52 protein-coding genes and 5 pseudogenes (1 of these 57 running past the window's edge) are annotated in these 57,671 nt (G+C 59.0%); 24 read left to right on the top strand and 33 right to left on the bottom strand.

Annotated features, from left to right (window positions below; genetic code table 11):
* From paoC to BG61_RS44085, 3 genes are all read left to right on the top strand, one after another.
* A protein-coding gene (paoC, locus tag BG61_RS22985; protein WP_035942137.1) for an aldehyde oxidoreductase molybdenum-binding subunit PaoC crosses the window boundary here: on the top strand, nt 1–47 show its final stretch. It extends 2,152 nt beyond the left edge of the window; the window shows 47 of its 2,199 coding nt (coding positions 2,153–2,199); its start codon lies off the left edge, out of view; it ends in the stop codon at nt 45–47.
* Nucleotides 48–115: 68 nt separating this feature from the next.
* Complete coding sequence (locus BG61_RS22980) at nt 116–547, top strand: cyclophilin-like fold protein (protein ID WP_233469221.1); 432 nt, start codon at nt 116–118, stop codon at nt 545–547.
* A 360-nt stretch (nt 548–907) separates the two neighbouring features.
* Nucleotides 908–1,153: an amidohydrolase family protein gene (locus BG61_RS44085; protein WP_051672725.1), complete on the top strand. Its 246-nt coding sequence runs from the start codon at nt 908–910 to the stop codon at nt 1,151–1,153.
* A gap of 2 nt (nt 1,154–1,155) precedes the next feature.
* Here BG61_RS44085 and BG61_RS44080 read toward each other — a convergent pair whose 3' ends face one another.
* The 9 genes and pseudogenes from BG61_RS44080 to BG61_RS22935 all read right to left on the bottom strand — a co-directional run bounded on the left by BG61_RS44080 (nt 1,156) and on the right by BG61_RS22935 (nt 10,840).
* The gene (locus BG61_RS44080; protein WP_233469224.1) at nt 1,156–1,491 is read right to left on the bottom strand and encodes an MFS transporter; all 336 of its coding nucleotides are present in this window, start codon (nt 1,489–1,491) and stop codon (nt 1,156–1,158) included.
* Between the two features lie 31 nt (nt 1,492–1,522).
* A pseudogene (locus BG61_RS22970) lies at nt 1,523–2,401 on the bottom strand (MFS transporter); the annotation flags it as partial.
* A gap of 127 nt (nt 2,402–2,528) precedes the next feature.
* On the bottom strand, nt 2,529–2,732 hold the full coding sequence (locus BG61_RS22965; RefSeq protein ID WP_035942134.1) for a hypothetical protein: 204 nt from the start codon (nt 2,730–2,732) through the stop codon (nt 2,529–2,531).
* A gap of 48 nt (nt 2,733–2,780) precedes the next feature.
* Nucleotides 2,781–4,022: an ABC transporter permease gene (locus tag BG61_RS22960; RefSeq protein ID WP_233469222.1), complete on the bottom strand. Its 1,242-nt coding sequence runs from the start codon at nt 4,020–4,022 to the stop codon at nt 2,781–2,783.
* Complete coding sequence (locus BG61_RS22955; RefSeq protein WP_035942127.1) at nt 4,022–5,572, bottom strand: sugar ABC transporter ATP-binding protein; 1,551 nt, start codon at nt 5,570–5,572, stop codon at nt 4,022–4,024. The genes BG61_RS22960 and BG61_RS22955 overlap by 1 nt, the downstream gene beginning before the upstream one ends.
* Before the next feature lie 38 nt (nt 5,573–5,610).
* The gene (locus BG61_RS22950; RefSeq protein ID WP_035942125.1) at nt 5,611–6,579 is read right to left on the bottom strand and encodes a sugar ABC transporter substrate-binding protein; all 969 of its coding nucleotides are present in this window, start codon (nt 6,577–6,579) and stop codon (nt 5,611–5,613) included.
* Nucleotides 6,580–6,647: 68 nt separating this feature from the next.
* Nucleotides 6,648–7,613, bottom strand: coding sequence for a sugar ABC transporter substrate-binding protein (locus BG61_RS22945; protein ID WP_035942119.1), 966 nt, complete (start codon nt 7,611–7,613; stop codon nt 6,648–6,650).
* Nucleotides 7,614–7,690: 77 nt separating this feature from the next.
* Nucleotides 7,691–9,169, bottom strand: coding sequence for an NAD-dependent succinate-semialdehyde dehydrogenase (locus tag BG61_RS22940; RefSeq protein WP_035942117.1), 1,479 nt, complete (start codon nt 9,167–9,169; stop codon nt 7,691–7,693).
* Between the two features lie 27 nt (nt 9,170–9,196).
* A complete protein-coding gene (locus BG61_RS22935) occupies nt 9,197–10,840 on the bottom strand; it encodes a GMC family oxidoreductase (RefSeq protein ID WP_035942212.1) in 1,644 nt (547 codons plus the stop codon).
* A gap of 353 nt (nt 10,841–11,193) precedes the next feature.
* Here BG61_RS22935 and BG61_RS22930 point away from each other — a divergent pair, with 353 nt between their 5' ends.
* From BG61_RS22930 to otnK, 7 genes are all read left to right on the top strand, one after another.
* The gene (locus BG61_RS22930; RefSeq protein WP_035942109.1) at nt 11,194–11,484 is read left to right on the top strand and encodes a putative quinol monooxygenase; all 291 of its coding nucleotides are present in this window, start codon (nt 11,194–11,196) and stop codon (nt 11,482–11,484) included.
* 135 nt (nt 11,485–11,619) lie between these two features.
* Nucleotides 11,620–12,444, top strand: coding sequence for an SMP-30/gluconolactonase/LRE family protein (locus tag BG61_RS22925; RefSeq protein WP_035942104.1), 825 nt, complete (start codon nt 11,620–11,622; stop codon nt 12,442–12,444).
* A 4-nt stretch (nt 12,445–12,448) separates the two neighbouring features.
* Nucleotides 12,449–13,225 (top strand): SDR family oxidoreductase, encoded by a 777-nt coding sequence (locus BG61_RS22920; protein ID WP_035942099.1) that lies wholly within the window; start codon nt 12,449–12,451, stop codon nt 13,223–13,225.
* Between the two features lie 54 nt (nt 13,226–13,279).
* Entirely contained in the window at nt 13,280–14,761 is a 1,482-nt protein-coding gene (locus BG61_RS22915) for an aldehyde dehydrogenase (protein WP_035942097.1), read from the top strand.
* A 158-nt stretch (nt 14,762–14,919) separates the two neighbouring features.
* Nucleotides 14,920–15,837: an NAD(P)-dependent oxidoreductase gene (locus tag BG61_RS22910; RefSeq protein ID WP_051672724.1), complete on the top strand. Its 918-nt coding sequence runs from the start codon at nt 14,920–14,922 to the stop codon at nt 15,835–15,837.
* A complete protein-coding gene (locus BG61_RS22905; protein ID WP_035942093.1) occupies nt 15,834–16,703 on the top strand; it encodes an NAD(P)-dependent oxidoreductase in 870 nt (289 codons plus the stop codon). Before BG61_RS22910 ends, BG61_RS22905 begins: the two co-directional genes overlap by 4 nt.
* Before the next feature lie 87 nt (nt 16,704–16,790).
* On the top strand, nt 16,791–18,071 hold the full coding sequence (gene otnK / locus BG61_RS22900; protein ID WP_035942089.1) for a 3-oxo-tetronate kinase: 1,281 nt from the start codon (nt 16,791–16,793) through the stop codon (nt 18,069–18,071).
* 121 nt (nt 18,072–18,192) lie between these two features.
* Here the strand turns inward: otnK and BG61_RS22895 are convergent, their stop codons facing one another.
* The gene (locus tag BG61_RS22895; protein ID WP_035942087.1) at nt 18,193–19,611 is read right to left on the bottom strand and encodes an aldehyde dehydrogenase family protein; all 1,419 of its coding nucleotides are present in this window, start codon (nt 19,609–19,611) and stop codon (nt 18,193–18,195) included.
* A gap of 569 nt (nt 19,612–20,180) precedes the next feature.
* Between BG61_RS22895 and BG61_RS22885 the strand changes: the two genes are divergently transcribed.
* Entirely contained in the window at nt 20,181–21,110 is a 930-nt protein-coding gene (locus BG61_RS22885) for a LysR substrate-binding domain-containing protein (RefSeq protein WP_035942086.1), read from the top strand.
* A 66-nt stretch (nt 21,111–21,176) separates the two neighbouring features.
* Here BG61_RS22885 and BG61_RS22880 read toward each other — a convergent pair whose 3' ends face one another.
* The 20 genes and pseudogenes from BG61_RS22880 to BG61_RS22790 form a co-directional block, all read right to left on the bottom strand.
* Nucleotides 21,177–22,142 carry a 2-hydroxyacid dehydrogenase gene (locus BG61_RS22880; RefSeq protein WP_035942082.1) on the bottom strand — a complete coding sequence of 322 codons (966 nt, stop codon included), beginning with the start codon at nt 22,140–22,142 and terminating at the stop codon, nt 21,177–21,179.
* A 25-nt stretch (nt 22,143–22,167) separates the two neighbouring features.
* A complete protein-coding gene (locus BG61_RS22875; protein WP_035942077.1) occupies nt 22,168–22,965 on the bottom strand; it encodes an HpcH/HpaI aldolase family protein in 798 nt (265 codons plus the stop codon).
* 43 nt (nt 22,966–23,008) lie between these two features.
* Nucleotides 23,009–23,668, bottom strand: coding sequence for an aspartate/glutamate racemase family protein (locus BG61_RS22870; protein WP_035942071.1), 660 nt, complete (start codon nt 23,666–23,668; stop codon nt 23,009–23,011).
* Nucleotides 23,669–23,730: 62 nt separating this feature from the next.
* A complete protein-coding gene (locus tag BG61_RS22865) occupies nt 23,731–24,573 on the bottom strand; it encodes a hypothetical protein (RefSeq protein ID WP_035942065.1) in 843 nt (280 codons plus the stop codon).
* 155 nt (nt 24,574–24,728) lie between these two features.
* Nucleotides 24,729–26,120 carry an MmgE/PrpD family protein gene (locus tag BG61_RS22860; RefSeq protein WP_035942058.1) on the bottom strand — a complete coding sequence of 464 codons (1,392 nt, stop codon included), beginning with the start codon at nt 26,118–26,120 and terminating at the stop codon, nt 24,729–24,731.
* 117 nt (nt 26,121–26,237) lie between these two features.
* Nucleotides 26,238–27,695 carry an NAD-dependent succinate-semialdehyde dehydrogenase gene (locus BG61_RS22855; protein WP_035942057.1) on the bottom strand — a complete coding sequence of 486 codons (1,458 nt, stop codon included), beginning with the start codon at nt 27,693–27,695 and terminating at the stop codon, nt 26,238–26,240.
* Nucleotides 27,696–27,756: 61 nt separating this feature from the next.
* Complete coding sequence (locus BG61_RS22850; protein ID WP_035942055.1) at nt 27,757–28,776, bottom strand: zinc-dependent alcohol dehydrogenase family protein; 1,020 nt, start codon at nt 28,774–28,776, stop codon at nt 27,757–27,759.
* Nucleotides 28,777–28,913: 137 nt separating this feature from the next.
* A complete protein-coding gene (locus BG61_RS22845; RefSeq protein WP_035942054.1) occupies nt 28,914–30,302 on the bottom strand; it encodes an MFS transporter in 1,389 nt (462 codons plus the stop codon).
* 505 nt (nt 30,303–30,807) lie between these two features.
* Nucleotides 30,808–31,266 (bottom strand): hypothetical protein, encoded by a 459-nt coding sequence (locus BG61_RS22840; RefSeq protein WP_152565238.1) that lies wholly within the window; start codon nt 31,264–31,266, stop codon nt 30,808–30,810.
* Between the two features lie 423 nt (nt 31,267–31,689).
* Nucleotides 31,690–32,130 carry an SET domain-containing protein gene (locus tag BG61_RS22835; protein ID WP_035942052.1) on the bottom strand — a complete coding sequence of 147 codons (441 nt, stop codon included), beginning with the start codon at nt 32,128–32,130 and terminating at the stop codon, nt 31,690–31,692.
* 488 nt (nt 32,131–32,618) lie between these two features.
* Nucleotides 32,619–32,798, bottom strand: a pseudogene (locus BG61_RS22825) (HU family DNA-binding protein); the annotation flags it as partial.
* A 191-nt stretch (nt 32,799–32,989) separates the two neighbouring features.
* Nucleotides 32,990–33,459, bottom strand: a pseudogene (locus tag BG61_RS40255) (RNA polymerase sigma factor region1.1 domain-containing protein); the annotation flags it as partial.
* Nucleotides 33,460–33,973: 514 nt separating this feature from the next.
* Nucleotides 33,974–34,363, bottom strand: coding sequence for a hypothetical protein (locus tag BG61_RS22815; protein WP_051672722.1), 390 nt, complete (start codon nt 34,361–34,363; stop codon nt 33,974–33,976).
* 684 nt (nt 34,364–35,047) lie between these two features.
* On the bottom strand, nt 35,048–37,225 hold the full coding sequence (locus BG61_RS22810) for a M1 family metallopeptidase (RefSeq protein WP_035942040.1): 2,178 nt from the start codon (nt 37,223–37,225) through the stop codon (nt 35,048–35,050).
* Between the two features lie 575 nt (nt 37,226–37,800).
* Nucleotides 37,801–38,017: pseudogene (locus tag BG61_RS44850) on the bottom strand (hypothetical protein); the annotation flags it as partial.
* Nucleotides 37,990–38,373, bottom strand: a pseudogene (locus BG61_RS40250) (DUF4158 domain-containing protein); the annotation flags it as partial. The pseudogenes BG61_RS40250 and BG61_RS44850, both read right to left, overlap by 28 nt.
* Before the next feature lie 578 nt (nt 38,374–38,951).
* Nucleotides 38,952–39,821, bottom strand: coding sequence for an SDR family NAD(P)-dependent oxidoreductase (locus BG61_RS22805; RefSeq protein ID WP_081868155.1), 870 nt, complete (start codon nt 39,819–39,821; stop codon nt 38,952–38,954).
* A 61-nt stretch (nt 39,822–39,882) separates the two neighbouring features.
* Nucleotides 39,883–40,308 (bottom strand): Rrf2 family transcriptional regulator, encoded by a 426-nt coding sequence (locus BG61_RS22800; protein WP_035942038.1) that lies wholly within the window; start codon nt 40,306–40,308, stop codon nt 39,883–39,885.
* Nucleotides 40,309–40,378: 70 nt separating this feature from the next.
* Nucleotides 40,379–40,681: an antibiotic biosynthesis monooxygenase gene (locus BG61_RS22795; RefSeq protein WP_035942032.1), complete on the bottom strand. Its 303-nt coding sequence runs from the start codon at nt 40,679–40,681 to the stop codon at nt 40,379–40,381.
* A gap of 161 nt (nt 40,682–40,842) precedes the next feature.
* A complete protein-coding gene (locus BG61_RS22790; RefSeq protein ID WP_035942026.1) occupies nt 40,843–41,700 on the bottom strand; it encodes a sugar phosphate isomerase/epimerase family protein in 858 nt (285 codons plus the stop codon).
* Between the two features lie 362 nt (nt 41,701–42,062).
* On the opposite strand from BG61_RS22790, the gene BG61_RS22785 reads away from it, so the two are divergent.
* The 5 genes from BG61_RS22785 (at nt 42,063) to BG61_RS22765 (ending at nt 48,285) form a co-directional block, all read left to right on the top strand.
* The gene (locus BG61_RS22785; protein WP_035942024.1) at nt 42,063–43,028 is read left to right on the top strand and encodes a sugar ABC transporter substrate-binding protein; all 966 of its coding nucleotides are present in this window, start codon (nt 42,063–42,065) and stop codon (nt 43,026–43,028) included.
* 89 nt (nt 43,029–43,117) lie between these two features.
* A complete protein-coding gene (locus tag BG61_RS22780; protein ID WP_035942021.1) occupies nt 43,118–44,239 on the top strand; it encodes a Gfo/Idh/MocA family protein in 1,122 nt (373 codons plus the stop codon).
* Between the two features lie 464 nt (nt 44,240–44,703).
* Nucleotides 44,704–46,287 carry a sugar ABC transporter ATP-binding protein gene (locus tag BG61_RS22775; RefSeq protein ID WP_035942018.1) on the top strand — a complete coding sequence of 528 codons (1,584 nt, stop codon included), beginning with the start codon at nt 44,704–44,706 and terminating at the stop codon, nt 46,285–46,287.
* A complete protein-coding gene (locus tag BG61_RS22770; protein ID WP_035942014.1) occupies nt 46,280–47,290 on the top strand; it encodes an ABC transporter permease in 1,011 nt (336 codons plus the stop codon). The genes BG61_RS22775 and BG61_RS22770 overlap by 8 nt, the downstream gene beginning before the upstream one ends.
* Nucleotides 47,291–47,304: 14 nt before the next feature.
* Entirely contained in the window at nt 47,305–48,285 is a 981-nt protein-coding gene (locus BG61_RS22765; RefSeq protein ID WP_035942013.1) for an ABC transporter permease, read from the top strand.
* Nucleotides 48,286–48,446: 161 nt separating this feature from the next.
* Here the strand turns inward: BG61_RS22765 and BG61_RS22760 are convergent, their stop codons facing one another.
* A complete protein-coding gene (locus tag BG61_RS22760) occupies nt 48,447–49,370 on the bottom strand; it encodes a LysR family transcriptional regulator (RefSeq protein ID WP_035942181.1) in 924 nt (307 codons plus the stop codon).
* A 297-nt stretch (nt 49,371–49,667) separates the two neighbouring features.
* Here BG61_RS22760 and BG61_RS22755 point away from each other — a divergent pair, with 297 nt between their 5' ends.
* The 8 genes from BG61_RS22755 to BG61_RS22720 all read left to right on the top strand — a co-directional run bounded on the left by BG61_RS22755 (nt 49,668) and on the right by BG61_RS22720 (nt 55,625).
* Nucleotides 49,668–50,549 (top strand): intradiol ring-cleavage dioxygenase, encoded by an 882-nt coding sequence (locus BG61_RS22755; protein ID WP_035942011.1) that lies wholly within the window; start codon nt 49,668–49,670, stop codon nt 50,547–50,549.
* Nucleotides 50,546–50,896: a Dabb family protein gene (locus BG61_RS22750; protein ID WP_035942007.1), complete on the top strand. Its 351-nt coding sequence runs from the start codon at nt 50,546–50,548 to the stop codon at nt 50,894–50,896. The genes BG61_RS22755 and BG61_RS22750 overlap by 4 nt, the downstream gene beginning before the upstream one ends.
* Nucleotides 50,883–51,959, top strand: a complete 1,077-nt coding sequence (locus BG61_RS22745) for a maleylacetate reductase (RefSeq protein ID WP_035942002.1) — start codon at nt 50,883–50,885, stop codon at nt 51,957–51,959. The genes BG61_RS22750 and BG61_RS22745 overlap by 14 nt, the downstream gene beginning before the upstream one ends.
* A gap of 27 nt (nt 51,960–51,986) precedes the next feature.
* Nucleotides 51,987–52,271 (top strand): YciI family protein, encoded by a 285-nt coding sequence (locus BG61_RS22740; RefSeq protein WP_035941998.1) that lies wholly within the window; start codon nt 51,987–51,989, stop codon nt 52,269–52,271.
* A gap of 147 nt (nt 52,272–52,418) precedes the next feature.
* A complete protein-coding gene (locus BG61_RS22735; protein WP_035941995.1) occupies nt 52,419–53,222 on the top strand; it encodes an SDR family NAD(P)-dependent oxidoreductase in 804 nt (267 codons plus the stop codon).
* A 53-nt stretch (nt 53,223–53,275) separates the two neighbouring features.
* A complete protein-coding gene (locus BG61_RS22730) occupies nt 53,276–53,563 on the top strand; it encodes a hypothetical protein (protein ID WP_152565236.1) in 288 nt (95 codons plus the stop codon).
* A 64-nt stretch (nt 53,564–53,627) separates the two neighbouring features.
* Nucleotides 53,628–54,620 carry an inositol 2-dehydrogenase gene (gene iolG / locus BG61_RS22725; RefSeq protein ID WP_035941992.1) on the top strand — a complete coding sequence of 331 codons (993 nt, stop codon included), beginning with the start codon at nt 53,628–53,630 and terminating at the stop codon, nt 54,618–54,620.
* A gap of 24 nt (nt 54,621–54,644) precedes the next feature.
* Nucleotides 54,645–55,625 (top strand): LysR family transcriptional regulator, encoded by a 981-nt coding sequence (locus BG61_RS22720; protein ID WP_411776673.1) that lies wholly within the window; start codon nt 54,645–54,647, stop codon nt 55,623–55,625.
* 529 nt (nt 55,626–56,154) lie between these two features.
* Here the strand turns inward: BG61_RS22720 and BG61_RS22715 are convergent.
* Both BG61_RS22715 and BG61_RS22710 read right to left on the bottom strand, forming a co-directional pair.
* Complete coding sequence (locus tag BG61_RS22715) at nt 56,155–56,529, bottom strand: HVO_A0114 family putative DNA-binding protein (RefSeq protein ID WP_035941989.1); 375 nt, start codon at nt 56,527–56,529, stop codon at nt 56,155–56,157.
* Nucleotides 56,526–56,822 (bottom strand): toxin-antitoxin system TumE family protein, encoded by a 297-nt coding sequence (locus BG61_RS22710; RefSeq protein ID WP_035941986.1) that lies wholly within the window; start codon nt 56,820–56,822, stop codon nt 56,526–56,528. The genes BG61_RS22715 and BG61_RS22710 overlap by 4 nt, the downstream gene beginning before the upstream one ends.
* Between the last annotated feature and the right edge of the window lie 849 nt (nt 56,823–57,671).

The raw sequence follows: 57,671 nt of genomic DNA, 5'->3' as shown, positions 1-57,671 counted from the left end.
GCGAATATCCAATTACGCTCGACAAAATCCTGATGGGAATCGCGTGAGTGCGTCGCGCAGCGCTAGACGACGGATCGCCGCGATCTTTTGTTTCTTGTGTTGCACACCGCCGGCAGTGTCTAGCTCCGCATCGGCGCAGCCAGCAAGCCGTCCGCCGGGCGTCCCATCGAAGGTTCTAACTCAGGAGCGAATCATAAAAATATCGATCAAGTTCGATGGCCAAACGATCATCGCAGATCTGAAGGACAACCCGAGCAGCCGCGACCTTGTCGCACAACTGCCTTTGACGCTCAACTTCGAGGACTATCACGCCACCGAGAAGATTGCCTATCCCCCGCGAAAGCTAGCGACGCAAGACGCACCGGCGGGCTTTGATCCGTCCGTAGGCACGGTTGCCTACTATGCGCCGTGGGGCAATCTTGCGCTGTTTTACAAGGACTTTGGCTACTCGAAATCGCTCGTCAATCTAGGAAACATTGTGTCGGGGATGGATGCGCTTCTAAAGGCGACGTCGTTCAACGCCACCATCGAACGCGTAATCGATTGAGGAATTGAAACAACGTACCTTGGCGCGAGACCGACTTTTTCGGGGGAAAACACGTGTACGCGTCCTCACAAGCCGAGGTGATCCTTTCCCGAGAGCCACGCAATCAGATGTTCACGGCAGCCCTCGGCCGCAGGAGACACATCGCGAGTCGATGATTGGGAAAGGCAGACTTGGCGCATGACTCTGCATCGATCCACGTCAGTTCGAACATACGATCGAGATGGTGAGACGATGCCTCGGTGTCGTTTGTGCTGGACCTATGGGCAAGCCCGAGGTGAAGGAGAATCGCCTCGGTTCATGGCGCGGGCCTCTGCGGGAGCTATCGTTGCTGCCTAACGTCGCCTGCAAGATCTCCGGCTTATGACGCAGGCGGATCATGCGACATGGACCGGGGACCAGGTGCGACCGCTCATCAGTCACACGATCGACTGCTTCGGCGTGGATCGCGTGCTTTTCGGCGGGGATTGGCCAGTGCTCGAACTCGCGGCAAGCTACGGGCAATGGGTCGATAACGTCGACCGCGCCACGCTGCACTTGTCGCCTGACCGGCGCAAGATTTTTCGCGAGAACGCCATTAGGACTTATCGTCTGGATGAGCCGGCCTGACCTTATCTCAGTTCATGTGCGACGCGCGAAGCGCCCTCGCTTGGCGTCGCGTTGGCCGCGGTGCGCAAACTCACGCCTCTCGTCTCCGGCACGAACTGAACGAGGATCAGACAAGCGACAGCGATCAACGCCACGTAATAAGCGGGCGCGAGCGGCGAGCCGAACGCCTGAACGAGCAGTGTTCCGATGAACGGCGTCGTTCCGCCGAAGACCGCCACCGCGGCTTGATAGGAGATCGCGTGGCCGGTCGCTCGAAAGGCGGTCGGGAAGAATTCGGGCGCGGCAACGAAGCAGGCGCCTCCATACAGCCCCCACTGCCAGCAGCAGCTGACCGACAAGCGCGCCGGTAATCGTTCCGGTCGCGGCAAGATACACGCCGGGGTAAGCCGTGAAAGCGAGCCAGGCAGCGCCGAAGGACAGGACGGGCTTGCGCCCGAGCCGGTCGCTTAATACGCCTCCGAGCGGAATCATGAACGACAGTACAACGATGGCCGCCGCGTTCGTGATGAGCGCCGATGTCGGGTCGAGCTTCGCCACCCGAACCAGGAACGTGTACATGAATCCCAGCAGCAAGTAGGATCCGACGGTCTGTATGGGCTGAATCATCGCCACATTCAGCATTCCCCTGAGGCCGCCTGTGCGGATTGCGGTGCGCAGCGGATTCTTCGAATCGGTTCTGCGAGTCGCCTGTTTGTATTCGTCCGGTTCGTCGAGATTGCGCCGCAGCCAGAACCCGACGATGCCAATAAGCCCGCCCGCCAGAAATGGAACGCGCCAGACCCAATCGGCATACGCGCTTACACCGGCGGCGAACTGAAGGCCGATCAAGAGTCCCGCCACCAACGCGTTGGGCAGATGCGAAAAAATCAAGGTCAGACCGATCCAGCCGCCTCTACGGTCATCCGGCGCCGATTCGAGGATGAAGCTGGTTGTGCCCGTCGTCTCGCCACCGAGTGCGAGACCTTGAGCAATGCGGCAAAAGACCAGCAGCGCGGGCGCTGCAATGCCGATGCTCGCATACGTGGGCAAGAGCCCGATTACGGCGGTGCCGAGCGCCATCAACCAGACGGTCATCGCCATGACTTTCACACGGCCGACCTTGTCCGCCATGACGCCGAACAACAGTCCGCCGAGCGGCCGTGCGAAGAATGCAACCGCATAGACGGCGAACGTACTGAGTAGCGCGGCGGTGCGATCGCTGCCGGGGAAGAAATGAGCCGACAGAATCGGAACGGAGAACCCGAACACCGCGAAGTCGTAGATTTCGCCGAAGTTGCCGATGGAGCCGGCCGAGAGCGTCCGGATCGAGCTTTGCTTTGTCACCTTTCTTCTCCAGAAGCGCACTATCAACAAACGCGCTCAACAATGGGTTCTGCTAGATTATTCGGCTGAGACGGAGTATGTCGGGCAGGCCAAAATCGCGCACATCCGGTCGGGCGAGGCCGCGAGAAAGCGCGACGTCCACTGCGATCTCGTAGGCCACTGACCGTTCCCGCAAGAGCGCGGTCAACCCTTGCGAAATGATCTCCCGGTCGGCAACCGTCAGCGCATCGGAACCGATGAAACGATCAGTCAGCATCAACGGCTCCCGACGCAACGTGCAATCCACAACGTGTGCAGACACGGCTTACCGCTTGCGACGCCGCGTACCGCCGACCGTATAGATGGCCGCTGCCGTCACGACCACCGTTCCCTCGATGACGCCCTGATAGTTCGCGCCCAGATTCAGTATGTTGAATCCGTTTGTCAGGGTGAAGAGCAGCAGCGCGCCCGCAAGCGTCTTGATTACGGAGCCTGCGCCGCCAAACAGTGACGTGCCGCCAAGAATCGCCGAAGCGATGACAGTCAATTCCGCGCCTTGCATCGCAGTCGGATTGACTGCGCCCAGACGGCTGCCGAACAGAATTCCGCCGAAGCCGGCCGCCGCGCTACAGAGAATGAAGCCTGCCATCTTGTACCGCTTCACGTTGATGCCCGATAGACGCGCTGCCTCGGGATTGCCGCCTACCGCGTAGACCCGCCGGCCAACGTTCGTCATGCTCAGAACGAACCAGACGATCAACGTGAAAACTGCCATATACACGACGGGCTTCGGCATGGCGAGCGACATCCCACCGGCCCCGACGAGAGCGAGGCAGCAGACTCCGCCTGCCAGCATGCCGAACGACGTCACCGGGACATTGCGCGATTCGCGGCGCGCGCGAACCAGGAAATAGCATCCCGCCAACAGCAGCGTCGCGCCGATGACGATGAGCGGAACGGCTATGGGCAGTCGGCCTGACTCAAAGAGCCGCATCGCCTGCAACGCCTCGGGCGTGTCCACGGATAACGAGCGGCCATCGGTATAGATCTGGACCACTCCGCGAATCGCGGTCAATGTGCCCAGCGTCACGATGAACGCGTTAATGCCGAGATACTGGACGATCGCGCCATTCAACAGGCCGGCCAAAACCGACACAAGCATCGCGATGAGCGCAGCCGGCCAGAACCCGACGGTATCCGCGAGCCCGACGACCACTGCGGCCGAAAGCGCGGCCACGGATGCGACTGAAAGATCGAAGTTGCCGGTGATCAGAATCACCGTCATTGCAACCGCGATGATCGCAACCAGCGACGCCTGATAAAGAACGTTGGAGATATTCGCCACGCTGAGGTAACTGGGCCTGCCGGTATAAACCGTGACGGCAGAGATAACCAGTACCAGCAAGATGAGGGCGTAGTAGACGCCCATCTCGCGCAGACCGAGTAAACGCCGCCAGTCCGTCGCCTGTGTCTGCGTCGTCGCGGCCACGCCCTCGGTTGGGCCGCCCGAAGAACTGTTGCCGCCGTGAGACGGGCCGGAATGGGTGGAAGTCGTGAGGTTCATCATTACTCGCTCTTTGAAGATTGCGCGGCTGCATGTGGCGTGCTCGCCGAGTTTGCACTCGTGCCGCCTGACAGCAGAATCAGTTCGTGCTCGGACGTTTCGTGGCCTAGGCGCTCGGCGATGCAGCGGCCATCACGCATGACCAGGACTCGACTGCTCACCGCCAGAATTTCCTCGAACTCCGACGATACGACGATCACCGCCTTTCCCGCGGCCGCCAGTTCCCGCACGAGCAACAGGATGTCGGTCTTCGCACCGATGTCGATCCCGGCGGTCGGCTCGTCCAGCAGGAATACTTTTACATCGCTGAACAACCACTTCGCGATGGTCACTTTCTGCGCGTTCCCACCGCTCAGTTCGGTCACGAGAATGTCCGGCGAGTTCGCCTTGATCGACAAACGCCGGATCGCCTCAGCGCCTCGCTGCTGCTCTTGCGCCCGGTCCGGCAACCAGCCTCCGCGCGATACACCATCGAGCGCGGGGAGCGTCGTGTTGCGCCAAATTTCGAAGCCGGGCACGAGACCCTGCGCCATACGGTCCTCCGGCACGAGAGCCAGTCCCGCCTTCACTGCGGCCGCCGTCGACTGGCCGAGCAGCCGGCCTTCAACGCGCACTTCTCCCGTAGCGTCTGGGTCCGCGCCGAAGATCGCATGCAGCAGCTCGCTACGACCCGAGCCGAGGAGCCCGGCAATGCCCACGACTTCGCCCGCCCTGACGCTCAAGGAGAGCGGTTCGAGCTTGTCGCGAGACGCGAGGCCCTTCAGTTCCAGCAGCACCGGGGCCGCGGCATCGACAGGCCGCGGCGTCGCCTGTTCGAGCGCGATGATCTGCCGGCCGACGATCGCTTCAGCGATACGCGATTCGTCGAGATCACGCGTCTGCGCGTCCACGACCGCCTGCCCATCTCTCAGAATCGTCACTCGGTCCGTGAGCGCGATCACTTCATCGAGAAAATGCGAGACGAACACGATTGCCTTCTTCTCGACTTTGGAAAGGTGCCGCACGATGCGGTAAACCACCTCACGTTCACTCGCGGCAAGGGACGCCGTCGGCTCGTCCATCACGATCATTTCGGCGCCCGTGCCAAGCGCTTGCAAAATCGCGACCATCTGGCGCTGTCCGATGGACAGATCGCTTACGAGACCGTCCGGTTCGAGCCAGTATCCGACGCGCTCGCACAATTCCGAGAACCGCTGCCGTATCTTCGTGTTTCGTCGCCACCGGCCCTCTTCGCCCAGGAACACGTTCTCGAGCACCGAGAGTGTCGGCACGAGCGGAATGTGCTGGTGGATGGTCGCAATGCCCATGTCGTTCGCGGCTTTCGGACTCGAATATTCGACCGCGGTGCCCTTCCAGACGATTCGTCCGCCGGTGGCGGGAAGCGATCCGGAGAGAATCTTGATGAGCGTCGATTTGCCGGCGCCGTTTGCGCCCAGCAACCCGTGCACCGTGCCGCGCGACACTTCCAGATTGACTCCGCGAAGCGCGGTCAACCCGTTCGGGAATGTCTTCGTCACACCCTCAAGCTGCAACAGCGGGACTTCGTTTGCCATTTGTCTCTCTCCTGCCACGTCGGTGTCGTCGCTCGCGCTTACCACTCGGGCACGCATTGCGCGAGGCTCGCCTTGGTGACCTGAGGCGTGTCGACATCGACGAACTGTGCCTTCGGCGCGCCGGGGTTCGTCACCGCTGCGTACAGCGCCTTGAACGCAAGCTGCCCCATCTTTCCGGGCTGGATGCACACGGTTCCATCGACGTCGCCGACCTTGATCGCGTTGATGCCAAGACGCGATCCACCGCGCCCGATCAGCTTGGCGTGCGAGCCTGCGGAACGCACAGCGCGAGCGCAGCCGATTACCATGTCATCGGCCTGATTGAAGAACAAATCGATGTCCGGGTGCGCCGTCAGCATGTTCTGGCAGACCGACTCGCCTTTCTCGGGCGTCCAGTCGGTAGGCTGCGAGGCGACGATGCGATACTTGATCCCCGCCTTGTCGAGCGCTTCCTTGAAACCCTGAGTGGTCTGCCATACGGTCGGATAACCGGGCGCACCCTCGACGATTGCGATATTCGCGGTGCGTCCCTTCGGGAGCAGCGTCACGGCGATTTGCCCGGCGTTGTATCCGGCATGCACTTCGTCGCTCGCGACCAGCGCGGTCAGCTTCGGATAAACATCCTTCACAGGATGCTTCTGCGGATCACCGACCTGCGTCGCCACGGCCACGATCGGTATGTTGTGGGACGCGGCCCGATCGACCCAGGCCTGCGCGACCACGGCGTCGATCGGCAGGACGGCGATGCCATCGACCTTTTGCGCGATGAGGTCATCGATCGAATTCCCCTGGCGCTCGACACTGGTTTTCGCATCCAGGACGATCGTCTTGACGCCGGCCGCCTTCGCCGCCGCTTCGAAGCCTTTTGCCGCCGCAACGTTGAACGGGTACTGCATGCCCGCGGCAACGTAGCCGAGCGTGATTTCCTTCGCCAGAGCGACGTCCGCCATGACCGCCAACGCGCTCGCCAGGCAAATCACGCCCACTTTCCTGAATTGATTCTTCATGTGTGTCTCCGTCGGTTTGTTATGTTGTTTTGCTGCTTTCGTTACTTGGATCGCGTTGTGGGCTGCGCTTACCACTGAGGCACCCAACTGGATACGTTTTCTTTAGTGACGCCGGGCGTAGCGATTTCGATGAACTTGCCCTTCGGTGTGCCGGGATTCGTCACGGCCGCGTAAAGCGCCTTGAACGCCTGCTGGCCCATCTGCTCCGGCTGGACGCAGACTGTCCCATCCACTTCACCCTCCTTGATCGCCGTAATGCCCAGCCGCGAGCCGCCCCAGCCAACGAGCTTTGCATTGGAACCGGCCGCGCGTACAGCGCGTGCGCAGCCAACGACCATGTCGTCGGCCTGGTTGTAGAAGAGATCGACATCGGGGTGAGCGGTCAGGATGTTCTGACAGACCGCTTCGCCCTTCTCGGCGGTCCAGTCGGTCGGCTGGGACGCGACAACGCGATACTTCGCTCCGGCCTTGTCCAGCGCATCCTTGAAGCCTTTCGTACGCTGCCAGACTTGCGGATAACCCGGCGCGCCTTCCACGATCGCGATGTTCGCGACGCGTCCCTTCGGCAGCAGCTTCGCCGCAATCTCCCCGGCGTTATAGCCCGTATGCACCTCGTCGCTCGCGACCAGCGCGGCGAGCTTCGGATAGACGTCGTGAATGAAACGCTTCTGCGGATCGCCCAGCTCGGTCGCCACCGAGACGAGCGGAATGTCGTGCGCCGCCACGCGATCCGCCCAGGCTTGCGCGACGACACCATCCAGTGGCAAAAAAGCGATGCCGTCGACTTTCTGCGAGATGAGGTCGTCGATTGCGTTGCCTTGCTTCTCGACGCTCGTCTTCGGGTCGAGGATGATAGCCTTCGCACCCGCTGCCTTGGCCGCTTCTTCGAATCCCTTCGCGACAGCCACATTGAATGGATACTGCAATCCCGCAGCGACATACCCAACCGTGACTTGCTTCGCGCCTGCAACACCAGCGGCTAGCAATAGGCTCGCCGCGCCTGCGCTCAAAAGACGCCTCTGAAACGTGCCCATCGTTTGTCTCCAATATGTTTTATTTGGTCCAACGTTTGCGCTCGTTTCTGAACGGGTCTTCTTGTATTGAGCTTTTCTTACATGCGCACTGTCTTTTGCAGCACTGTCTTCGTGACCATATAGGCGTCGAGCGTTGATGGGCCGCCTTCACGTCCGATACCGCTGTCTTTGACACCCCCAAAAGGCGTGTCGGCGTCCGGCGTGCCGAAATGGTTGATGGAGAGTACCCCGCACTCCAGCTCGCGGCCGATACGCTCGGCGTCCTCCAACGAGTTGGTAAAGGCATACGCGGCCAGCCCGACCGATAGGCTGTTGGCGAGCGCGATGGCCTCGCCCAGATCGTCCACGCGCACGCATGCGGCGAGCGGGCCGAACGGCTCTATCGTCATTGCGTCGGCGTCGTTCGGGACGTCTGCGAGAACGGTCGGCGCGAAGAAGTAACCTCGTTCGCCAATGCGCTCGCCTCCGGCAGCCACGCGCGCTCCGCGTTGCCGGGCGTCCGCCACGAGCGATTGCATGGCCGTCAGCCGCCGTGCGCTTGCCACCGGCCCCATCTGCGCGGTCTTGCTGAAGCCGTCGCCGACGCGGACATCCTTCACCGCATCGGCGAAAGCGGCGACGAAGTCGTGATACACGCTGCTGTGAACGATGAACCGTGATGGCGACGCGCAGATCTGTCCGCTCGCGTTCGTCTTGCCGCGCGCCGCGAGGCGTCCGACTGCTGCACCATTCACACCCTCGCAGACCAGTACCGGAGCGTGACCGCCGAGTTCCATCAAGACGGGCTTCATAGCCGCCGCGGCGAGTTGCGTGAGGTGCTTGCCGACCTGCACCGAGCCCGTGAAAGTAACCAGCCGAATGACCGGCGAAGCAATGAGCGCCGACGATATTTCCGCCGGATTGCCGAATACGAGATTCAGCACGCCGGGCGGCAAACCCGCCTCTTCAAAGGCCTTCACCAAGAGACATGCGGTAGCGGGCGTTTCCTCGGCGGCTTTCAGAATGACCGAGCATCCCGCTGACAATGCCGCACTTACCTTGCGGGCGGCCGAACTGATCGGCACGTTCCACGGCGTGAATGCAGCCACCGGTCCGATAGGTTGTCGCAAGATGAACTTCTGCATCTGCGATTCGCCGGGCACGATCAACCCGTAGTCGCGCAACGACTGCGCCGCATTCCATTCGAAAAAGTTCATCGAACGGTCGGCTTCCGCGTAGGCATCGGAATAGAGCTTGCCGTTTTCTAGCGTGATCGTCGTGGCGATGAGCTCGAGCCGCTCGCGCATCAAAGCCGCTGCTTTCTGGATGATCTTGACGCGTTGCTGGGGCGGTGTGTCGCGCCAGATTGGGAATCCGCGTGCGGCTGCGTCAAGGGCACGCGAGAGATCGTCGCCTGTCGCCTTCGGCACCTGCCCCAGTACTTCTTCTGTGGCCGGGTTTCTTACTTCGACCGCTGTTTCGCGGTCGTAGATCCACTCGCCATCGATGAACAGGCCGACGCGCGGATACTGAGTTTGCACCTTGCTTTGATCGCTTTGAAGACTTGCGGTTGACATTGAAGAAATTCCTTTTGCTTAGCTGGTTCAGACCGCAGACACTCTCTCGATCTCGCGAATGTCTCGACGAGATGAAGCGTCCTTCGCAATCATGTCGGCCGCCTTCACGCCGATCATGATGGAGGGCGCGTTCGTGTTACCCGACGTGAGATGCGGCATGATCGATGCATCCGCCACCCTCAAGCGCTCGACCCCTCTCACGCGCAGGCGCTCATCCACGACAGCGAGGCGGTCCCGGCCCATCTTGCAGGTGCCCGCCTGATGGTGTGCGGAGTTGCCGGTCATCGCCATCCATTGAAGAATCTGCTCGTCCGTCTCGACCATCGGACCCGGAATCTCTTCTTCGATGACGCGCGATGCGATCGGCGCCGTCGACATGATTCGACGAATCATCTTCACGCCCGCGATCATCGCCCTGTTGTCGTCGTCGTTGCTCAGGAAGTTGGGCTTGAACACGGCGGGATCGTCAGGCTTCGAAGAGCGCAAGGTCACGGTCCCAGTGGCGCGCGGACGCAGCAGGTACACCGATACGCCCATGCCTGGCTGACGATCCACTTCGCACTGGCCGCCAGGATGGTAGGTGAAGGTCATCGGCCGGAAGCTGATCTGCAAGTCCGCATACGCTTCTTCGGGACGGCTCTTCACGAAGGCGCCGACTTGCGAGGAGCCGAGCGCCAGATAGTCTTTGCGCGTCAGCAGATAGCGTGCGCCTTCGAGATACTTCCGGAAGCCGCCCAATTCGAGGTTGTAGGAACTATCCGGCGTCGAGCGATAGCTTCCATGCACATAAAAGTGGTCTTGCAGATTGAGCCCCACGCCCGGTACGTTCACGAGCATTTTGATGCCGTGTCTTTGCAACTCTTCGTCCGGCCCGATGCCTGACAGCATGAGTATCTGCGGCGAGTTGAGCGATCCGGCCGACAGAATCACTTCCTTCGCTGCATCGAAGGTTCTACGCTCTCCCTTAACAACGACTTCGACACCCGTCGCCACATTGCCCGTCAACACGATACGTTGCACAGCGGCCTCGGTCAGCACCGTCAGGTTGCGCCGGTGACGCACGGGTTCCACGAACGCCGTATAGGCGGAGTAGCGTCGTCCTCCGCGAATGGTGTGCTGCATGAAGCCGACGCCGTCGTGCACTGCACCGTTGAAGTCCTCCGTGGGAGGAACGCCCAAACGCGCCGTGGCCTCGATAAAATCATGTGAGCTGCGGACCTTCAATACGGGATCGCTGACCCACAGTGGTCCGCCTGCGCCGCGATAGTCGTTCGCGCCGCGCTCGTTGTGCTCCATCTGTTTGAAGTACGTCAGGAGATCGTCGTAGCCCCACCCCTGATTTCCCAGGTCGCGCCAACTGTCGAAGTCTTTACGATGTCCACGAATAAAGATCATTCCGTTGATGGAACTCGAGCCCCCCAGTGTCTTACCGCGCGGCCAATACATCTTTCGGTTGTAAAGCGCCGGCATCGAATCGGTGTGGTAATTCCAGTTGAGCTCTTTATGGAAGTACAGCTTCGCCATGCCGGCCGGTGTGTTCACCCAGAACCTGTCGGCGGGAGGCCCGGCTTCCAGAAGCAAGACCTTGTTCTCTGGGTTATCGCTCAGGCCACGTGCAAGCGCGCAGCCCGCCGATCCCGCTCCGATGATGATGTAGTCGTAGATTTCCATGCCGTCCAACTGCTGGTTCATAAGTGGGCGTTGCTGTTTGATGAAGGTTATTTCCCAGTTGACGGTTAGGTCTAGTTGGTTTTTCTGGCGTTGAGGGTAAGCATTGCTGAACTGATCTTCGGTCGGCATGCAGACCGTCCGCAGACGCCCGCCACAGCGCCTTTCGCCTGTCGGCATTAGGGTGGCCGATCATTCAAAGCCCGCGCTTCCTAAGGGAAACACCTAGTCTGCGGCCTCACCTGATTGCCTGCGGTGTCGCGATTTAGGCTGACCTATCGCAAGAGCGCGCTTTTGTTCTCCGAAGCTCGCGTATATCCTCGCCTTTCCTTTTTCCATGTCGACAGGAGAGCACCATGTCCGAGGTATCCGCGATTGCCATCTCTTTTGCAAAGCCGGGCCACGAGGAGAAGTTGGCCGACGCGCTCGAAGGCTTGCTCGCGCCCGTTCACGAAGAAGACGGCGTGCTTCAGTACGAGATGTACCGCGATATGCAGGAGCCGCGCTGCTTCGTCTTTATCGAACGATGGGAAAGCCTGGAAACTTTCAACGCGCATTGCATATCGCCGCATGTCAAGGCTTACCTGACGAAGACTGAAGGCTGGGTTGAGAGCAACAAGATTCATGTGCTGAAGAAAGGGAAATAACCGGTTCAAGGTGGGCCTTCAGCCTTGCTTACCGTCGAGCGAACAAAAACGAACTGGACCTGACAGGCAACGAGGCAATAACCTGATTCGAAAGGAGACACCTCACCGCGTCATTTCCATTACAAGAGCATATCCATGAAAGAGCATCAGGCGACGCTTGTGGCCGACGGCTTCATCTTCCTGGAGGCGCCACGCTGGTTTGACAATCGCCTTTGGGTCTCAGACGTTTTCGATTCCAAGCTTTATGTCGTCGCTGAAGACGGTACGCGCAGCGTCGTTTGTGATGTACCGGGACGCCCGGCGGGAATCGGCTTTCTGCCGGACAAGACGCCCATTGTCGTGTCATGCGCGCAAAGGAAACTGATGAGGGTGTCGGACGGCGCCCTTTCGGTTTATGCGGACCTGAGCGATATAGCGAGTGGTGACCTCAACGATCTCGTCGTCGATGATGCCGGCCGCGTTTATGTCGGGAATTTCGGCTACGACCTGTTCGGCGGAGCGCCGATACGACCGACCGATATGCACGCCGTCGAGCCTGACGGTTCCATTCGCGTCGCAGCCGAGGGACTGGAATTCCCCAATGGAGCCGTGATCAAGGACGACGGCCGCACGCTCGTGGTCGCCGAGACCTGGTGCGGCAGGCTGACTGCGTACGACAGAGCGAATGACGGCAGGCTATCCAACAGGCGTCTCTTCGCGAACCTCAAGGGCAGACAGCCCGATGGGATCTGTGCAGACAAGCACGGCGCCATCTGGGCGGGTTGCTATAACACCGGCGAGTTCGTTCGTGTAGTGGAAGGCGGCGAGATCACGGACCGCATACGGTTCGAGGGTAACGCCGTGTCATGCACGCTAGGCGGCCGAGAGGGAAATACACTCTATTGTTGCGTGTACCTCGGATCGGATGAACAACTGCAAGCGCGACAGCCGCGCAGCGCCATATTCAAAACGGAGATATGAAGCAATGACGACTCATCGCAAGTGGAACTATGAAGGGAAAGTGGCTTTCGTGACCGGCGCGGCAAACGGCATCGGGCAGGCAACTGCCCTGGCTTTCGCGCAGGAAGGCGCGGATGTGGTGGTGGTCGATCTCTCGGAAGAAGGCGCACAGGAGACTGTCCGGATGATCGAAGCGGAGGGGGTTCGCGCGCTGGCGGTGAAATGCGATGTCTCGAAGCCCGACGACGTGCAAGCGGCGCTCGCCGCAACCATCGATAAATTCGGCCGGCTCGACTTCGCGTTCAATAACGCAGGCATCGAGCAGGCGCTCGCCTACACGGCCGAGATTCCCGACGAAGCGTTCGAACGCATCCTGCGCGTGAATCTCGGCGGCGTCTTTTACTGCATGAAGTACCAGATCCCCATCATGCTCAAAAACGGCGGCGGTTCGATTGTCAATACATCGTCTGGCGCAGGCGTGGTTGGCATCCGTGGTCAAGGCGCTTACTGTGCGTCCAAGCACGGCGTCATTGGTCTCACAAAGTCGGCAGCGCTCGAGTACGGGAAAGATGGCGTGCGCATCAACGCTGTGTGTCCGGGCATCATCGATACGCCGATGATCGGCCGCTTCACGCAAGGCACCGAAAAGAACCGCAAGCGGATGATCGCGCAAGAGCCCATTGGCCGCCTTGGCCGCCCGGAGGAGATCGCCAATACGGTCCTCTGGCTGTGTTCTGATGTAGCGGGTTTCGCGATCGGTCATGCAGTCGTGGTCGACGGCGGGCAGACAGCAGGCCTCTGACCGACAAGTCGACGCCTAGGTTCGATGCGTTCGCGGGATCATGGAGACAGGTGCGTGAAGACATATCAGCTGTGGATCAATGGGAAGCACGAGGATCCCACGAAAGGCGAGTGGATCGACACAGTGAATCCCTACACCGGAGAGCCTTGGGCAAGGATCCCTCGCGGGACGGCTGAAGATTCGGCCCGCGCCGTAAAAGCCGCCAAGCGCGCGCTGGACGACAGCCCGTGGAGCCGGATGACGGCAACCGAGCGCGGCAAGGTGATGCGGCGCATAGGCGACCTGATTGTCCAGCATGCCGCGCACCTTGCCGCAACAGAAACGCGGGACAACGGCAAAGTCTTCACGGAGATGCAGGGTCAGTTGATGACCATTCCCGAATACTGGTACTACTACGGTGGGCTTGCTGACAAGATCGAAGGTGCGGTCATGCCTGTCGAGAACGCCGACGTCTTCGCTTTCACCATGCATGAGCCAGTGGGCGTCGTCGCGGCGCTGACCGCGTGGAATTCGCCGCTGCAATTTCTGTCTTTGAAATGCGCTCCCGCGTTGGCCGCCGGCTGCACGGTCGTCGTCAAGCCTTCGGAATTTGCATCGGCGAGTTCACTGGAATTTGCTGCGCTCACCAAAGAAGCCGGACTGCCCGATGGCGTCTTTAATGTTGTAACGGGCTTTGGCAACGAAGCTGGCGCTGCGCTCGTCGAGCACGAGGATGTTGCAAAGATCAGCTTCACCGGCTCGGACATCACAGGCAAGCGGATCTACGACACTGCGGCCCGAGGCATGAAGCGCGTCGCGATGGAGCTGGGCGGGAAGTCGCCGAATATCGTTTTCGAGGATGCGGACCTCGATGCTGCCGCAGTCGGCGTCGTCTCGGGCATCTTTGGTGCTGCCGGCCAGATGTGCATCGCCGGTTCGCGGCTGCTCGTGCAGAATTCGATCAAGGAGCGTTTCACTGAGTGCCTGCTCGCTCTCGCGCGAGGTGTGAGGCTCGGCGACCCGATGCAGCCGGAGACGAACGTCGGGCCCATCGCAACGCCTCCTCAATATGCGAAGGTGCTTGACTACATCGAGATCGCAAGACGCGAGGGCGCCCGTTGCATTCTCGGCGGCAAGCCCGCGGCCGGTCCCGGTGTGAAGGGCGGCCAGTTCGTCGAGCCGACCATCTTCACGAACGTCACCAACGACATGCGCATTGCGCAGGAGGAAGTCTTCGGTCCGGTGCTGTCCATCATCGGGTTCGATGACGAGCAGCATGCCGTGGCGTTGGCGAACAGCGTGATTTACGGTCTGGTCGCGGGCGTCTGGACAGGGAACATCGGCCGAGCGATGCGCATGACAAAGGCCCTCAAAGCCGGCACCGTCTGGGTCAATACATACCGGGCCTACAGTTTCATGATGCCGTTTGGCGGCATGAAGATGTCGGGCATCGGTCGTGAGAACGGAATCGAAGCGGTTCATGAGTTCCTCGAAACCAAAAGCGTCTTTCTGTCTACCTCCGAGAAGCCGCCAGCGAATCCATTCGTGCAGCGGTAGCAACGGTCCCGGTCATACGCGGTAAGACGCACTTACCACCACGCCGAGAAAATGCGACTCGACGCACAACGTGCCGTGGCGCACCATCACCTTGCGCCGCATTGTTCCTGCGCCGTCGTCCGGGGACGTCATCAGCAATGAAAGTCAGGAGGAAATAAATGCGTATCGGTTATATTGGGCTGGGTGCCATGGGTGGCGCGCTCGCGCGTCATCTGATCGGCAAGTTTCCGTTGAGCGTGTTCGATTTGAACGAGAAGACTGTGAGTGCTTTCGTCGAACTGGGCGCCACAGCGGCAGCAACGTCCGCGGAACTCGCGCGTAACAGCGACGTCGTGCTGCTTTGCTTGCCGAGGAGCTCGGACGTCCAGGCGGTGCTCTTCGGTGCTAACGGAGTGGCCGATGGGCTAGCGCCGGGAAAGATCGTCGTCGATCAAACCAGTGGCGTGCCGGCAGAAACCAACGGGTTCGCTCGTCAACTCGAAGAGATGGGCGTCACATTGTTCGACGCACCTGTCTCCGGTGCGATGGCTACGGCCATTGCCGGGACCATTTCGATCATCGCCTCGGGCCCGCACGACGCGTTTCAGAAGACGCTGCCGGTACTGCACGCGATCAGCCCGAACGTCTTCCATTGCGGCGAACGCGTGGGTAACGGTCAGACCATGAAGACCGTGAACAATATGATGAACGTCAGTTGCCGCCTGGCGACTCTGGAGGTCGTGGCCATGGGGCGAAAGTTCGGCCTGCCCCTCGAACTCATGACCGAGGCGATCAACGCAACGACGGCTCGTAACTACACCTCGCAGGGCATGCTGCCTGCCATCGCGGAAGGGCGTCAGTCCACCAAGTTCTGGCTTGCGCTTCAAGTGAAAGACATCCATCAGGCGATCGGTTTGGCCGCAGAGCAGAAAGTCCCGATGCCCATAGGCGGCGCTGCGCGCTCGCTTCTGCAGATCGGCCTAAATTCGCTCGGCAAGGACGCCCAACTCGAACAGATGATCGGCGTCATCGAGTCGATGGCCGATACCAAGTTCGCTGATTTGCAGAAGAATGTCGCGAACCAGGAGGCAAAGTGACTACGATTGCAATGGCGGGAAGCGGTGATATAGCCGCGTTTGTCGCGCGGGCGTTGGCGAAGACGCATTCGGTTCGCATCTTCGACACAAACAATGGCTCTCTGCAATGCGAGGGCGCCGAACAAGCGAAGAGCGTTGTGGATCTGGCCAAGGGCGCAGACGTCGTCGTGCTATGCACCGATGCCGATGACGCGCGCGAGGCGCTGTTTCGCGACACGGACTGGCTGAAGGGCATCTCCGTTGTCATCGACTTGGGGCAAGGTGACCCGGACAATAGCCGGTCGCTTTCGAAGAACTTGAACGACATCGGCATCACGCTTGTCGATGCACCTCTTCACACCGAGAACACTGAAGCGATTGCGGACGCATCGGCGATTTTCTTTGGTGGCCCGGCCGACGTGCTCGGTTCTGTGCGACCGATTCTTGAAGCGGTGTGCCCGAAGGTGATTCACTGCGGCGATGCCGGGAGCGGGCACGCCATGCGTCTGGTCGTCGCGGCAGTTGCGGCATGCAACCGCCTCATCACCTATGAGTGCGCCGCCATGGGCGCCAAGAACGGACTCACGGTTGCAGATATGGCCACCGTCCTGAACAAAAGTTCGGGTTACAACAGCGCGTCCGCGCGTGTGCTTCCGGCTCTCGCCGCGAATGGGCAAACGGCTGATGCAACGGTGGGCGACTGCGCAAACGACTTGAGGAAAGCATCGGCGCTAGGCATGCGTTACGGGGCACCGATGCTCATCGCAACGATGGTCCGGTCCACGCTGGATGCTGCGTCCCACCGACTCGGCAAATCGGCGAGTATCGACGAGTTGGCGAAGATCTGGGAGATCGATGCGGGGTTGCCGGCATCAAGCTCCCATTGATTCTCCGATGAACTCTGCGGACAGCGGTTCGCGCAACTGATTCCAACAACCAATACGGGGCAATGGAATCCCCGAGGGAGCGAAGCAATGGCGCAGGCACTGCTCGGCTGCATCGCCGACGACTTCACTGGCGCGACCGATCTGGTCAATATGCTGGTGCGCGGCGGCATGCGCACGGTTCTAACTATCGGTGTACCGGATACGGATGTAAAAATCGAAGCCGATGCGCTCGTCGTCGCGCTAAAGTCGCGCACGATTCCTCGCAAACAAGCCGTGCGGCAATCGCTCGATGCGCTGGAGTGGTTGCGCGCACAGGGCTGCCGGCAGTTCTTCTTCAAGTATTGCTCGACGTTCGACTCTACCAATCGAGGCAATATCGGCCCGGTCGCGGATGCGTTGCTCGATGCGTTGAGGGGCGACTTCGCCATCGCCTGCCCGGCGTTTCCGGAGAACGGCCGAACGGTCTTTCGCGGCAATCTTTTCGTCGGCGACGTGTTGCTGAACGAATCGGGCATGGAGAATCACGCGCTCACGCCCATGTCCGACTCCAATCTCGTACGGGTGTTGCAGCGGCAGACCAAGTCCATAGTCGGACTCATTCGATACGACATCATCGCGAAAGGCGCAGAGGCCGTGCGTGCGCGCATCGAAGAGTTGAAGGAGGACGGCGCGCGGATGGCGATTGCCGACGCACTTTCGGATGCCGATCTGTACACAATCGGCCGGGCATGCCGAGACCTCTCATTGGTTACTGGCGGGTCGGGAATAGCGCTCGGGTTGCCGCAGAACTTCCACTCGGCGGACCTGCTCGTGTACGCGGGCGATGCCGCCGATCTTCCGCGCATCGACGGCGGCTCGGTCGTGCTCGCCGGGAGCGCATCGAAGGCGACTAATGCGCAGGTGGCCGAGTGGCGTGCATCGCGGCCGAGCTTCCGCATCGACCCGATCGCGCTGTCTCGCGGCGAACCGGTGGTCGAGCGTGCTGTCGAATTCGTGTGCGGACACGATGAAACGGTGCTGATCTACGCCACCACGTCGACGGACGAAGTGAAGCTTGCGCAGAAGGAATTGGGCGTTGAGAAGGCGGGGCATTTGGTCGAAGCTGCGCTGGCCTCCATCGCGTGCAAATTACGTGAAGTGGGGGTGCGCAAGTTCGTTGTTGCAGGCGGTGAAACGTCAGGTGCAGTGGTTCAGGCGCTCGACGTCCGCTCGCTGCGCATTGGACCGCAAATCGATCCTGGGATACCGGCGACGCAATCCATTAGTGCCAAGCCGCTGGGACTAGCTCTGAAGTCTGGCAATTTTGGGACGATCAACTTCTTCGCCAAAGCTCTGGAAGCGCTGAACGGCGCGCAAGTGGCCGCATGATGAAGATGCACCTGATGTGGCGAAACGCCTTCCATTTGAGCTATGCAGGAAGACGCTCCACGAGGCGTGACCATTTTTGCATCATGTAGCGTTCCTAGCATCTAGCGCACCGCACGTCTCGTCAGTCGAAGCCGATCATGGCTTTGGTCTCGAGATACTCCTCGAGCCCGAAGACACCCATCTCTCGTCCATTACCGGAACGCTTGTAGCCGCCCATCGGCGCTTCGGTGTTGCTCGTCGCACCGTTGAGAAAGACACGGCCCGCCTGAAGTTGACGACCGACGGAACCACCTCGCTCCCGATTGGATGAGAACACGTAAGCGCCTAACCCGTACGGCGTCCCATTCGCGATCTCAATGGCTTCTTCCTCCGTGCGATAAGAAATGACGGCTAGCACAGGACCGAAGATTTCTTCTTGCGCGATGCGCATCTGTGGCGTCACGTTGGAGAATATGGTGGGTTTTACAAAGTAACCGCGCTCAAGTCCGTCCGGACGACCGACGCCGCCAACGCGAACCGTAGCGCCCTCCTCGATGCCAATCCTGATGTAGTCTTGCACTCGCTCGAATTGCAGCTCGTTGACGACTGGGCCCATGGTCACCTGCGGGTCGAGCGGGTTCCCTACTCTCACTGCCTTCGCTTCTTCCTGAAGCAATGCCAACAGTTCCTCTTCTTGGCTGGCCTGGACCAGGATGCGTGTAGGCGCATGGCACGACTGACCGGAATTTGAAAATGCGCGTGTGACGTTCCATTTGGCCGCGGCGCGTAAGTCCGCATCGTCGAGAATCACGTTCGCCGATTTTCCCCCTAGCTCCTGCGCAACCCGCTTGACGGAGGGCGCGGCCGCTTGTGCGATCAAGACGCCGGCTCTCGTGGACCCGGTGAACGACACCATGTCGATGTCCATGTGCTTGCTAATAGCATTGCCTACAATCGGGCCGTCGCCAAGCACGAGGTTGAAGACGCCCTTCGGGACGCCCGCCTCGTGAAGCACTTCCGTGAGATGGATCGCACTCAACGGAGTGAACTCGCTCGGCTTGAGAACCACCGTGCAGCCGACAGCCAGCGCATAGGCGAGCTTGGTTGCGAGAAGCTGAAGAGGCCAGTTCCACGCGGTGATCAGGCCGCACACGCCAATAGGTTCGCGACGAACCGTGTTGGGCCCCAGGCGGTACTCGAACTCGTACTCGCGAAGCGTCGCAAGTGCCTGCTTGAGAGAGCCGAGCGCGGCCGGTACATGAATCTTCTGCGAAATCGGTGTACCCAGTTCGAGCGTGACGACTTCTGCGAGCTCGTGCTCGCGCCGAACGAAGCGGTCGATGATGGTTTCGAGGAGTTCGATGCGCTCGTCCTTCGACGTCCTGCTGAACGAGGCTAGGGCAGCGCGCGCGGCCTTCACCGCTAGATCGACGTCTTGCGTGCCGGCCAACGTAACACTTGCGATCGGTTCCTCGGTAGCAGGGTTCACCAAGGTCCATTCGCTACGGCTAAGCGGAGAAACCCATTCGCCGTTGATATAGCATTTCTCGTACGATCGCATATGCATCTCCAGTTTGATTTAGTCGGCCACGTCTCGCTTGGGCGTGACCTTGTGAATTGTGTGCTTGGCTTGATTGCGGCCCGTGGACCAAGCGCTATTCGCGCTCAAGCGCCGAGATTCATCGCAGGCCGCCTGCGCTCTGGCGGAAAGACACACCAGCTCCCGTCGGCGTGACGAAAGAAGATGAACGCTAAGGGACGGTCGTCCCCTGGGCCTTCAACACGCACGAATCTGTATTGCTCGTTGCAACCGTGGCTGAACTGCGTGACGCGTATTCCGCTCGCCACTCCAAACCACTTATCGACGAGCGTGCGTAGCGATGTTCCCGAAAGGCTCACTGCTGTCTCCTGCTCTACGTCGACGCCGAAGCGCCTGGCCATCTGCCGCATCCAAAGCGACGATGATAGAAGTTTGAAATCGCACAGACGTTGGGTCAAGTCAGCTATTATGGTGCCGTGGTAAGCGGCGCTAACCGACACGAAGAATCATGAGCGTCATGCTGAGACAACGCCCGCGCCCGTTGAAGCTCCAGTCTTCTAACCGGCCGAAATGAAGGAGACACAATAGAGATGGAACTTCGGCATCTTCGATATTTCATTGCGGCCGCAGAAGAAGAGCACTTTGGACGGGCCGCCGTGCGGTTGCACATCACCCGACCCGCCGTCTCGCAGATCATCGCCGACCTGGAAAGCGAACTGGGAACACCACTTTTCGAACGGCTCGCGCACACGGTAAAGCTCACTGCGGCCGGGCGCACGCTGTTGCCCCAGCTCGTGCGGGTCATGGACGATTTGAACGAAGCGATCATCCTGACCAAACGTGTTGGACATGGCATGACAGGGACGCTGCGTATCGGATACGGATCGCTGACTCTGATGCATTCGATCTTTCGCGCCGCAGTCAAGCAATTCCGCGAGACGTATCCGGAGATCAGTCTTTCGCTGGTCGAACTCTCGACCTCGCTACAACCTAAGGCTCTCGCAGCGGGTAAGATCGATGCCGGCTTCATGCACTTGGGGCCAAGTCCGCATCCGGGCAAGCGGCGCACTGAGATCAACATCGAGCGCGAAGGCATCGTTCTCGATTCCTTATGCATTCAGACCGGCCACCTGGGTGTCGCGGTTTCAAACGACCATCGATTTGCGCGGAGGAAGTCGCTTACGCTCGCCGATCTCGCGGACGAAGGGTTCGTAGTCGATCCAAAGTCCAGCAGTAGTCTGAGCTATGGGCAGTTGCATGCGTTCTGCCAGGCAGCCGGGTTCGAGCCGAACATCGTCCAGGAGGTGAGCACGATCGCCTCGCAACTCAACCTTATTTCCGTCGGCATGGGCATCGGATTGGCGGTCATGGGCAAGAACTTCCAATATCCGAGCGACCTGACGGTCATCCCACTGACGAACCTGGACTATTCAACTCGCTTTATCTTCGGATGGGTACGCAGGCAGAACGATCCGATTTTGGACAAGATGATCGAGATCGTGAATAACCTGTCGAAGTAGTCGGGTTGGCGTTGTAGGGCGCGACGCAACTGGGGCCTTCAATCTCGCCCCAGCGCGCACGTTCTATCAGCGATGCAACACTTCCGGATTGATCATATTTGACTTTAACGTGCCGTTCAGCGCGCTGATGAGGTTCTCGGCAGCGTTCTTGTTCATTGCGCGTCGCGTCTCATGTGTGGCGGAGCCGATATGCGGCAACGTCACCACGTTGTTCATCTTCAGGAGCGGCGACTCAACCGAGAGCGGCTCTTCCAGATAGACATCGAGCCCTGCGCCGGCAATGGTGCCGTCTTTGAGCGCCTCGACGAGCGCCGCTTCGTCGACGATCTGCCCGCGCGACGCATTGATCAAAAACGCGCTGCGCTTCATCGCCTTCAGTTGCGGCGTGCCGATCAGGTTGCGCGTCTCCGCGGTCAGGGGCGGCTGTAACAACACGAAGTCGGACGTGCTGAGAAGTTCCTCCAGTTCCACCTTTCTCGCTCCGTACTCGCGTTCAGCGCGCTCGTTGACGCCGTGGCCAACGTACAGAACCTTCATCTCGAAGCCCATGGCAGCGCGCCGGGCGACCGACGTTCCGATACGGCCCAGTCCAACGATACCCAGCGTCTTGTGATGAACATCCACGCCAAACTTATCCTCACCGATTTTCTTGGTCCACTTTCCAGCCTTCACGAACGCATCGAGTTCGGCGAGGCGCCGGGCCGTGAGCAGGACCAGCGAAAACGCAGTGTCGGCGGTCGACTCCGTAAGGACATCCGGCGTATTGGTCAGCAAGATGCCGCGTTGATTCAGATAGTCGATATCGAAGGCATCGAATCCCACCGATACGGTGGATAACACCTTCAGACGTGTCGCGCCCGCGAGCGTTTCCGCGTTCATCTTCACGCCGGTTCCGATGGCGCCGTCAGCGTCCTTGAGCGCGTCGATTAGCGCGTTTGGCTGCTTCGGATCGACGATTGCAACATCGGCGTGAGAACGCAGGTACTCAATCGTTTCCTCGGGCAGCGGCTTATAAACTACGATTTTGTTCATTAACAAGATCCTTAAAGGACAGCAGTCAGAGGTCGCGCATCATCGCGGCCTTTGCGCTTGCTCCGCTCACCAGAAACGAGATGTCGGTGCCAGTCGAGACATATCGCGCGCCCATTTCCACGAACTGCGCGACGAGTTTCGGATGAGCATTGAGGCCGCCGACACCGAGGTGCTTGCCGTGCTTTCGACATGCGGCAATGCCCTTCGTGTAAGCGTCGCGCACGCTCTCATGCTCGAACTGACCCGCAATGCCAAGCGATGCGCACAGGTCGTTGGTCCCGATGAAGAGCAGGTCCACGCCTTCGATCGCGGCAATCTCGTCAATCACGTCGAGCGCTTCCTTTGTCTCGATCATGATGACGACCATCGTCGCGTCGTTGACCGCCTCACCCACTTCGGAAGTCGGAAACGAGCGAAAGCCCATGTGCGGCAGCACGCCGCCGTGAGAGCGTTCGCCCAGGGGCGGAAACTTGGCCGCACGAACGACCTGCCTCGCCTGCTCGGCGGTCTCGACATGCGGCGCAATGACCCCCAGCGCGCCACCGTCCAGAATGCGGGCGATCACATCCGACGTGAGATTCGGCAGGCGAACGAATGGCGCGATACCTGCGTTCATGGCCGAGATACAGATTTGGCTCGTCGTTTCCATCGACAGCGTGCTGTGCTCTAGGTCAATGTAAAACGTATCGAAACCCGCAGTTTTGGCAATCGTTACGATCTCAGCCGTTCTGACCAGTCGAACCGTCATGGAGAGCGCCACTTCATCGCGCGCCAGTTTCTCCTTGACGACGTTTCTAACTAGTTCCCGCGCGGTTACTTTCATGTTGTCCCCTCGAGTACACAAGAAGCGCTTGCGCGCTTTCCGTTTAGCGCATGTTGGCGAGTGCTCGCTTGAGCGCTGCGACACCGCTTTGCGGGCTGGATAGCACAGGGATGCGCACGCCCTGTAACTGCGGAACGAGTCGCGCCATTGAAGCCTGCGCCAGCACGACCACGTCTACCTGCTCCGTCAGAGCCGAGATCGTGCCCTTCACGATCTCGTCATGTTTCGCGGCGTCGCCACTGAGCAGCGCCTCGAACGCGCCTTCCGCGATCCCCTCCGTCACGTCAATCGTGCGGCCTAGTTCCGCCGCCTTTTTCTTGATCAGTCGCACGGTCGGTTCGAGCGTCGTCGAAACAGTTGCGACGACGCCGATTCGGCGGCCAATCGAGCTCGCTTCCTCGGCCATCGCCTCATCGATTTTGACGATCGGGGTTGTAATGAAGTGGCGGACGTAGTCAACTGCTTCGCCAACCGAGGAGCATGCGTTCAAAATAATGTCGGCATGCATCGCTTGTGCATTGGACATGTATGAGCTTATTCGACTGGCAACTTCGGGCGTCAGATGCCCGGCAGTTCGTACATCGGCAAGCAAGCTGTCGTCAATCATATTTATGACGCGCGCCTCAGGAATTTGCTCGCTGATTTGATCCTTTATTGGCTGAACTGTAACCGGCCCGGTGTGAATTACGGCAATCGTAGTCATAGCCTAAGAGGGTTCCGTATAAGAGCAACGTTAGACGATATGCTTTGTTCGACGCAGTAGCGTCAGAATGTTGGCATCACGATACGGAAGAATTCCGTTTCCTCTACCGCCCTGAGCGGCACAGGACCTTCGTTCGCGTCGAACTCAAACGCCGAGTGAAGACCGTACTCTTTGCCTTCAAAGCTGACCTTGCCCTTACTCAGGAAGAGCAACTCGATGGACGGTTGCAACCCTGCGGGAAACGACGCCCCGGCTTCCACCTTCACAAAACCGATTCGTGTATTGCGTTCCGTAAACGAGCCGAGCCATTTTGAAAAGACGCCATTCGTCGGTTCTGGAATCCAGGCATAATTCGCCGGGTTCATCAGTACAAGGTCGTTGTATCGCGGCTGAGCATATTCCAGCTTGCGACCCATCACTTGTTCGAAGCAGGCCTCAAATCCGTCTTGGTTATGCTTCTTGCCCGACTCGTCATACCAAGTGTAGATACCGTCCTTAAATTCGCCTTTGGTTTTGAGCAACTGATTCGCCGCCTCACGCTCTTCGACGCTGACGAATCCGTACCCTTGCGCGCCACCTAACTGGCAGACCATCATCTCCAAGCCTTCGGGACGATCTTGCGGTCCGTAGTACACGCTTTCTGGGAAGTACCCAACCCAACCTTCGGGCATGCTCTTACCCTGTCCGTACGGGAAGCTGCCTTTGATTACATAGCGAATCTGATCGAAGTTGTGACGGTGACTTGGCGCTGTCCAGCCGCCGGCGCCTGTCCGGCCCACATTAATCAAATAGTTGTTGGGAGAGCCAGGCTTTCCTTGCAACAAGAACTTCTGTTCAAGGACCCCTTCCCGCATGTTGCTTCCAATCCTGCCGAAGTCTGTCGACGACGCTTCTGACACTCGCATTTAAGCCTCCTTACGGTCATTACATGCCCGCGTTTCATTGCGGATGCGCCCGACGGCGCAAATTCAAATTCGTTGAAACCATTAGTATTCCTGCGTTCGGTACACACTTCCCTTTTTGCTGACGAATAACACCGCGTCACGCGGTTCATTCCCTGCTATGACTTTTCGGCTACGGCTCGCAGTACGTCGGTAGCGTCACCGACAGCTTCGAGCCGACGGATCATTCGCTCGGCCTTTTCGATGCCGGCATCCGACGGAGCCACGGCCGCAACGGATGCGCAACTTGCAAACTTCTCGGAGAGATGCTTCCAGGTAAGTGGTGCTTCGGGGCTGCCAGGAACCTTGCTTCCGAGCCGCTCGAACACCTGGCCGTCTTTCGTCGCAATCTCGATTCGGCCGTCAGGCAGCTTGAACGTCCAGTTCTGGCTCGGGTCCTGTACTGGCGTCACCTTGGCCGCCATCGCGAGCACATCGGGATCTTTCAGCGCTTTCACAGTGAAATCGGCTATATCCATTTTTCCCCTGCTCGCCGCAATGCCCACGATGAACGGCAAGCTCATCTTTGCATCGACGAGCGTGGCCGGCGCGCGGCGAACGTCGAGCGGCGTGCACATGGTGTACGTGAAATCGCCGACATAGGTCCGAATCGTCTCGATGTCTTTCGCAGCGATCTGCTTCTCCTTCATCAACTCGATGACGGCGTGAATATAGGTATGGGAATTCCCGACTGCGGGCCATGCCTTATAGAGCGTCGTGCTTCCGAGAAACTGCTCCCCTAGCCCGTCAAGCATCTTCTCGCGATCGTACTTCCCGCCGAAATAAACGTTGAATATCCCGGCCTTTCCTTCGAACAACGTGTCTATGCCCGTAATGCCTTTCTGCGCGAGCAAGGCGGCAATGACGACACCCTTCGCAGTGAATCCGGCGTACATGCCACGCAAGTCACTGCCGGTTGCGAAGATCACTTCCATCGTCCCGCACGACTGCTGGCTCGCGATACCGAACGCATGTGAGGTCTGCCTGGCGGACAGTCCGAGTATGTGAGCCGCGGACGCCGTTGCGGAGAATGCGCCGACCATCGACGACAGGTTCCAGTTCTGATTCCAGCCGACATTGCAACGCAGGCGTGCGAAAAGATCCTGCCCGATGGCGACGGCGGTGATGATCTTCTTGCCCGACACGCCGCCCATGCGTTCGGCTAATGCAAAAACGGACGGCACGATCGAGCTCGCTGCGTGTGCGCCCCACGGAGTTTGGTCGTCGAAGTCCAGACAGTGAGCCATCGAACCGTTAGCAAATGCTGCCGAAATTGCCGGCAGTTTGCCGCCGAAACCGAGGACGGTGCTCTCTGCGCTTCCGCCGCTTTGTTCGAGCAGTTCTACCAAACCTTTCACCGCAGGCTCCATACCACTCGCCGCCAATGCCACGCCCAAGGTGTCGAGAATAGTCTTCTTCGCGGATTCGATTGCGTCGTCGGGCAGATCTTCGTAGCGTGTATTCGCTGCGAAGTCGGCAAAGTGATGGCAGAGGTCCAGTTCGTCTTTCATGAAGGAGTTGCTCGGTAAATCAGGGCTTATCGTCGTTTTGATTCTGCGCGTCGCACTTGTTTAAGTACAGTTCGTTTTACCCGCCAGCTTGGTAAGTTTCGCTGACTTCAGCGCGCATCAAGTCATTGAAGCGTACTTGATGTTCTGAAACGCCCGAAGGCCTTCGATGCCGCCTTCTGAAAACATCCCGCTCTCTTTATGACCGCCGAATGGCGTTTCCGGATAAGTGACGCGCCAGCCGTTGCAGATAACATTGCCCGCTTCGAGGTCATTCACCGCGCGGTGGAGCGTTTCGAATTCGCGCGCATGCACGTAAGCGCCGAGGCCGTAGGGCAGTCGGTTCGACAAGGCTATTGCTTGATCGTAGGTATCAAACGGCGTCAATGCCGCGATCGGACCAAATGGCTCGGCGTTTGACAGCTTCGCTTCGATGGTCGCGTCGGCAACAATTGTGGGTTCGTAGAAGAACCCCGAGCGATCGATCCTCTTACCGCCGGTGGTTATGCTCAGCCCGCGCTGCTTGGCATCGGCAACGAGATCCTCGATTGCTTTGAGACGCCTTTCGCTCTTCAGTGGCCCCATCTGCGTCGCGAAATCAAAGCCGCAACCCACGACGATCTGCTTCGCCTCCGCGGTCATAGCGTCCACAACATCCGTGTAGATTGAGCGTTGCACATAGAAGCGTGTCGGGGCGAAACATACCTGTCCCGAGTTGGCGAACTTGGCGGCAACCGCGCGTTTGGCGAATGTTTGAACGTCAATACCCTCAAAAGCCAACACGGGTCCGTGACCGCCTAACTCCATGATTGGACGCTTCATGTGTGCGACGGCCTGCTGCGACAGCAACTTGCCAACAGCGGTCGAACCGGTGAATGTAACGGCACGCACGACAGGACTTTCGAGCAGCTTGTTGGACATCATCACGGGTTCGCCAGCAAGCACCGACAACACGCCAGTTGGCAGACCGCATTCGTGCACAATCTGGCCTAGCGCGAACGCGCATGCCGGTACCTCTTCGGAAGCGCGAAGCACGATCGAACAGCCCGCACCCAGAGCGCCTGACATCTTTCGTGAGGGCGTAACTAGCGGCCCATTCCAGGTGACGAAGGCGGCAACAGGACCCACAGGTTCAACAAGCGCCATCTGGCGCGCGTTTAACTCTCTTGCCGGGATGACGCGTCCGTACGCGCGTCTACCCTCCTCAGCCGCCCACTCCCACATCCCGGCCGCCACTTCTACCTCTCCAAGCGCCTCATTCCACGGCTTACCTAATTCCAGGACCAAGAGTTCAGCGAGGGCTTCCGCTCGCTCGCGCATACGATCCGCAACGCGCCGCATAAGTTTGCTGCGCTCGAACGCAGATGTGTTTCGCCAGGTGTCGAAGCCCTTGCTCGTAGCCGCAAGCGCTTCATCAACGTCAGCTTCCGTCGCCATCGGCACAGGGCCAAGAGCCAGACCAGTCGTTGGATCGATGACATCCATGGAAAAGCGACCGCTTTCATATCTCATCTCACCTGCGATGAGCTGGCCCAACTTGGGATACCGTTTGGCCGCTTCGGCTCTGGTAAGGCTCATTTGATTCCTTTTCCTTATTTCTATATCCACGCGGACGGCACTTTCAACTACGACGCTCTTACTACATCAAGAACACACCCTTGCCGCCGCTCTGACGATTAAAGGTTTGATAAGCCTGCTCTGCCTGGTCCAAGTGCCAACGGTCGGTGAACAATGCGTCGAGATTGAGTCCTCGGTCTACTACGAAGTCGGCACACGCCCGCTGTCCCTGGACCGACATCGTCCACGACGTCATAATGCGAACCTGAGTGCGCAGATATTTGGCCAGCGAGAGGCTGAATTCAGAGCCGATCCCGACCAGACACACGGTGCCCCAAGGGCTTACTGAGTCAAGTGCGTCCCTGTTTGCCGCAGCAGCGCCAGAGGTTTCCAACGCAACGCTTACGCCTTTACCACTGGTCAGTTCCCGAATTGCCTCGGCCACCGGTCCTTCGAGGGGATTGATCACCGCATCAGCGCCAAATTCTTTCGCTGTTTCGCGGCGATTTTCGTCGATATCAAGTGCAAGCACGCGGGCGCCTTGGGCTTTTGCAAGCATCGTTGCAGACAGGCCCACGGGCCCTTGCCCAAACACCGCAACGGTATCGCGACCGGATAGACCGATGCGTTCGAACGCGCCCCACGCTGTACCCGTCCCACAGGAGATGGCGGCGCCTGCCTCGAAGCTGAGCCGTTCATCTAACGGCACGAGCGTATCAGCGGGAACTTTCATGTAGGGGGCGTGTGCGCCGTGAGCGTCAGTTCCATACACCGTGATCGGCGCGGTTCGGCACATCTGCGGCCACCCCGAGCGGCAGTCCGGGCAACCCATGCATCCGCTGTAATGATGCACCATCACGCGCGCGCCAATGCGTGCATGAGGTCCCACCGCGCCCGGGCCAACTGCGACGACCATTCCACACGGCTCATGTCCGGCGATAACCGCCGGAACTTCTCCAGCCGGTCGGCGATACCAGTGCAGGTCGCTTCCGCACATCCCGGAAGCCTTGATTTCGAGAACGACCTCGCCAACGCCCGGGGTTGGATCTGCAAAGGTTGCAAGTTCGAGAGTAGAGTCACCGCGAAAGACAATACCGCGCATGTCCGAATTTCCTCTTCTGTGTTGAATCGACGATTGCACCAGTCAGAGCACGCTGTAATCACTATAGCGAGCTCTGTGTGAGCGCCCCGTCCGGGGCGCGTGCCGCTCGACCTCGTATGTGAAAAATCACACCTTGTTTAGTGTCGGTTCGCGGTAGACGCGAGCGCAGTCTGGGCCTCAGGCATTTCCTCAGGCTCTAATGCCTCAAGCGATTGTTGATTGGTCTCGATACCAGCCACCATGATCAGAATCGCGATGAAGATATATGCTCCAGAGATGGCGAAAACAACGCCGGAGATTCCGAAGCGGTTGAATAACTCAAGCACGATGAAGGGCGAACCAATCAAACCAAGCCGTCCAAACATTTGAGCCACGCCGCCCCCACGGAATCTATATTCCGTCGGAAACATTTCTGGTGTCATACCCAGACCGAGGGTCAGGAATATTGCCACTGACGATACGAGCAGGAAGCCGCACGAGATGATCGCTGTTGCCGATGTGAGGAACGGGTAGATCGCTCCCAGGCAAGCGCACACGCCCGCGAACACCATGATCGCAGTACGTCGTCCCATCTTGTCCGAGACGTACGAAAGGAACAGCGGTCCCGCAATCCAGCCACCCATCATTGCCGCAGTGAAGCCCAGCGAATGGGTTACGCTCATGCCTTGCTTGACAAAGAACGTAGGCATCCAGCCGGTGAGGCTATACGACCCAAACAAGCAGACAACGTTGACCACGATCGCAAGGAGAGTACGCCGGATTACGTTCCTCGAGAAGAGTGTCGAGAGCGGTACCCAATGCGGCTCGTTGGCCGGTTCTGTTGCTTGTGGAGAGGACGACAGCGGCGTCGTAACGCCGGCATCTTTTTCGATCGCCCGCATAATCTCTTCCGCCTCAGCATGGCGACCCACACGCTCCAACCAACGGGGTGACTCGGGAAGGTGACGACGCATCCACCAGACCCAAAGGGTACCGATACCGCCAATCACGAACATTGGGCGCCATCCGATCCAAGGAACAACCAATGTTGCGACCACTGCTGTAACGAAGACGCCCGAGCCTCCGATCAGCGCGAGTTTCCCCAGGTATCTGCCGCGATGCGACGGAGGAACAAATTCAATGATGAGGCCGTACCCCATGACGTACTCAGCACCCATCCCAATGCCCATAATGAAGCGAGCAGCGATGAGCCACGGCATCGATGGGGCGAGTGCCGACACAAGCGCCATTCCACCGAAAATCGCAAGGTTGAACTGGTAAGCGAAGCGGCGTCCAAACTTGTCGCTCAACCAGCCTGCGAGTGCTGCACCAATTGTCAGGCCGACGAACGTTGACGACATGAAAACGGAATTCAGCTGCAACGTTGACCAGCCGCTTTTGAGCATTGCGGCAAGGACGGAACTTGAAAGCGTATTATCGAATGAGTCAAAAAACATACCCATTCCGATTAGCCATAAGACGCGCGTATGGAAAGGGCCGATCGGAAGGCGATCAAGCCGCGCACCAGCATTCACTCTATTGCTCATCCAAAGTCCCCTGATAAGACCACCACACTAGTCACTCCCATAGAAGCTCATCACTACGCCGCGCGGGAAAGTGTTACCGCAGTCGCCGGTTTTGAACGCCCACGCAGCGCACGGCTGCTTGCCGGTAGCTGCAGTTGATGCGCACATCAGGAACGAATAAAACATCGCCTTCTGCTGGCGAATGAGAGACTGCTTCGGTACAAACTCGTTGGTGGCACCGAGCCTCTTTTGACATCTCGCTCCGCACGAGATAGCGCTTTGAGGCTTGACTGTTGTCCGGAAAGCGCCCCGATCAACAGCAGATTGGCGCGGCACACGCCACCATTGGGGTGGACGGGCTCGTCGAAAGTTGTCTCCGTGCTTATTCGGCTAATAGCCATCTTCTGAGTCTAGTTTGCGCTGTGAACTCCGCTGCGTACAGTTGATTATTCTTCTTAGTGGGTAAGCTAAGCTAACCGCCGACACACCCAGTGAGAGCGTGCAACAGTTGGGGAGGTCGATTTTGTCAGGCTGGCGTGGCGTACGACATGGTTGCACGCTCTGTTCTGTTCGTTGGTCGGTGTCGTTTGGCGGACGCTGCCCCGATGGATTCGCCCTGACGCGACGTGGCTATTCTGAGTGCGGAGATGCGGCGCGGCGAGAGTTCCCCGTTTAAAACGGCGACCCTCACCAGCGCCATGCAGTGCGCCCCTTCGTCAGTCCAGCGCATCTGTCGCTTCTTGGCCATGCGGTGGCTGACGACCTGGTTCACCGCGGACTCGGCAATGCTGCTGCTGATCGGCAGGCCCTTGCGATACCGAGCGCCATAGTTGACCAACGTGTGCGCGTTGTTCCTCAAGTAGCAAGAGACGGTGTTCAGGTTCCACCAAAGCGTGCTGAATTCATACCCTTCCCTCGTCAGTAGCTGACTGTCCAGTGCCTTGATCCGCTCCACCGCCTTGCCGCCCTTGCCATGCCAGACCATCCACTTGGCGTAGTGATTTCGGTCTCCATCGACTCCTGTTCCAGCGAGGCGCTCATCTTGCTGCCGAACACGGAACGTTGCGCCTCCTTGAACTTCATTGCGATGTGGAACCAATCGAGGATCCGGCCGCGGGCGAGCTGACTGCCCTGGACGTCCCAGGCACGGCAGATCCTGTGCGTAAGTCCCCGGCTGCGCGCCCACAAGCACATCCAGACGATTCAGTTGCGCCTCCAGCGCCGCGCGCAGGCCGGGTACGTAGACCTTGCCTGCCTTAGAAGCGCCTGCGCCTGAGCGATCTCTTCTGCTTCGTCGCGCGCAGTAGTGGCGCCGGCGGGCTAGACTCCCATAGAGGGGGGACCATTCGCACTGGCAAATAAACTGCCACCGCCACCACGTAGGAGTTGGTAAGAAACCCCAGTTTAACTACCTCGTCGCCAGCATTGTGCCCCTGCATTGACGTGACACGCAGCAACACGAGTAGATTCGCTTCACCGTCGCGCTCAGCCGCCCTGCTACCGTCAGCTGATAGTCGATGAAAAGCTCTCGGCCCTCCTCGATATTGCGGATTGCTCGAATGAACACCCTGCTCCCCTGCTGCTCCGCTTCACAGTTCGGTGCGCAACTGTGGTTGAGCCATCGCGCGGAATTGCCCCCGGTCGCACCGTCGATCACTTGGCCGTCGTCCAAATCGAAGAAGAAGGTGTGGCCATCGGCAGCGCTCGAGCGCTCGTAGCTGCGCTGGGCCTGCCTCCACGAGACGAGTTTCCCTTTGTATTCGACGATCTGCGCGCCGGCAGGAATGGTGGTCAGCGCGAACACGCCGCGGCCATGAACGGGAGAATTGCGACCAACGATACGACGCATGACTGTGTAGTGTGGTGATTGCTACAAGGATGAATGGGATTTCCCGACGAGCGGGGTCCCGCTATGATGATGGCATCGTAAATTGTTGTCACCTACCGATGGCCTCCCCTCCCCTTCGCGTGCGCATGAGGCGCAAGCCCGTACGTGGCACACTTGCGCGATATGAGGACCGTATAGTCGAAGTCCTCGGGGAAGCCCGCGGCCAGCGGGTGATGATTCGCTCGATACACCCGGACGGGATCGAACGCCGAACTGCGGTGAAGTGGGTGAACCTGCTGCCATTGGACGGCCAACTGTTCTAGTTCGCGAGTGCCTTTCGAGGGGGATAGGCAAGATGGGCGCCTGTCGATCTTCTCCTGCGTCCCGCCTGGAGGCAACGCGAACGGATCCAACCAAGGGCACAAATATTCCAACCTCCGCGAGCTCTCGGTGCGAGAGACAGACGAATAGCTTCGACTAGGGCCGGTCACTGCGTCGCTGTTCCCCGTCTATTTCGAGCCGCGCCTGAGCTTTTGACTCGCATGAAAGGTGACGACGCGTCGCGCCGCAATGCTAGTCGTTTCGCCCGTTTTCGGATTGCGTCCGGGACGCTGCGATTTCTCGCGCAGTTGAAACTTGCCGAAGCCAGACAACTGCACGTCTTCGCCGCTTTCCAGCGGGTCGCGCATCTCCCAACGCTTGCGGAATTCGCCGCGCACCGGAAAGGCGCGACGACGAGCATGCTCTAACATCCGCGCCGTCGCCCTGTCTTTTCCCAGCCTTTGCGCATGGGGAAAGTAACTTTGAGAACGCCCCAAAGAGGCAAATAGTGGTTTCGCGGCGCGTCGCGCCGAGGCTATCAACGGCTTTGTCGAGTGCCTTGCGTCCCACCCATTTCTCGCATGTACATGCGCACGGGGTCGGTCGTGCGGCCGAACTCGGAGTCGACTGTCGTGAGCGGGACTTCCGCTTCCTCGTCTGCCTGGTCGTCCGATACAGTCGCCGGCGCGGCGTCGCTCAGAAGCAGCGTCTCCGCGTCGGGCGCTTGCTCATAGACAGCCACGCCCATGTCATTGAACGTGCTGACGATGCTTTCGATGGCAGCGGTTTGCGCGATGTTGTCGGGCAGGTGATCGTTGATTTCCGCGTGGGTCAGGAAGCCTGGCTCCTTGCCCAACTGGATCAGGCGCGCATCTGGCGCTGGCGCTCTTCGTCCTGCAACGCTGTGGACGCAGCACCCATCGGTAGCAAGGCTGCGACGGCCTTACCCTTCGAAGCGCGCCGAGCCGGAGTTTTCCGCTCCGATGCGGCCGTGTTTTGTGCTTTATCTTCCCGATCAAAACTTTCCATTGACTCTCCTCGACAGGTTTGCTTGGCGCTGGCGAACAGGCGATAAGCACCGCGTCCCACGCGACACTCGGGATCACGGCTTCAGGCGCAGACGACATACAAGGATCACAACGAGCAAAGGACGCGGCCCGCGTAGGAGGCGGGCCGGTTTGGAACGGCGTACAAGACGCGCAAGCTCTAATTGGACCAGAGATTGGTGCGTCCTACCAATTAACCACCTGTCCCATCTCGATCGAACGGTTACGATGGACGGGAAATCGGTTCCTCTTCGAGGCGAATCGAGACGCAACTATTCTTCACCCGACTTTCACGCCGCACTCACTCAACGGCACTAGGCTTTGCGCCACTTTCGCTTAGGGCCGCCGCTTTTCGGTCCGCTGTCGGCTTCGCCCGCCTTGAAACGCTCAAGCCGCTCGCTTGCTGCCGACAGCGCGCTATGCGACGCACGCTGCAACTGCAGATCACCACACTGGCTTCGCGTTGCTGAGTCGGATGATGCGTTCCGCTGCGGCATTCATGACGTCCTCGTGGAATTCAGTTCAGATTCGGTCGTGCGCACGAGTTGCATGCCCTGCTCCAATTCGCACTGCAGGTGCGCGCACCCCTCGGGGCACAGGGCCTGCTCCATGTGCAGGCTCGCCGCGCCTAATAGGTGCAGCAGCGACTGTAGGCGCGTGTCGTTGTTGGCAAGAATGTGATCGCGAAGGCGCGCCTGCAACTCTTTAACCGCCCGATAGGCGGTTTCGGACGGCTCGCCATCGAAGTCCGACGGCAAGTCACACGCATGCGCGATCGCCTCCCACGCGACGGACAAACGCGCCATCGGCGTCGCGTCTTGGCCACCCGGGGCGTGCCTCTCGCACGGCTCGATCGGTGGCTCGGCGTCCTGCTCGCTTAAGTTCATGGTCTGTCTCCTGTGTCGCACGGCGTCGCAGGCTCGCGGCGGCCGTGCGTTGCTCCTCGCCACGCGGGATGCAGGGGCGCGTCGTCCAGCCTGCCGGAACACCTCATCAAACGGCTCTCCGCGTACCTCGATGCGAGGAATTGAAAAGCGAGGAGTTTGCCGAGAGTGCGGGCGTGCCGGAGCAGCCCTTTCTCAATTGTAGGGCAGATAAGACGGTCGCCAAACGCGTGCGGCGACAGTTGCGCCTCGCCGTCCAAAGGCCGATGTCGGCCCACTCCGATGCGGCGGCTTCCGCCGAAAAATCCGGGTGTCATTTAAATCAGGCAAGGGAGGGAACCATTGCGCTCGAGACACGTCCCCGCTGCGGTAGCCGTCGATCGCACCCGAAATTGAACGAACGTTCTCTGTAAGTGTTATGAAAAGTTACTCTGAGAACGAAGCGCACTCTCGGACGAGTGATCACCGCTGGTTCGCGAGGACCGGGCGCCGACCTGCCCGCTGCTGGTGTTTGTGGACGACGCGACCCAGCCGGCTGATGGAGCTGCAGCCACGGAGTCGTACCCTCAGCTATTTCGAATTAACACGCGCTTCGCTTTATCGCCCCTAGCTGGCTAATAATGCGGCAAAAACAACGTCTCGCCTCGCATACTCCGCGAGTCGGGACGTTCCGTTCTTACAAGTTGATTACTCAGCCGTGGTAGTACGCGCCTTGGCCTTGCCCTGGTAATGCAGTACCTGGCGTTCCGTTTCCGGCCGCGGCGTAGCCAGCATCTGGCGCAGCGCCACTGCATTCGACGGCGTCAGCGAGCCGATCGTCGTCGCCCGCGAAGGATTCGCGAGGCCCGAGGTCACGAGCATTTTCGCTTCCATCTGCAGATTGGTCAGCAATACCGGATCCGACGCGATCGTGCTGCTTTGCGTGAGCAGCTGGCTCCATGCGTTGTCGCCGTAGTTGATCACGTAGTAATCGAGCCCGGTCGGGTCCGCGACCACTGGGGAGCAGCCGTTCAACCGCACCTGCATCTGCGTGTCCTTCAGCGCCACCGCCTTGCGCTTGATCAGGCCGTCGCCGTAAGCGAGCGTCACCGGCACCGTCCATTGAATACCGGGATACTGATTCTGGTTCGGATACGGCGTCTGCTTCAGCGTGACGATCGTCTTGTTGGTCGTCAGGTCGCACTGCGTGTCGAGCGAAACGAGCGGTACGCCCGTCTGCCGCACGTAGCTGTCGCCGATCGCCTCCATCGGTTCGCCGCTTGCCTTCGCGAGTTCCTTCCACAGACGCTTCGGCGTCGTGTTGCCGAACGAGTAATCGGCCAGATACGACTGCAGGCCCTTGCGCATCACGCTGTCGCCGAGATAGTTCTCGATCGTCTTCAGCACCATGCCGCCCTTGTCGTAGGTGAACGCGCTGGCGCGGATCACGAAGTCGTTCGAGGCCCAGTCGTTGAAGTTCGGCTGGATCGGGAACGCCGTGTTACGCAAATCGCGTTGCATCACCGCGTACTTGGTCTTGACCTCGTCCACCCAGTTGAAGCGATCGGGGAAGAACTGGATCTTGGTCTTGTTCTCGAAGTACGTGGCGAACGACTCGTTCATCCACACGTCGTCCCACCAGTCGAGCGTGACCAGATCGCCGAACCACTGGTGCGCGGCTTCGTGCGTGAGCACCGTCACGCCGTAGTCGGACATCGTCGTGCCGGGAGCGGGCAGGATGTCGTCGGCGAACTCGAGAATGGCGCCCCAGTTCTCCATGCCGCCGAAGTTCAGGTCCTTCTCCTCTTTGAACGCATCATTCGCGGCAACCGTGTCGAACTTCGTGAGCGGCAGGGGAATGCCGGTATAGCGATAGTAGTAGTCGAGTGCCTGCTTGGTCTGCTTCATCGCGGGCACGGCCCAGTCGCGCATGCCGGGCGGCGTGAAGATGCGCAGGTGCATGCCCTTGTGATCGGCGAGCGGACTCACGAAGTCGTCTTCGAGCACGTCGAACTGGCCGCCGCCGAAAAACAGCAGGTACGACGGCATCGGCGGCGTCTTCTCGAACGACACCCGCTTGTAGCCGCTATCCACGCTGGCAGGCGGCAATTCGGCCGCATTCGATACGACGCGCCAGTTCTGCGGCACTTCCGCCGACACTTCGTAGGTCGTGCGGAACGCCGGTTCGTCCCAGCCCGGGAACCATTGCCGTGCAAGGTTGCTTTCGCCTTGCGTCAGGATTGCGCCGCTCGTCGTGCCGTCCGTCGACTTCAGGTCGACGCGGAATACGCCTTCGGCCGCGGAGCAGCCGGGGTACTTGTCGTCGCCGCAGCTTCCGCCAGTTTGCGTGGCCGGGTCGTCATAGGTCTTGAAGTTGATGAAGCCCTGCCATTCCATGTGCAACGAATAGTTGCCGGCGGGAATGTGGCCACTGGCCGGCCGCAGTTGATAAAAGTCGCCCTGGTCTTCCGGGGTGGCGATCAGCTCAATATTGCCCGGCTGCAGGATGGTCTTGCCGTTGACGAACTTGATGCGGTGTCCGGCAATCTCGATCTGGTTGACGTTCTTCGTGATCTGCAGTTCGACATCCGCGCGGCCGTCGAAACTCGACAGATCCGGATTCGGGCGGAACCACAGCTTGTAGTTAATCGGCTTGACGGTGTTCGGCAATTCAACCGGCTTCACCGTCTTGTTGATGGTTTTGTCGGCCACGACCTGCGCGGTCGGCGGCGTCAGCGCGGCGGGCTGTGAGGCGGGTACGCCGCCGCCCAGTTGCGACGACTTGTTCGAAGCCAGGCCTACATCGTCTGCACCACCACAAGCGCTCAATGCCAGCGTACCGGCCAGCATCAGGGACAGCGTTTTCAACGGAAAAGGCGTATGCATTGTTTGTCCTCGTCGGATAAAAACATCTTTTAAAAAATGAGCGTTCTATATATCGAAGCGGTATTGAATAAAATTACGAAAAAAGATCTCCACCACGCGCTGAAAGCGAATGAAATATAATCAATGAAAAGGACGTGCGCGGGTCTCGACCCGTATTGCCGATATCAATGCTTAAAACGTGAACTGAAGAAAATCCAAGACGCGGCAATGCAATGCCCGGCTGGCGCCGTGCATCAAAACATGTCTCGCTCCGCCGATCGCAACCTACCTGAATATACGCATTCGACTTACTAACTGTTTATTACACTGAGCGGTAGAGTAATTGTGCAATCGTCGGCGTGTCAACTCTGTTGCAAAATATTTCCAGCCCGCGCCTTTATGCAGTCTGGTTGGATGCAACCAGAAATCAATTGATGGCGGAACTTTGTAGTGAAATGTGTGGCAGAATTTACAGCTAGACCCGGCCAAATAAGAACAATGACCGGTTTTTAAATATTGGGATTCAATCGACAATTGCTTCTGAAGCCGCTGTTAACTTAGCGAAGTGGAAGGAAGCCCTAGCAGGAGATATCTGTTCAGCAACCCGAAGACCGTTTGGTGCTGCTTGATCGGTGAATTCGCACCAAACGACGAATCGCGCGGCGCTTCCGATAGAGCGAAGCACGCAGCAGATGTCGCTTGAGCGCGAAGTGCCGACGGATCGGACGGAAAATTCGTCACGCGCCGTTCATGCTTCCGGATCAGCTGATGACTGTTCTCTGTGGCGCGGCGGGTCGCTTCGGCTCCTGTTTCAGATCGTCCCAACCAGACCTGCCGGCATTGGCGACGAGAAGCGCATCGATCCGTTCGATGACTGCTGCGCGGAGTGCGCCGGTAATCGCCCATAGATTGTTTCGTTGAGATCGTTGCGAGCCGGCCTTGCGATGCACTGCAGCGTCTCCAACGGCGACAGTTCGTACCGGCGCCGGACCAGCTCGTCGACAAGCAGCGTTGATGAGGCCGGGCAGTTCGATCTTCGTCCGGGCTTCGGCCGACGCGAGCTCAGCAAGCGAAGCCGCCTCACCCGCATCGAACGCACGGATGTCTAGCCATTCTCGCAGCAGTTTCTGGTGACGGATGCGGGCGCCCGACACGTCATACCGTAGAACGCATTAAAAATGTCAACGTTGCGTCTATAAGGTCGTCAAAACGGGGCCTCGAAGCACCCGATAGCGCGGCTAACCATACTCAGCATGGGGTTTGCCGGACGCGAATTAAAGTCGTCACTTCGCCCTTGAAGTGCGGACTTCGACGCACGGTGCCGACAGTGTTCAAGAAACATTCCGAGCGACGTATGGCAACCGCATCGGGCTGCACGCGGCCATTTGAGAGATCATCCGATCAATCGCATCAACGATCTGCTGCGCTGGAATGTCGTCACTGAATTTGCCGCCGCCTCAATCCGCGCGTAACCTGCAATCGCGCCCGCCGAAATCAAGACCTTGGACACGCGTGGACACGCGCCGCTTACATTTTTCATACAGTTCCACCGAATACATCCTTTCTGAGTTCCCTTAAATCAACCATGAACTAAGGATAAAGGCTACGTACCGGTGGCTCCAGTGCGCTGCAGTGGTACATTTTTACACTGCGATTTATGGTTCTACGGGGCTGATTCACGATGATGGGCAATACCGCGGCTCAGGACCGAATCGAACTGACAGGCGCCGGGCGCCCGGAGCGGAGATCAGTGTGGACTATGCTGCTGGATGAGCTTCCCGAACCGCCGCAGACCGATCGCGTCGGCAGCGGACGGCGACACGGCGTTCACGAGCGTAAGCATCCTGAGCAGCGAGCCGCCCATGATGTGGGCCCGACGTCGCTGGCGGATGGTGGCGAGGATATCGCGCGCGACCGCATCAGGCTCGCAGAGGGCGACGCCCATCTTGCGCCACATGTCGAAATATGCGGACTCCGACTCGGTGTTGGAGGGCGCAGGCCCGAAGAAAGAAAGCACCACGTCGGTCCCGGCAAGCTCGCGGTTGGCGCCTTGCACGTAGCTCGCCAGCGCGCCGCGGGTCGCAGCGTAGGCGCTCATAAACGGCAGCGCCACCCGGCCGTCCATGGCGCCGCCGATGTGGACAATCACTCCGCCGCCGGTTTGCTTGCGCAGTCCCGGCAGGAATGCCTGGGTCAAGCAGATGGGCCCCTTCACGTTGACCGCGAGCAGCGCGTCCAGGTCGGCCGACGTGTAGTCCTCGATGGCCTTGCGCGGCGAGATGCCCGCGAGGTTCACCACCGCATCGATCCGGCCGAGGTGGTCAAAGGCCGCCGCCGCCAGGTTCTCGAGGCTCGCCGGATCGGTGACGTCCGCGCGCAGGTAAATCGCCGAGCCGTCGTTCCGACCGGTCAGCGCCGCAGCGTCGTGCTCGCGCCGCGCCGCGAGCACCATCCGGAAGCCCTCGGCCGCGAGGAGCCTCGCCAAGGCTTGACCAAGTCCTCCGGTCACCCCAATGAGCACGGCGGTCGGCGCGTCCATGCCCCGCTCTGCAGCGGCGCGGCCGATTCCGGCGGCGTCGCCGGTGATCACAGGGTTCTTTCCAGTCAGCTTAGTCATTTTGAATCCCTTTCGGTGGATATTGGCTACTATAAAAGTATCTATTTAGAGTAAAAAAATGCTAACCGGACCTAGCCCTGATTTTGGACACCACGTCCGCCAATGTCGTCTGCCTCAACTCATTGCGGACGGCCACCTGAGTGCCAGCAAGCACGTCGCTCATGACTTCTTTGATGTTACAACTCACGACACACTCGTCCGTTTTGGGATAGGCATGGATGGCAAAAGCATCTGGAGGGTCTACCGCAGAGTAGATGTCCAAGAGAGAAATACTCTTTGGGCTTCGTGCCAGGCCATAACCACCCGACTTACCAACAGTCGTCGTAACCAGCTTCGCCTTCGAGAGTTTAACCAGGATTCTCTTAACGAAAACCGGGTTCGCGTTCACGCTGCCTGCGAGGACTTCCGACGTGAAGATTCCTTCGTGATGTACGATTGCCGCCAGTACGTGGACAGCGATCGAAAATTGAGTGTTTACTGAAGCCATTTACGGATACTATATTAGTATCCGTACTGAATGCGAGAAGAATATGCCCGGTCCGGGGTGGCAAAGTCCGCTACACATTGCGAATGGCGATGGGCGAGAGGAATCGCACCTCCTTGTCGGCAATAAGCTCCTTCGTCGCGTGGTCATAGACGCTCCGATACGGCTTCTTAGGTTGCAGAGCGAGCCATTCGTCGTGCGATCCGTTCCATACTTCGAAGAGAACTAGCTCATTCTCTGCATTCGGATCTTCATTGAGCACTGCTCTTACGAACGATGGTTCTGTAGCGATCGCTTGAATCAGCTCGTCGAGATGCGGCAAGAACTGGGACTTGGCCGAGGCAACGAGTTTGAAGCGGATGTAGAGAGCCAGCATTTTTCGTGGTTGTCAGTGTTCGCTTTGGAAATGGCGACTAGGCATCGTTGCGATGCCTGTGAATAGCATTTCATCGAACAGGAGTCGGCGAGTGGAATCTTAAAAAGCAAGACGGCCGCTAACCTGTGGTTGTAGCAGTCGGGAGACTCTCGCTATCCTGCTTAGTCTTCGAACTGGCGGATCGTCGCGTTGTATGCCCGCGTGGCCATTTCTTCCAACGGGAGCTTGCGCTCGACTTCAGAGAGAATCTCGACGCCCCACGGACCACCGAAGCCCGTTGCCTGAACTGCCTTGATAAAGCCCTTCACGTCGAGGACGCCTTCGCCCGGCAGGCGACGTTTATGACAGGTGTCCATCCACAGAGGCTCGATTGCGTAGCGGTCTGCGTCGTCCAGTTCGATGCCCTTGATGAACTCGGGCTTGATCGTGGCGATTTCCTTGAAATCGACATTGCCGCGGCTCAGATGCCATATGTCGAGCAGCAGACCGGCGTTCGCCTTGTTCGCGCCTTCGACAATGGCCTTGCCGGTTTCAATCGTGCGGACGTTACTGAAGGGCATGATTTCCAGCATGACTTGGGTCCCGCGTTTCTCAGCGTCCTCCGCCAGTGTGCCAAACTCTTCGACCATGAGCGAGACGTTCGCGGTGTCCTCGCCGATCCCCGGGCCGACCTTCACAATGCGCGCGCGCAGCTCTTCCGCGGCTTTCAGATAGTAGTAGCGCTGGCTATCGGAGGTGCGGCGACGCTCGCCGGTTTGATACCAATCGACCAAAAATTCGAACTCAACGTGCTTGATGCCGTTGGCTTCGAGGATGCGGCGCATCTCCTGGAAGCCAATCTTGTCGGCGGTGGCGTAGATGTCCGAGTGAATCAGGCCGATGCCGTCCCAACCGGCCTTCGCCGCCGCTTCGACTCGGTCCTTGAAGCTGAAGGGGCTGATTTCGGTCGGACCGAACGGATAGACATCGCCGGAGAGCGTGAAGTAGGCGGCAACGAGTTCGACTTTTGACTTGGACATGTGAGACCTCTTGAAAGTGACGACAGGCGATTCGATGCCGGTCGTGGGGAATCGATGTCCTGAACTATTACGTAGAAGTCGCAACGAATAAACAGCCTTCGAATCGTCTTGAAGTAGAGTAAAAATCGACAATCGCGCAATGTGCAGGTGGTTGCCACCTTGTGGACCGCTCCATCACGCTCATCGAATCGATTCTCCAAACTTTCGGGGCAATCATTCCGAGGCCGTGGCGATTTTTCCAGTGAGAGGAAATAACTTTTCGTTCTGTCGCATTTTTCTTTCCGATACCAAGCCTTACTGTGCCTCCACCAAAACATCAAAACCCGGCTCTTCCACGACGTGGGGCCTATTGGAGACACAGCATGAACTTCCGCAAATCCATCGTTTCTTGTTTTGCTCTGGCGACCATCGCGAGCGCATTTGGTACGAGTGCCCGTGCGGCCGACCAGCCTCGCGTTGCGCTGCTCATGCCGACGCAGAGCGTTGAATACTGGGCGCTTTATGCTAAGGGCTTCGAGAAAGAAGCGGCCGCTCAGGGCCTCAAGCTCGACGTGAAGGTAAGCAACTACGACCCAAACGAACAAGCCACTGCGGTCGACCAGACGCTTGCCCAGAAGCCCGATGTCATCGTTCTCATCCCTGTGGACTCGAGCGCCATGGTCCCGTCGATTCGCAAGATTGACCAAGCCAAAATTCCGCTGGTCATCTCGAACTCGATGCCCGACCAGAAGTATTCCCGTTACTGGAAGGTCTTCACGGGCCCGAACGACATCAGCAATGGCGAGGTCGCCGCGAAGACCATGATTCAGGGCTTCAAGGAAAAGGGCTATGGTGACAAAGGCAAGGTCATCGTCATCAACGGACCGATGGGTACGCCGCCTCAAGTTCAGCGTTATCAAGGCTTCGTGGACGGCCTCAAGAAGAATGCGCCTGGAATCGAAGTTGTCGGTTCCCAACCGGCCGACTGGGACGCTGTGAAGGCAGAAGCCGCAGCCTCGGCGCTCTTCACCCAATTCAAGGACGTGAAAGGCGTCTACACGGAGAACGACTCGCAACTTCGCGGCGTCGTGACTGCCGCACAGCGCCTCGGACTCGACCCGTCGAAGCTCGTCATCATTGGCCACGGTTGCGACTCCGGTGCGGTGGAAGCTATCTCCGCCGGAAAAGCATACGCCACGGTCGAGCAGTCCCCGTTTGACGACGGTGCGTACGCTGCACGGGCCGCCAAGGACCTCGCGACGGGCAAGGCACCGCAAGCCATCCAGTATCTGCCGAATCCTGCTGCGACCAAGGCAACGCTCAACGTCTGCTACTCGCAGAAGAAGTAACGCGCGCCGCAAGGTTGAGCGTCGCACAGGCGGCGGGAGGTTTTTCGCGACCCTTCGGGGTCGCTTTCGTCTTACGAAGGGAGACGGCGATGAGACGAGAACTAGGCGTAGGTGTGATTGGCACTGGTTTCATGGGAAAGGCGCACGCACTGGCGTACCGTGCCGTGTCGAACGCCTTTCCGAATTCGCTGAGGCCGCGGTTGGTGGCAGTGGCCGATGTGAGTGAGGCAGGTGCTAAGCAAGCGGCTGAGCACTTCGGGTTTGAACGCGCGACGACTGACTGGCGCACGTTGCTGGACGACCCCGGCGTTGAGATTGTCTCAATCACGACGCCATGCAGTCTGCATCGGGAAATGGCTCTTGCCGCGATTGCCGCCGGGAAGCACGTACATTGCGAGAAGCCGATTGCTCCGTCGGCCGCCGACGCCTTTGAGATGATGAAAGCTGCTGAGGCTGCGAAGGTCGTTACGCAGGTAGGCTACAACTACATCAAAAACCCCGTGCTCAAGCTTGCACGGGAGATGATTGCATCCGGTGAACTGGGAGAAATCACGAGCTTTCGCGGTGTCCACGCTGAAGACTACATGGCCGACCCCGAGATTCCATATGGATGGCGAGTTGACCCTCAGAACGGGGCCGGCGCACTAGCCGAAATCGGCAACCATATCGTCGGTATGTCTCGATTCCTCCTTGGGGCCGTCACACAGGTCAACGCGCAGTTGGAGACCGTCAACAAAACTCGCCCGGTGGCACCAGGCTCGTCCGAGCGGCGTGAGGTCAAAGTCGACGACATCGCCCGACTGATGGTGACGTTTGAGCGGGGATGCTCCGGTTCCATAGAGGCGAATTGGGCGGCAACCGGCCGCAAGATGCAGCTCGAGTTCGAGGTGTACGGAGCGAAAGGCGCACTGTGCTTTTCACAAGAGCGCTTCAATGAGCTTCAATATTTCAAGGCGGGGGGCGAGCCTCGGACATCGGGGTTCACCCGTATCGAAGCAGGCCCGGCTCATCCTCCCTACGAAAATTTCACGGTGGCCGGCGGGCACCAGCTTGGTTTCAATGACTTGAAGACCATTGAAATGGCTGAGTTCATCGCAGCTATCGAGCACGGCACGCCCACGTTCCCGGATTTCCGCGAAGCGTGGGAAATCCAACGCATCGTGGACGCGGCGATTCGGTCGTCGGCGCAGGGGCAGCGAGTCGCTCTCTAAGGGAACAACGGGCTCAGGTTACGCGCGGTTGGTCGGGCACCACGTCCGGCTCCGCGGATTTTTTCGAGGGCTTCGGCCAGCAGGGATATTTCCTTCCACCGGAAATATCATTTCGCCGCAGCGCATTTTTCTTTCGCAGTCGAACTAATAACCTGTAACTCAACAATAACGAAGCCGCTGACGCGAGTTTCTGCTGGAGACGACATGCATTCCTGCGCACGCAGCGATGCCCTGCGAATTCCTCTCCTCAAAGACCACTAACAGCAGCGTCGCTGAAGCCGCAGTGCCTCTCGGCTCTTTCTGAGTCTTGGCGCAAGCTGCCGAGCATCGACGCGGGACATCGTTATTCGACATGTATGCCGTCACGCACACACGACCAGCTACGCGCAGGAGGTCGGTGACAGTGACAGGCATCAGCCCTTGACAGCGGACGACCAAAGAGTGTCCGCGTTTGGAGGAAGACAATGCTGCAAGACGCGAATTCCGGTGCTGAGCCGGTAGCTGTTCAGAGTCTGCTCTGCGCTCGCAATCTCACAAAACATTATGGTGGCGTCAAGGCGCTGACAGGCGTCAGCCTCGAACTGGCGCCCGGCGAAATTCATGCGCTGTGTGGAGAGAACGGCGCTGGTAAAAGCACGTTCATCAAGATTCTGGGCGGCCTCGTTCACCCCGACGACGGCGAAATCACCGTCGACGGCCACAATCTGAAACTCGGGAGTCGCACCGACCCTCGACTCATCTCAATCGTTCACCAAGAGCTTGCAATCGTTCCGACGCTGTCGGTACTTGATAACATTCTTCTCGGTGGCGCGGACCAGAGCGAAATCTACCGTCGCAGTGAGTATCGGGACTCTGTTCGTGAGCATCTCGACTCAGTCGGATTGTCACACGTCAAGCTGGGTGCTCCGGCATCTCGACTCAGCCTCGCCGAATGCCAACTCGTAGAAATCGCGCGAGGCATGTCGCGGCAGGCGAAGGTTCTGCTCCTCGACGAGCCGACTGCCACCTTGTCGGATGCCGAGATTGTTCGAGTCTTTGACGTTGCGCGCAGGCTGCGCGACCAAGGCACCGCAATGATTTTTGTGAGCCACCGGCTCGATGAGGTGTTTGCGCTGACGGACCGGGTCACGGTTTTCCGCAACGGCCAGCACGTTTTGACGCAACGTACCGCGGACATGACGACTGCTGAAGTGGTCAAGGCAATGATTGGGCGTGAACTTGTGCATAGCAAGGTCACGCCACCCGAGGGCCGCGCTGACGTCGCGCCGCGGCTGTCGGTGTCCAGCCTGACGGTTGCAGATAAGGTCAAAGACCTGTCGGTCGACGTAGCGCCCGGTGAGATTCTCGCGGTCGTCGGTCAGCTTGGTTCAGGCGCCGAAGTTCTTGTCGAGGCTCTCGCCGGGCTTCGCGGCGACATCTCCAACTCAGTTAAGGTCGATGCACAGCCCATCAAGCTCGACAGCATCCGCAGTTCCCTGAAGGCAGGAATTGCATACGTCGCCGAGGACCGCGCGGATAAGGGCGTCTTTCTGGATGCGCCGATTGCTATCAACATCACTGCCTCCGTCATGGCCAAGTTCAGCAAGGCCGGAATTATGCGACGTGCCGGTGAGCAGGAGGAGGCTCGACGCCTCGCGTCGATGTTCGCCATCGACCCGAAGCGCCTTCCTCATGAAGTGTCGACTCTCAGCGGTGGTAACCAGCAGAAGGTGTCGCTCGCGAAAGCCGTCGCGCTCGCACCTCGGCTGTTGCTGTTGAACGAGCCCACCCGAGGCGTTGACATTGGCGCTCGCGCGGAAATCTATTCGACGCTTCGCAAGATGGCGGACGACGGCTTGGCGATTGTCTTCTACTCGACAGACCTCGAAGAAATTCTGGAACTCGCCGACACCGTTCTCACCGTCTTCCGTGGTCGAATGGTCCGCCATAAGCCTCGATTTGAAATCGATGGTGATACGCTGCTCCACGACATCGTCGCGGGCGATAGCGACGCATCTCACGGACATGTCTCTTTCCGAAACCAACCCGCGGAGGTGCGTAATGCATAAGACCGCTCTGGAGCCCACTGCACAAGTGTCGCCAACTGCGTTGCGACGGTGGGCATCGGCACTTTTCGGAACAACGAGCATTCATGCCGCATCGATTCGAATCGCCACGCTTGTTCTCATCATCGTCGCTGCAGCCATCGTGCCGCACTTCACGGAGTTCGGGAACGTTCAGTCGCTAATGTATTCGGTAGCAGCAGTCGGCATCGGCGCTATCGGCATGGCGCTCGTCACCCTCAGCGGCAATCTGTTCATGCTATCGATGGGTGCGACGGCGGCGGTCTCCACCGTCATGTTTGCAGCGCTGATTCATTTAGGTTTGGGTGCGACGCTGTTCCTCGTTGTATTGAGCGGCCTGCTGATGGGTGCCGTTCAGGGCGGAATCATCGCTCTAGGGAAAGCGAATCCCATCATCACGACGATTGCCACCTCGTCAATCATCATCGGTGCAGGCGTCATCTACACCGGCGGCCTGACTGTCATCGGTAAAGGCGACGCCACCTGGCTTGGTCAAGGCAAGCTGTTTGGCTGGCTGCCGACGCAAATCCTGGTGTTGGCCATCTTCGCTGCAATCGCGAGCTTCATTCTCCAGAAGTCGCGTATCGGGCGGGAAATCCGGTTGCTTGGAATGCGAGCTGAAGTTGCGCGTATCGCCGGACTTCGAACGATGGCTGCAACGCTCGTTTGTTACGCGTTCGCCGGCGCAGCGGCTGCACTGGCCGGGTCCTTGATTGCCTCGTCGTCAGCCCAAGGCAATCTGACTTACGGCATCGACCTCGACTTCAACGCGATTGCAGCTGTGCTGGTCGGTGGTATTTCGATTCGTGGCGGTCGCGGGCAGATTTCGGACGCAGTCACCGGCGCTATCTTCCTCGCCGTTATCAGCAACGTCCTCTTGGTAAGCGGCGTCAGCTACGAATATCAACTGGTCGCAAAAGGCATTGTCGTTCTCGCAGCGGTGGTGTTCGGCGCGCTGCTCGCCCGGCTCGGTCCGGGACGGAAATAACAGGAGACTCGGAAATGGACCAATCTCAACGACTTCTCAATCTGGCGATTCGGCTTGTCCTGCTCGTCGGCATGCCGGTTATATTCGGCCTCAGCGTCAACCATTACTTTTCGCAGGCGAACCTGTACGCGATTTTCCAGGCGTTTGCGTTCCTCGGAATAATCGCACTCGGGCTTTCGGTCACGATGGTTGCTGGCGAGTTCGATCTGAGCGTAGCGGCAATCTCGACCGTGGCCGGACTCATCACTGTGAAGTTCGGCGGCGATAGTGCTTCGCTGGGCATTCTGTACGCGGTTATCTTCGGGGTGGTGGTGGGCGTCGCAAACGCAGCCTTGTTGCCATGGCTCGGCGTCTCCTCTCTGGTGACCACTGTTGGCTCGATGATGTTTCTGACCGGCGTGGGGTACTGGCTCGCAGGCGGTCGCGTCTTGAGCTACGGCAATCTCGACGTCAGCGACTTCCTCGACCAAAGCGTGGCAGGCGTCTTCTCTCCGCGAAGCCTCATCACAATTGCCTGCTTCGTTGTGGTTTCTCTGTTCCTGCGCTTCACCACGCTAGGTCGTGACCTCTACGCATCAGGCGGTCATCGAAAGGCGGCGATTCAGAGCGGTGCTCGAGTCGATAAGGCGCTGACGGTCGGCTTCGTCATCTCCGGCGGATTGTCGGCTCTCGGGGGAGGCCTTCTATCGCTGAGCCTCGCGACCGCCTCAGCGACAATGGGCAGCAACATCCTGCTCCAGGCGGCCTCTGCGGCCATCGTCGGTGGGGTTGCGCTGGGGGGCGGTATCGGTTCCCCACTCGGCGTCGCGATGGGCGTTCTGATTCTCACCATTCTGAACAACGGCCTCGGCTTACTGAACGCCACGTCCACGCAGATTCTTCTCGTGAATGGGCTGTTGCTGCTCATCGTGGTCTTGCTCGACGGACGTCTGGGTGCGGTTTTGGCTTCGCCGCTCGAACGGTTCGCTCGCAGAAAGGCATCCGCGGCCGTTTGATTCTTACTCGCACTGACGCAATCCGGCGTGCTCCAGCGAGCGCGTCGGCGTTTCGTCATTTCGAGGCGGCTACAAGCTTGGTCGCGTGACCATCGCTTGGGTGAAGGATTTCCCAATCAGCAGTCCGGGGATGCATCACGGTGTCGACACCACCGATGAAGTCAAGTCGCGAAGGTCATCCAGCGCTCCTCCAGATTGAGGTTCTTCACGCGCTCAATCAGGAATTCTGTAAACACGCGAATTTTCGCGGGCTGATATCGCCGACTTTGGTAAGCCAAGTTGATGGTCAGCCGTGGCAACTGCCAGTCCTCAAGCACTGGGATAAGACGCCCGGACACGATGTCATCGTAAATAATGTAGAGAGGCTGAACAACGATGCCCAAACCTGCCCGCCCGGCGGCGACGATAACCTGACCTTCGTTTGAGTCCAAAGTGCTCTCAATGAAGATATTGCGTTCTTCCTTTCCTCGACGCAGGTGAAGCAGATAGGGGTCGACGGCGAGGTTGTAGACAAGCATGTTGTGTTGCTCCAGGTCCTCGGGATTCTGAGGGCGCCCGCGAGCCGCCAGATAGGCTGGCGATGCCGCCATCACTCGTCTGGTCTCGGCCAGACGCCGAATCGTGATGCCAGAATCTCCTTCATGCTCCTTCGTACGTATGGCGATATCTATTCCAGCCTCGATGAAGTTCTGGTATTGATTCGCCGCGACAATCTGAACTGACAGCTTGGGATAGCGCCTGATGAACTCAGGTAGGGCGGGAGCGATATGCATCATCGCGAACGACACGGAACCGGTTACCCGGAGCACGCCTCTCGGACTAACCGCCTCCTCAGAAGCAATCGAGTCAGCTTCGGCCAACTCGGAAATGACGGCCGTGCATCGGCGGTGGTACTCGCGGCCTGCGTCGGTAAGCCACATGCGCCGCGTAGTCCGTTCTATGAGCCTCGCGCCGAGACGCTCTTCGAGAGAACTGAGCGTTCGACTTGCTGCTGCATTCGACATGTCGAGTTGTTCAGCGGCCTTCGACAGGCTACCTAAGTCGGCAGTCAGTACAAATAGCTGCAGTTGCGTCCAGCGGTCCATCGTCTTCCTCTTCGAGCTCAACTGGAAGAATCTGGCGCGATTCTTCCATTCATTGAGGCCAAATATGCCGACGGCGAGCCGATTAATAAACCGACTGGAACTCCTCGATTTGTAGAGCCAATTTCTACAATCCGAGGAGAACCGACGATCGGCGGAGTTTGATGGTTCGAACGCACGCATGTGAGCCTATTTTTCCTTCAAGCGGAAATGTCATTTCACTTCCGGGCCTTTTATTTAATCGAACGACCCTTTACCTTTTGTTCTCAGACGCCTGAGCGCACAACGGAGACACGCACGATGCGCAACATCAACGAAGACACGATCACACAAGCCGTCATTGCCTCATTCGCGAACTGCGAAAACGCGAGACTGAGGACGGTGATGACGAGCCTGGTTCAACATCTCCACGCTTTTGCTCGCGATGTCCATCTCACCGAGGACGAGTGGTTCAAGGCAATCAAGTTTCTGACGGAAGTGGGTCATATCACTGACGACAAGCGGCAGGAGTTCATCCTCTTGTCCGATACGTTGGGACTATCGATGCTCGTCATGTCCCAGAACAATCGCAAACCTGCGAACTGCACCGAAGCGACGGTCTTCGGGCCTTTCTTCGTCGAGGGCGCTCCGCTGTACAGTAACGGCGACGACATTTCGAACGGAGCGAAAGGCGCGCCTTGCTATGTAAGCGGCCAGGTGCGTGGCGCAGGCGGCCAAGCCGTCCGAAACGCGCTGCTCGATGTTTGGCAGTCAGACGAAGACGGCTTCTATGACGTGCAGAACCAAGATGAAGCTGGCAACGTAGTACATAGCGCGCGGGGCCGATTGAGAACGGACGCGGAAGGATTCTTCAACTTTCGCTCAATACTTGCTGAGGCATATCCCATTCCTCATGATGGGCCCGTGGGCCGCATGCTGTCGGCGGTCGGCCGCCATCCTTGGCGCCCCGCGCATCTGCATTTCATGATTGAAGCGCCCGGCTATGAGACGCTCATCACTCACGTGTTCCGGGACGGTGACCCGTACCTCGATTCGGACGTTGTATTCGGTGTGCGCTCATCGCTCATCTCAGAGTGGAAGCGACACGAGCCCGGCGTCGCGCCCGATGGCCGAGAAATCTCCGTCCCGTGGTTTTCACTCGAATATGACTTCGTTCTTAATCCGTCGGAGGTGCATGCATGATTCGGCATATCGTCATGTGGCGGGTTCGGGGCGACACGCCGGCCGAGCGCCTGGCCGCTTCAAGCCGCGTGAAAACGAGCTTCGAAGGATTGCGGGGCAGGATTCCAGGAATGAGTCACCTTGAAGTCGGGCTCGATCATAGCCGAGTCGACTACGCATGCGACGCGGTTCTCGTCACCGAGTTCGACTCGCAGGAAGCCTTGGAAGCGTACGCGTCGCATCCGGAACACTTGCGCGTGCGCCGGGAGCTCGGAGACCTGCGCACCGCGCGATTCCAGGTTGATTACCAGGCAGACGCTGGTGTGTGCACCGAGCGTAAAGCGGAGTTTGTTCATGCAAAAGCGTGAGTTTGTATATCAAGCGCGGGCCGCACGAGTCGTGTTTGGCCCCGGTAGCCTACAGCACCTTGAGCGTGAAGTCCTCGGGTTGAAGTCGGAGCGGGCGCTCATTCTATGCAGCCCGGAACAGAAGGAAACGGGCGAAGCCGTGGCGGCTCGCCTCGGTGCACGGGCCGCAGGAGTATTCGACCGGGCGGTCATGCATGTGCCGCTCGAGCTGGCGAAGCAAGCACGTGCGCTGGCTCGCGAACTAAAGGCAGACTGTGCAATCGCTGTTGGCGGTGGTTCGACGATTGGTCTGGGCAAGGCAATCGCGCTGGAGTCGGACCTTCCGATTCTTGCTGTGCCAACAACGTACGCTGGCAGCGAGATGACGCCCATCTATGGCATCACCGACGCCGGCTTGAAGAAGACCGGTACAGACCCGCGGGTTCTACCGAAGACGGTGATTTACGATGCCGAGCTGACCATGTCACTCCCTGTCGCGCTATCGGTCACCAGCGGAATCAACGCGATCGCCCATGCAGCGGAAGCATTGTATTCGCGTGACGCAAACCCCGTGACCAGTTTGATGGCGGAAGAAGGCATCGCCGCTCTTGCTCGTGCGTTGCCGGCAATCGTCGCCGACTCGCAAGACGTTGAGGCTCGTGCCGAGGCTCAATATGGCGCCTGGCTCTGCGGAACCGTGTTAGGCAGCGTTGGCATGGCACTTCATCACAAGTTGTGTCACACGCTGGGCGGCAGCTTGAATCTTCCTCACGCACAGACCCACACCATCGTCCTGCCCCACGCACTGGCATACAACCGTCAGGCTGCACCGGAAGCGATGAAGCGCATCGCACGCGCACTGGGTTCTGATGACGCCGCGACTGGGATCTACGAACTTGCAAAACGCTGCGGCGCACCGCTCGGGCTGAAAGATATCGGCATGGCGGCTGAGGACGTATCGAAGGCCGCGGACATTGCCAGCTCAAACCCATATTGGAATCCGCGTCCGATTGAGCGCGACGCGCTTCTCGAGCTTTTGCAGAATGCCTTTGACGGCGTCGCACCAAGTGCGGCATCGGCCTGACCCAAGAACCTAAGCAAGGAGACAACAATGCATTTCACCGTCTATTGCCTCGACCATCCGAACATGGTTGAGCGCCGCCTTGAAAACTACGATGCCCACAAAGTGTACCTGCAGACGGCACCGGTGAAGACGCTTATTTCCGGTCCGCTGACAAAGTCTGACGGGCAAACCATGATTGGCAGCTTCTTTCTCTACGAAGCCGATGGCATCGAAGAGATCCAGAAGTTCGTCGATACCGACCCGTTCAACAAGGCAGGAATCTGGGCGTCGGTCGACATCAGGCCATTCATCAAGCGGGTAGACAACCGCTAGGACCATTGCTTCATCGCTTGTAAATGTGCTCCTCGCAGTCTGCGAGGAGCGGGAAACGCTCGTCCTCGGAGAGAGGTGTATCGGATGACCATACTCTCCGATTCAGTGAGCGCTGGCGCCGACATACAACATTAGAACGGAGACATCATGCAGACAGGACTTGACGGAAAGATTGTGCTCATCACGGGTGCTGCGCAAGGCATCGGACGGGCTACAGCATTGGGGTTTGCACGCGAAGGCGCGCGGCTTTGCCTCATCGACATCGACATCAACGCGCTGAACGAAGCCCAGTCCGAAGTCAGAGCGCTCGGCGCGAACGTGACGATTGCGCAGGCGGACTTGTCCACGGCCGAAGGGGTGAAAAGCGGCGTCGACGCAGCCCTGAAGTCATACAACGGTCAGCTCGATGTTCTGGTGAACAACGTCGGCGCCGGTAAGGTCCGCACGTTCGACGAACTCTCGGATGAGGACTGGGATTTCACAATGAATCTCAACTTCATGAGTTACGTGCGGACCTGTCGCTATTTGCTGCCCGTGCTGCGAAACCGCGAGAAGGCGGTCATCATCAACAACGCGTCGGACCTGGCACGACAGCCTGAACCCGTACCGATTGACTATTCGGCATCGAAGGCTGCAGTGCTCGCCCTGACGAAAGGTCTTGCCCGTGCCGAGGCGCCGAAGATTCGCGTGAACGCCGTCGCACCGGGACCCGTCTGGACGCCGTTCTGGACGAAAGATGGCGGCTTCGCTGACACCATGGGCAAGTTCCACGGTATGGCTCCCAAGGACGCGGTCGAGCACGAACTGTCCTTGCGTCACTTGCCACTCAACCGTCTGGGGCAGCCCGACGAAGTGGCCAACGTGATTGTATTCATGGCATCAGACCTCGCGTCGTTCGTCACTTCTGCGGTCTGGGGCGTCGACGGCGGCAGTATCCGAAGCCTTATTTGAACGGGCCGGGTAGCGAACGGCTTTCTCGTACGAACTGTCCAGGGAACCAGCGAATGTCGGCTCATGACCGCTTCCTTGCTTCTAACGTTTCGCCAGGAGAGCGAGCGTTTCTTGTCGAAGCACTGGAATTATTGATGCACGAGCGCTCGAATGCGTTACGCATCGCCACCGCGGTGGCCGCAGCGCGCGGCGATCGACTTCCCGATGTCCAGGACTTTGGCCTCGACGACATCCTGCGTCTTAGCCGGCAACTCTCTGACAGTGCTGGTGCTGAGCTGCACGAGAGCTGGTTGGAAGCACAGGCGCCGGTAAAGACAAGGGCGCGTCGACGGACGTCTTAGACTTTGAAGGCAAGTTTGAACAGTCAGCGCACCTTGATGCGTCGACGAATAATTGGAGACTCAAATGCTACGAATTGCTGTTCTTGGTGCTGGCCGCATCGGAAAAATCCACGCCGCTAACGTTGCTGCAGACCGCCGAGTGAAGCTCGTCGCCGTTGCAGACCCGTACAAGGAGGCCGTCGAAGCGCTCGCCGCCGACCTCGGTTGCGATGCTTCGCTCGATTGCAAGTCCGTCGTGGACCGCGAGGACGTCGATGCGATTATTGTCGGAACGCCGACCGACACACACATCGACCTGACACTGCAAGCAGTCCGGTTGGGCAAGCCGGTGCTCTGCGAGAAGCCCATCGACCTCGATATGGGCCGTGCGCTGGCGGCTGTCGAGGAAATTGAGCGCCTCAATGGCCGCGTGATGCTGGCGTTCAATCGTCGATTTGACCCGGACGCGATGCGCCTGAAGCAGGCTATCGATGAAGGCGAAGTGGGCGATGTCCGCCAAATCATCATCACGAGTCGCGACCCGGGGCTTGCTCCGCGCGAATACCTTCGTCACTCGGGTGGGATTTTCCGTGACATGACCATCCACGATTTCGATACGGCTCGCTGGCTGCTCGGCGAGGACCCTGTCGAAGTGATGGCGATGGGCAATCGACTGGTCGACCCGGGCCTGGAAGAGCTCCCGGACTATGACAGCGTGATGGTTTTACTTCGCACGGCGTCAGGCAAGCAGTGTCATATCAACGGTTCCCGGCAGGCTGTGTACGGTTTCGACCAACGTCTTGAAGTGTTCGGTTCAAAGGGAATGCTACTGAACGAGAACCATCGCCCATCAACCCTGCGCCGTTGGACGAGCGAAAGGACTGAAGCCCGTGAGCCGCTCCTCAACTTCTTCCTCGAGCGACATGCAGCTTCATACAGAGTCGAACTCGACCGTTTCCTCACCGCACTCGAACACAGCGCACCGATGCCGGCAACGCCTAGGGACGGTATCCGCGCGCTGCGCATTGCGAACGCGGCGATGCAGGCAGCTGACTCAGGTTGCGCGGTCAAAATCTGACAATTAGCCGCCTCGCGAAAGCCTATGGCGATCGAGGTTGACAATATCGGGCTGACTGCCCTATATGGAGAATGCAACTCTTCAATAGGGCAGAATATGGCGCAGGTCGACAGTTTCAGCGGAATTGTTATTTTCGTCACCGCTGCCCGGTCGCGCAGTTTCACGGATGCCGCCGAGCAGCTCGGTCTAACAAAGTCTGCTGTTGGAAAAGCGATTGCGAAGCTGGAGGAGCGCTTGGGCGCTCAGTTATTCCACCGTACAACCCGAAGCATTTCCCTCACAGCCGATGGCGAAGCGTACTTCGCCGCGTGTGCCTCAGCGCTTGATGAAATCTCGACGGCAGAAACAGCGCTTGGGCCGGAGCTCCATCGTCCGGTCGGTCGGCTACGCATCGACATGCCAGCGGCATTCGGGCGCCGCATACTCGTTCCAATTTTGCTGAACATTGCACGGGGCAATCCCGACATGCAGTTCACGATGACGTTTTCTGACTATCTCATCGACCCGATTGAGGAAGGCGTCGACCTCGTTGTTCGTTTCGGCGAACTTCAAAGTTCAAGCGGTCTCGTTGCACGCCGACTCACCAGCCAACGCATGGTGATTGCGGCGTCGCCGGATTATCTTGCGCAGCACAGCACACCTCACCAGCTTGAGGACATCGACAACCACGCGTGCATCGTCGGGTATAGACGCGGACAGCCTTTGTCGTGGCGAGTACACGTCGGCGGTGAGGCGAAGCGCATCTCACCTCCGGGAACCCATCAGATAAGCGATGGTGACTCCATTGTTGAGGCGGCTCTTGCTGGCTTAGGGCTCTGCCAAATGCCGATGTCATTGGTGAGGCCGCACTTGGAGACAGGGGCGCTTCGCTCCGTGCTCGATGACATCTCATGCGAGCTCATCGACGTGCATGCTGTCTGGCCGAAGGTGGCGCATTTGCGACCAAAAGTACGGCACGTCGTTGATACCCTCGTGGAGCTTGGTGAGCAAGGCCGATTAGCCTGAGCGCGGCACTTATTTCATTCTCGCGGCTCATTTGCCGCACTGCTCCAGAGGGCGGTCTGCGTGACAACCCGCCGATGCGGGATGACCGGTTCAGTCCGATATGAGCCATCGTAACCCTAAGAACCCGATCGGCAGCAATGGGTCGGTCTGCCGCCGCCGGCGTGGCGCACCACACGGGCTGACCGCGATAGAAAACGGGACGGCTGAGTGCAATGCCACAAACGATTGGTCTACCGTTTGATTCTTCGCCGGCCATTGCGAGCGGAGATTGGCTTAAGCTTTGCAAAGGCCTCGCGGGCCGCAACATCAAGCCTAGTCCGTTCACCACCGCGGACCAGCCCGATTTCCGGTATCGCCTTCTCTCAAGTGACAGCGCCAAACGGATCTATGAAAGTGCAGGATCTTTTATCTCATACTTCTGCGAACATATCGGTCTCGACCGCCTACCTCGGGATTGGGCGGGCACAGACGCGGGTTCCATGCGCTTGACCGAGTGATGCGCCGTTGTTTGGCGCTCCACTCGCTTGCTTCAGTCAATCATCACGTGTAGGTCGACACGCGAAGCGACCGCACGGACGACCTTGTGCGTTCCGTGGCCCGCGTTCACCGTCGTTTCGACCGATACGAGGCCTGCGGCAAGCAGCGCGTCCACGTCGCGTTTTACGGCGCTGCGATCGCGGTGCAGGCGCGCCGCAATGCTCGTGATTGATGCGGGTTCGGCCTTGATCGCGCGAAACAGTCCTATACGAGCCTGCGTGAGCAGTTGCGCGACATCGGCCGGGTCCTCGAACGTGAGAATCCGGGTTTCCATAAGCGGCTCACCACGGTCGACCTTCTGCGCGATGCGTTTGCCGCGCGCGAAAAAGTCAGCTTCAGTGCCGGTTCCGATATAGGTCTTGTTCATGATTTACTCCGCAATGCGGTCCAGTCACGCGCAAACTGGTCCTCGATATCTTCAAAGCTGACGAAATCGATGGGTTCCACGGTTCCGAAATAGTGTCGATGATGGTAACCATTCGCGTTGTCGTAGCCCACGACTCGCCCGTTGTCGCCTTGATACAGCTCACGATTGATGTAGGCGAGGTTGTAGCGCGTTACGCTGCCGCTTGAGTCGACCCACACTTCACGCCTCAACTCCCCGTTGCCCCGTCGCTTTGTGATGACGTGGCGATCATCATAGATTTTCGTTTCAGCCATGACTTATTATATCATGCCTGACCCGCGAGAAGCTCCTCCGTGCCCTCTGCCCCCGCGGCAGTTACGGTCCGCGCTATCGCACCCCAACAGTCGCGGGTCCCGGTTGGACAAATGGCGCTACAACTCGGACAGATGATCTGTCCCTATTGACATCGGCAGGGCGTGACCGATGCGCTCTACCACCCTCGCGGCAGCAGCGTCGAACGGCGGGAAAAGTGGATAAATTTTGCGACGCTCGTGCGGCGCCTTTCTACCTGCAATAGGTCGTCGATGAAAAGTTTTAAGCGTGTGAGCGGCTGTGACCGCTCCCGCAATTAAGATTGTTACTATCGTTGTGCGACGAACAATTTCGCGGAGTTCCTTGTCCCACTTGGCTCAGGCCGAAAATTCGCTTTCAAGCGTACGCTCTACCGACAGCGCGAGTGCACCGATACTCCTGTACCTCGGGGGCGCGACCGACATCCAGATCAAACCGGCCTGCGGAATGGGCCGCGTCCAAACGTATCGCTTGCTGACCGAGCGCTGCCTCAGGCTACCCCGACGGGCGCGTCCACGGCTGGCGCGGCCTGTTGCCTGACGCGCACCCTACTCCACCACGCACAAGGATTGGGTCCGAAACATCTGCGGGGCACGTCAAATTTCGCCCACCGCACTTATCTTCGTTGCGATGGAGTCCGCCTCGGATGGCTCGACCCTGGCGGTCAGCCGCCCAACGCAGAAGTAACAACCTTAGTTGAAAAGTCGTAACAACTTTAGTTGTCTGAACGCACGCCTTCGCGCACAGGGATCGGGTCAATGACTCAATCTCAATGCCGATAACCGGTATTGAACTAAACCGCTGACGCGGTA

The organism is Caballeronia glathei, assembly GCF_000698595.1.
GTDB classification, from domain to species: domain Bacteria; phylum Pseudomonadota; class Gammaproteobacteria; order Burkholderiales; family Burkholderiaceae; genus Caballeronia; species Caballeronia glathei.
This window is presented reverse-complemented; position numbering and strand designations above follow the sequence as displayed.

Coding starts and splice junctions, on each gene's coding strand:
- BG61_RS44085 (WP_051672725.1), top strand. CDS start 908: ATGACGCAGGCGGATCATGCGACATGGACCGGGGACCAGGTGCGACCG.
- BG61_RS22965 (WP_035942134.1), bottom strand. CDS start 2,732: ATGCTGACTGATCGTTTCATCGGTTCCGATGCGCTGACGGTTGCCGAC.
- BG61_RS22960 (WP_233469222.1), bottom strand. CDS start 4,022: ATGATGAACCTCACGACTTCCACCCATTCCGGCCCGTCTCACGGCGGC.
- BG61_RS22955 (WP_035942127.1), bottom strand. CDS start 5,572: ATGGCAAACGAAGTCCCGCTGTTGCAGCTTGAGGGTGTGACGAAGACA.
- BG61_RS22950 (WP_035942125.1), bottom strand. CDS start 6,579: ATGAAGAATCAATTCAGGAAAGTGGGCGTGATTTGCCTGGCGAGCGCG.
- BG61_RS22945 (WP_035942119.1), bottom strand. CDS start 7,613: ATGGGCACGTTTCAGAGGCGTCTTTTGAGCGCAGGCGCGGCGAGCCTA.
- BG61_RS22940 (WP_035942117.1), bottom strand. CDS start 9,169: ATGTCAACCGCAAGTCTTCAAAGCGATCAAAGCAAGGTGCAAACTCAG.
- BG61_RS22935 (WP_035942212.1), bottom strand. CDS start 10,840: ATGGAAATCTACGACTACATCATCATCGGAGCGGGATCGGCGGGCTGC.
- BG61_RS22930 (WP_035942109.1), top strand. CDS start 11,194: ATGTCCGAGGTATCCGCGATTGCCATCTCTTTTGCAAAGCCGGGCCAC.
- BG61_RS22925 (WP_035942104.1), top strand. CDS start 11,620: ATGAAAGAGCATCAGGCGACGCTTGTGGCCGACGGCTTCATCTTCCTG.
- BG61_RS22920 (WP_035942099.1), top strand. CDS start 12,449: ATGACGACTCATCGCAAGTGGAACTATGAAGGGAAAGTGGCTTTCGTG.
- BG61_RS22910 (WP_051672724.1), top strand. CDS start 14,920: ATGCGTATCGGTTATATTGGGCTGGGTGCCATGGGTGGCGCGCTCGCG.
- otnK (WP_035942089.1), top strand. CDS start 16,791: ATGGCGCAGGCACTGCTCGGCTGCATCGCCGACGACTTCACTGGCGCG.
- BG61_RS22895 (WP_035942087.1), bottom strand. CDS start 19,611: ATGCGATCGTACGAGAAATGCTATATCAACGGCGAATGGGTTTCTCCG.
- BG61_RS22885 (WP_035942086.1), top strand. CDS start 20,181: ATGGAACTTCGGCATCTTCGATATTTCATTGCGGCCGCAGAAGAAGAG.
- BG61_RS22880 (WP_035942082.1), bottom strand. CDS start 22,142: ATGAACAAAATCGTAGTTTATAAGCCGCTGCCCGAGGAAACGATTGAG.
- BG61_RS22875 (WP_035942077.1), bottom strand. CDS start 22,965: ATGAAAGTAACCGCGCGGGAACTAGTTAGAAACGTCGTCAAGGAGAAA.
- BG61_RS22870 (WP_035942071.1), bottom strand. CDS start 23,668: ATGACTACGATTGCCGTAATTCACACCGGGCCGGTTACAGTTCAGCCA.
- BG61_RS22865 (WP_035942065.1), bottom strand. CDS start 24,573: ATGCGAGTGTCAGAAGCGTCGTCGACAGACTTCGGCAGGATTGGAAGC.
- BG61_RS22860 (WP_035942058.1), bottom strand. CDS start 26,120: ATGAAAGACGAACTGGACCTCTGCCATCACTTTGCCGACTTCGCAGCG.
- BG61_RS22855 (WP_035942057.1), bottom strand. CDS start 27,695: ATGAGCCTTACCAGAGCCGAAGCGGCCAAACGGTATCCCAAGTTGGGC.
- BG61_RS22850 (WP_035942055.1), bottom strand. CDS start 28,776: ATGCGCGGTATTGTCTTTCGCGGTGACTCTACTCTCGAACTTGCAACC.
- BG61_RS22845 (WP_035942054.1), bottom strand. CDS start 30,302: ATGAGCAATAGAGTGAATGCTGGTGCGCGGCTTGATCGCCTTCCGATC.
- BG61_RS22840 (WP_152565238.1), bottom strand. CDS start 31,266: ATGGTCTGGCATGGCAAGGGCGGCAAGGCGGTGGAGCGGATCAAGGCA.
- BG61_RS22835 (WP_035942052.1), bottom strand. CDS start 32,130: ATGCGTCGTATCGTTGGTCGCAATTCTCCCGTTCATGGCCGCGGCGTG.
- BG61_RS22815 (WP_051672722.1), bottom strand. CDS start 34,363: ATGAACTTAAGCGAGCAGGACGCCGAGCCACCGATCGAGCCGTGCGAG.
- BG61_RS22810 (WP_035942040.1), bottom strand. CDS start 37,225: ATGCATACGCCTTTTCCGTTGAAAACGCTGTCCCTGATGCTGGCCGGT.
- BG61_RS22805 (WP_081868155.1), bottom strand. CDS start 39,821: ATGACTAAGCTGACTGGAAAGAACCCTGTGATCACCGGCGACGCCGCC.
- BG61_RS22800 (WP_035942038.1), bottom strand. CDS start 40,308: ATGGCTTCAGTAAACACTCAATTTTCGATCGCTGTCCACGTACTGGCG.
- BG61_RS22795 (WP_035942032.1), bottom strand. CDS start 40,681: ATGCTGGCTCTCTACATCCGCTTCAAACTCGTTGCCTCGGCCAAGTCC.
- BG61_RS22790 (WP_035942026.1), bottom strand. CDS start 41,700: ATGTCCAAGTCAAAAGTCGAACTCGTTGCCGCCTACTTCACGCTCTCC.
- BG61_RS22785 (WP_035942024.1), top strand. CDS start 42,063: ATGAACTTCCGCAAATCCATCGTTTCTTGTTTTGCTCTGGCGACCATC.
- BG61_RS22780 (WP_035942021.1), top strand. CDS start 43,118: ATGAGACGAGAACTAGGCGTAGGTGTGATTGGCACTGGTTTCATGGGA.
- BG61_RS22775 (WP_035942018.1), top strand. CDS start 44,704: ATGCTGCAAGACGCGAATTCCGGTGCTGAGCCGGTAGCTGTTCAGAGT.
- BG61_RS22770 (WP_035942014.1), top strand. CDS start 46,280: ATGCATAAGACCGCTCTGGAGCCCACTGCACAAGTGTCGCCAACTGCG.
- BG61_RS22765 (WP_035942013.1), top strand. CDS start 47,305: ATGGACCAATCTCAACGACTTCTCAATCTGGCGATTCGGCTTGTCCTG.
- BG61_RS22760 (WP_035942181.1), bottom strand. CDS start 49,370: ATGGACCGCTGGACGCAACTGCAGCTATTTGTACTGACTGCCGACTTA.
- BG61_RS22755 (WP_035942011.1), top strand. CDS start 49,668: ATGCGCAACATCAACGAAGACACGATCACACAAGCCGTCATTGCCTCA.
- BG61_RS22750 (WP_035942007.1), top strand. CDS start 50,546: ATGATTCGGCATATCGTCATGTGGCGGGTTCGGGGCGACACGCCGGCC.
- BG61_RS22745 (WP_035942002.1), top strand. CDS start 50,883: ATGCAAAAGCGTGAGTTTGTATATCAAGCGCGGGCCGCACGAGTCGTG.
- BG61_RS22740 (WP_035941998.1), top strand. CDS start 51,987: ATGCATTTCACCGTCTATTGCCTCGACCATCCGAACATGGTTGAGCGC.
- BG61_RS22735 (WP_035941995.1), top strand. CDS start 52,419: ATGCAGACAGGACTTGACGGAAAGATTGTGCTCATCACGGGTGCTGCG.
- BG61_RS22730 (WP_152565236.1), top strand. CDS start 53,276: ATGTCGGCTCATGACCGCTTCCTTGCTTCTAACGTTTCGCCAGGAGAG.
- iolG (WP_035941992.1), top strand. CDS start 53,628: ATGCTACGAATTGCTGTTCTTGGTGCTGGCCGCATCGGAAAAATCCAC.
- BG61_RS22720 (WP_411776673.1), top strand. CDS start 54,645: ATGGCGATCGAGGTTGACAATATCGGGCTGACTGCCCTATATGGAGAA.
- BG61_RS22715 (WP_035941989.1), bottom strand. CDS start 56,529: ATGAACAAGACCTATATCGGAACCGGCACTGAAGCTGACTTTTTCGCG.
- BG61_RS22710 (WP_035941986.1), bottom strand. CDS start 56,822: ATGGCTGAAACGAAAATCTATGATGATCGCCACGTCATCACAAAGCGA.